We start from the raw sequence: 52,244 nt of genomic DNA on the forward strand, positions 1-52,244 counted from the left end.
GGTTATGTCACCGGGTTACGTAGCAGAAAACGCGCCGCCGACGGTTCCACGGCAGACGACCGTGGCCGTCCGTGTCGGCCGCCGCCGGTGTCGTTCCCCCTGACGCTTCGCTCCCCCTCCAACAGACCCGACGGCCCTCCGAACGGCCCCCTCCATCCTCCCCCCCTCGTCGGGTTTTCGCGCCATCCCCCACTCGTTCGTCCCGCTTCCCCGAGCGTCGCTCGTACGCGCCGGAGCGAACGAACTCCGGAGTCTCTCGCAGTGGCGTCTCAGAACAGGTCGGCGATTCGTCGCCTCGTCGCTTCGAGGTCCGCGGAGTTGTCGACCACCGCGTGGTCGCGTTCGACCGACTCGAACCGGTCGCGAAATCGGAGGTAGATATCGAAGTCGGCGTCGCTCTCGTCGTCTTCGCGGGCGCGGATACGCTCTCGAACGACGCTCTCGTCGCACCGGACGCGAACGATGCGGAACGACGAGGCGGCCGCCTCGGCGACGTCTTCCGCGCGCGCTCTGTCCTCTCGCTTCCGGAACGTCGCGTCGAGGACGGCGTCGGTGCCGTCCCGAACGGCGGCGCGTCCGCGTGCGAACAGTTCGTCGTAGACGGCGCGCCGTTCGGCCGACGTGTACTCCGGGTCGGCGAACAGTTCCTTCCGGACGACGTCCGTCCGGACCAAGCGCGCGTCGAGTCGGTCGGCCACTCGCTCGGACACCGCTGTCTTACCGACGCCGGGGAGGCCGCAGACGGCGACCAGTTCGCCCGCATCCGTCGCGGCCTCTCTCCCGTTCGCCGCCCCGTCGTCCGCGTACTCCGTGGTTCCTCCGCCGTCCATGTACCAGGCGTGTCGTCGTCGCACCGGTATTTCAACGTGTGGAAAACGCGGCCGAATCGGCCCGCCGGTCGCTCTCGAAATTAATTTCACGTAACCAAATCGTCGAAAAGATACTTCCCCCTGGAGCAATACCCAACTAGACGAGTGATTCAAAGTGGAACTTCGTCCGACTGATTTCATGATTCTCGACCGGTTGCGCGAGGGCCGGAACGTCGGTGCGAACCTCGCGATCGAACTCGACCGCAATCGCGGCTACATCAACAACCAGCTGTCGAAACTCGCGACGCTGGAACTGGTCCGCCGCGTCGGCCCGAGCGAGAACGGCGGGCTGTACGAACTCACCGACCGAGGTGACGCCGCGGTCACCTACCGAGAGATGTACAAAGACGAGTCAGTCGATTTCGCGGCGCTGCTCAACAGCGAGTTGAACACGTCCGAGAGTCCTGAGACGAACGCGGAAGCTGCAGAAGAGTAGGAAGTGAACTCTCTCCTCTCGCGACCGGCGCTCTTCAGTTAATCTCGAACTCGCCCGTGTGGTTGAGAGTTACCTCGTAGCCCGCGTAGTGGAATCGAACCGACCCCTCGTGAAAGGGTGCGTTAGGGTGCCCGAACAGTTTGTCTAGTGACTCTGTATCGACGCAGTCCTCCAACGGCGGAAGCTCGAACGGTTCGACACCTTCCAGTCGTGAGATTTCGGTCACGAGTTGGATACTGAGGGGTGCCTGGGGTGCCATCGCTCGTTCACAGTTGGCACCGCCAGGGTAAAAGAAATGCCCGATTGTGTAACTGGTCGTGCGCTGTCAGTTTTTCTCGGAAGGCAGGCCTCGGACGAACCGCCCGTCTCGAACAGGAGAGCCAGGGGCGGAATGTCGAACCACGGTCGCTCACTTCGTTCGCTCCCTGATTCGAATCCCTCGTACGTACTTCGTCCTCACTGACGTTCGGACAGAAGAGCCAGGGGCGGAATGTCGAACCGTGCCGAGACTCGCTACGCTCGCCTCGTCGGGTTTCGAATCCCTCGTACGTACTTCGTCCTCACTGACGTTCGGACAGAAGAGCCAGGGGCGGGATTCGAACCCGCGAAGTCTCGATTACAAGTCGAGTGCATGAACCGCCCATGCTCCCCTGGCGCGACTTCGAGTAGTCAGTCCTCCTTTGAGTGTGTATCGCTTTCGACCGCTTTCTCGAACTCCACTCGGTGGACGGCGTAGCCGTGGCGGGCGTAGAACCGTCGCGCGTGTTCGTTCTGTGCCATCGCTTCGAGTGTGATTCGCGTCGCGCCCGCGCGCGAGAGCGCCGCCTCTGCAGTTTCGAGCAGCCTCGACCCGACACCGACCCCCCGGAACGCCGGTTCGACGTACAGATTTCTGACGACGCCGCGCGTCTCGTCCTGAGCGAAGTCGCCGTGTTCCAGTCCGTACATGACGAAGCCGACGACGCCCTCGTCCGTCCGCGCGACCCGAACGCCGTCGGTGATGACGTGCCGAGCCATCGCCTCGCGGATTCGGTCGCGGTTCTCCTCGGCCCGGAGGTGAGACCGATACGACCGCTGGTCGGCCGCGAGTGCAACCCAGAGGTCGGCGAGGACGTCGACCTCGTCCGTATCGACGCGGCAGATACGAACCGAACGCTCGTCGGCGTCGTCCATTGTCGTCTCTTCGGCGTCGGACGCGAAAGAACTACTCCCCCGACTCGTGGCGGGGCCGACACCTCTCACAGGTCCGTCTCGATGTCTGTCGGTGGGCAACAGTGCCCACATGTGTCTATTCCGTTCAATATCCACGTTGAGACTTTCCGACTGATGAAGAAAGACTTATCATCGTTTCACGTCCGCAAATACCGTGAGGATAGTTATCAATGGGTATCGCTGAGACTTATTCACGCGGTCGCCGATTCGCAGTCGACAGACCGGGAGCGATTCTACTCGTCCTCGTGGCGGTTCTCCTGTTCGGAGACCTCCTCGTTGGACTCGCTACCGGGCGGACTGCGTTCAGTGAGGTCGGGTCGCTACTGTGGGACGGCCTGATGCGTGGATTGGTAATCGGTTTGGCAGGTATCGGACTCTCGATGACGTACAGTATCCTGAACTTCGCGAACTTCGCGCACGGCGACTACATCACCGCCGGAGCGTTCTCCGGGTGGGCGACGACGTACCTCTTCGCCGGACTCGGACGCGCCGACATCGGGTCGCTGTTGCTCGTCGGCGCCGGTGGGTCGGTGTTCGGCGGGGCACTCGGCATCGGCATCACGGGGACGCCGTTCGCGGTCATCGCCGGTCTCGTCGTCGCCGGCGTGTTCGCCATCGCGCTCTCGTTGGCGGTCGACCGCGTCATCTTCCGCCCGATTCGCGACCAGGACGGAATCACCCTTCTCATCACCAGTATCGGTGTCGCGTTCGCACTCCGGTACATGATGCAGTTCGTGTTCGGGTCCGACGTCCGCGGGACGACGGCCCAACCGCCGTCGCTCTCGCTGTACTTCGTCGACGGCGCGATTCGCATCAACATGCACGACCTGACGCTCGTGGTCGTCGCTGGCGGACTGATGCTCGGCGTTCACCTTCTGCTTCAACGGACGAAACTCGGGAAGGCGATGCGCGCGATGGCCGACAACGAGGACCTCGCACGCGTGACCGGCATCCCGACGGAGCGAGTCGTTCGTTCGGTGTGGATCATCGGCGGTGGCCTCACCGGCGTCGCCGGCTACATGTTCGTCCTCTGGAAGGGGACGCTCGGGTTCAACGACGGATGGCTCCTGCTGCTTCTCATCTTCGCGGCGGTCATCCTCGGCGGTATCGGCTCCATCTACGGCGCAATCGCCGGCGGCCTCGTCATCGGATTGACGGCGTCGCTGTCGGTGCTCTGGATCCCCTCGGCGTTCGCCCGCGCGGCGGCGTTCGTCGTGATGATCCTCATCCTGCTCGTGAAACCGTCCGGCCTGTTCAGTGGGAGGGCGACCGCATGAGCGTCAGAGAAGACCTCGCCGACCGGATGCCGGGCGGCGACGCGGGACTCATCGTCGCCGTCCTGTTGGTGACGTACGCCGCGTACGTCCTCGTCGGCGTCGGACTCGGCTACTCGCTCCGCGGGCAACTCAACACCATCGCGGTGTTGACGTTCTACATCGGTGTCTTCGCCATGCTGGCGCTCGCGTTGAACCTCCACTGGGGCTACACGGGGCTGTTCAACATCGGTATCGTCGGCTTCATGGCCGTCGGCGTGTACGTGATGGCGCTGTTCACGAAGCCCATCTACACGCCCGGCGGCGCGGCGCAGGTGGGAGGTCTCGGCCTCCCGCTCATCGTCGGTATCGTCGCCGGGATGGCCGCGGCGGCGCTTCTCGGACTCGTCGTCGCCCTCCCGGCGCTCAGACTCCGGGCGGACTACCTCGCCATCGTCACCATCGCGATGTCCGAAATCGTCCGTTTCAGCTTCCTGTCGAGCGACCTCCAGCAGTTCCAGATGTTCGGGAACCGCGTCGGGTTCGGCGGCGGGTCGGGGCTCATCCTCGACTTCACCGACCCCCTGCAGGCACTGTTCCAGTCGGTCGGCCTCTGGGGCGCCTACCTCGGGTTCGTAGACGCCTTCAAAGCAATCGTCCCGACCAACCCGAAACCGGTCGTCGACGGCCTCGTCTACGGCCTGTTCTTGCTCCTGTTCGTTGCGGCGTACTACTGGCTGCTGAAGCGGACCGGCGAGTCGCCGTTCGGTCGCGTCCTCAAAGCGATTCGCGAGGACGAGGACGTCGCGAACTCGCTCGGCAAGGACACGAACCAGTTCAAGATCAAGTCGTTCATGCTCGGGTGCGCGCTGATGGGGCTGGCGGGCATCTTCTGGCTCATGACGCAGGGCGCGGTGACGCCGAACTTCTTCCGTCCGCGGGTGACGTTCTTCGTCTGGATCGCGCTCATCATCGGCGGCGCGGGGTCGAACACCGGGAGCGTCCTCGGCGGGGCCGTCTTCGCGGCGGTGCTCTACCAGGGACCGCGGTACTTCAAGAACCTCGTCGACACGGTGCTTCCCGCGGCGGACGCACCCAGTAGCTTCGGTCCGGCCATCGCACCGCTCATCTCGAATCTCAACCCGGCACCGATGTTCTTCTACACCGTCGACAGCATCCGACAACTGCAACTCGTCGTCATGGGTCTCGTGCTCATCTGGTTGATGCACAACCGACCCGAAGGGATGCTCGGACACAGAAAGGAGACGGCTGCGGGAATCCCGCTGACGGCGGCGCACGCGCGCGCCGCCGCGACGGACGGCGGGACGGCGAAGAACGCGGCGAACGACGCGGCGGACGACGCCGCGACGGCGGGAGGTGACTCCGATGAGTGAGACAGATTCGAATCCAGAGACGGAGACGGAGGCGTTCGGATCGGCACCGATAGACACCTCGTCCGGTCCCGACACCACGGCGGAGTTCCCGCTTCAAGTCGACGGGCTACGCAAGTCGTTCGGCGGTATCACCGCCGTCGACGGCGCGACGTTCCAAGTCGAGAGCGGGACGCTCACCGGACTCATCGGCCCGAACGGGGCCGGGAAGTCGACGACGTTCAACCTCATCACCGGGATGCTCAAACCCGACACGGGGACGGTGACGTTCAACGACGAGGACATCACCGGGATGGAACCGCACGAGATAGCCAACAAAGGCCTCGTGCGGACGTTCCAAATCGCCCGCGAACTCGAAGACATGACCGTCCTGGAGAACATGATGCTCGCTCCGAAACACCAGCGAGGGGAGAAACTCTGGCGGTCGGTGCTCCCCGGCGTCCGGGGCGAGGTCATCGAACAGGAAGAGGAGTTGCTCGAACGCGTCTGGGAGGTGTTGGAGTTCTTCGAGATAGACCACATCGCCGAAGAGTACGCGGGCAACCTCTCGGGCGGTCAAAGAAAACTGTTGGAGATGGCTCGGGCGCTTCTCACCGACCCGGACATGCTCCTCTTGGACGAACCGTTCGCGGGGGTCAACCCCTCGCTGGAGAAGCGCTTGCTCACGCACATCCACGAACTGCGAGAACAGGGCTACACCTTCCTCCTCGTCGAACACGACATGGACCTCATCATGGAGAACTGCGAACACGTCATCGTCCTCCACCAGGGGCGCGTCCTCACCGAGGGCACCCCAGCGGACATCAAGTCGAACGAAGAGGTCATCGAAGCCTACCTCGGAGGCAACGTATGAGCTCAGACGCCACGGACGCGAACGACGTGACCGCCGCGACGGACTCCACGCCCGACGTGGCCGGCGACGAACTCCTCCGCGTCCGCAACCTCGACGCGGGGTACGGCGACTTACAGATTCTCACCGACGTGGACATGGACGTCCACGACGGCGAGTACGTCACCATCGTCGGCCCGAACGGCGCGGGCAAGTCCACGCTGATGAAGTCCGTCTTCGGCCTCACCGCGCACATGGGCGGGACGGTCACGTTCGAAGGCGAAGACATCACGGGACTCCGCCCCGAAGAGATAATCCACGAGGGTATCGGCTACGTCCCGCAGAACGACAACGTGTTCGCGACGCTCACCGTCCAGGAGAACCTGGAGATGGGCGCGTACATCTTAGACGACGTTCCGCAGGACGCCCTCGACATGGTGTTCGACCGATTCCCCATCCTGCGAGAGCGGAGAGACCAGAAGGCGGGAACGATGTCCGGCGGGCAACAGCAGATGCTCGCGATGGGTCGCGCGTTGATGCTCGACCCCTCGTTGCTCCTCTTGGACGAACCGTCGGCGGGACTGGCCCCCGACTTAGTCGAGGAGATGTTCGACAAGATAGACGAGATAAACGACGCGGGGACGGCCATCCTCATGGTCGAACAGAACGCCAAGGAGGCGCTTCGGCGCTGTGACCGCGGCTACGTCCTCGCGAACGGCGAGAACCGCTACGTCGACTCCGGCGACAAACTCCTGAACGACGAACAGGTCCGACGGGACTTCCTCGGCGGATAGTCGCCGCTCGTCACGCTTTTTTTGGTTTCGTCGCAGACGTACTGCGTCGTAGCGACGAGCGGTAGCGTCCGCATTTCGTGGTCGGTCTCCGACCCGGTTCATGACCGAGCGTCGTCGTCGCCATCGACCAGACGGCCACAGACGGCGACGAACGACGACTCGACGTCGCGAGGAGGACGCGGTGCTTCGTGGAGTACTCTCATCGGTGAGACAGTGAGCGCTTTCTGCTCGTCGGTATCGCCGCCGCTCCTCGGGTAGTCGAAAAGAAAATCGGAGTCGTAGTCGGCTCAGTTCTCGGGGCCCGAGAGCGCCGTCTCGATGACCGAGGAGTACGAGGACTCGCCGATGTTGAACGCGACCTGGTTGTACACTTCGCCCTCGAACTCGTTCTGGAACACGTCCGAGAAGCGGTTCGACAGTTGCTGGCCGTAGTCGTTGTTGACGTACAGCGTCGCGACGCTTTCCGCTTCGAGACGCTCCGACATGACCTGCGCCATGACGCGGCCCTGCAGGAAGTCCGAGGGCGCCGTCCGGAAGATGAAGTCGTTGTCGTCGAGGTTCGACACCGAAAGCGCCGTCGAAGACGGCGAACAGCCGACGACTTCGTTCGGGATGAACGCCTGCTGGGAGACGGGGACGTTCACACCGGAGGATGCGGAGCCACAGACGCCGGGGACGCCCGCGCTGACGAGCGACTGCGCCGCGGAGACACCGGCGTCCGGAGACGTCTGCGTGTCCTCGATTTGGGCGTTGACCGTGAGTCCCGCGGGGTTCGCGTCGTTGACCTGTGCGGCCGGGAGCTGTGCGGCTTGAATCATCGGCTGTCCGACGGAGGCGAGGTCACCCGTCTCCGGCAGGAGGATTCCGACCGAAATCTCGCGGTCGGAGCCGCCCGGTCCGCTGTCCGCGCTCGGACCGCTCCCGTCGGGGTTGTCTCCCTCGAAGTTCTGCGTCTCGACGGTGCTCGTCGAACTGGAGTCGGTCCCCTCGAACTCCCAGATGGCGTACGCGGCGGACGCCGGGTCGCCCGCCTCGTTGAAGTTGGTCGCCGAAGACGCGCCCTGGTAGTTGATGTCGTCGCCGTTGGCGGCCGCCTCGACGGCCTCGACGAAGTTCTCGGGGCCGTACTCGTCGCCGCCGGGGTTGGCGATGCGGCGCATCTGGTCCCGCAGGGCGGGACCGCTGTTCTCGCCCGCCGCGGCGTTCGCGAGGATGAGAATCGCGACGGAGTCGTACGACTGCGAGGTGAACACGCCCGGCGCGGCGTTGTACTCCGACTGGAACAGGTCGCTGAACGCCTGCTGGTTCGGACCGCCCGCCGCCGGTGCGGTACCGGTGACGTTCCCCATGTCGTTCCCCACCTGACCGGGCATCGCTCCGTCGCGTAGCCCGTCGGGGACCAGAATCTGCTCTTCGCCGTCGGAGGCGCTGTAGTAGTCGCGGAACAGCTGAATCCCACTCTCCGGGTAGCCGATGACGACGAGCCCGTCTGGGCCGCTCCCGCCACCGCCACCCGGACTTCCGATACAGCCAGACAGTCCCGCTGCACCCACAGCACCGGCGGCACCCGCGCGTTTCAGAAAGTCACGGCGTGCGATATCACGTGCCATGTGACACGCAAAGGCATCACCCCATTATAAATCTACCTTTCGACGGAGCGTGGACGGGCGATTTCGGTACGTTCACACCCTCGAAACTGTCGTGTCAGAGAAACACATTCGGAGCCAACTCTGACCCTCGATACCCACCTACGCACGCGGACGCCCGGCAATCGCCACCCTCAAACCGGCGCGGACGAGTTGTCTACTGATGACTATCCCGTCGTTCGTCATCGGTATCGCGGGCGGGACCGGTGCGGGCAAGACCACCGTCGCACGACTCATCACCGAGAACGTCGGCGAGGCCGTCACGCGCATCCCCATCGACAACTACTACGAAGACCTGAGCCACCTCGAACTCGAAGAGCGGGCGTCGATAAACTACGACCACCCCTCGGCGTTCGAGTGGGACCTCCTGCGAGACCAACTCTCGACGCTCTTGGAGGGGCAGTCTATCGAGATGCCGGTGTACGACTTCGAGATACACAACCGAAAAGAGGACCCGAAGACGGTCGAACCGACCGACGTCGTCATCGTCGAGGGAATCCTCGCGCTCTACGACGAGGACATCAACGAGATGCTCGACCTTCGCCTGTACGTCGAGACGGACGCCGACGTACGCATCCTCCGGCGCATCCAACGCGACGTTATCGAACGGGGCCGCGACCTCGAAGGCGTCATCGACCAGTATCTCTCGACGGTGAAACCGATGCACGAACAGTTCATCGAACCCTCGAAGAAACACGCCGACCTCATCATCCCGGAGGGGGCCAACAGCGTCGCGGTGAACCTCCTCGAAGAGAAAGTACAGGCGGAAGTCGGCAGCGACGCGATGCGTGACTGGGAACGGCCGTCCGGTCCGTCCGCGGAGTAGCCGTCCGAGAGAATCAGAAGACTCAGGCGCTGTTCTTCCCGCCGACGAACTTCTCCGCGCCCTCGTAGAACCAGTAGCCCGACTCGCGCATCGCCCGTCCGACGGCCTTGTGGAACGCGACGAAGTCGTCGAACGACTCCTGTTCGACGTTCTCGAAGACGTCGCGAAGCGAGACGACCGTCTGGTAGTCGATGCGGATGGGTTCGTCGCCGTGAGCCTCCACGAACTCGTCTCGCGAGAGAGGGAAGTCCTCGTCTTCGTTCACCTTCTTCGCGATTATCGCCTGTCCGTACTTGCGCATGCCCTCGCTCCCCTGTTCGCCGTCGGGGTCGTGTGGCCAGTCCATACCCCTGTGTTGGAAGGCCGACGCATAGCCGTTACGCATCTTCGGGGCTCGGCGGGGCCACCGCAGACGAAACTACGGCGCGTGGTTCGTTCGCAAAATGCGGTGGGGCTGGGATTCGAACTCACTCGCTCACTTCGCTCGCGTCGCTCCCTGATTCGAATCGCCAGTGTGTCCGACGTACTCGCTCACGCGGGACGCCGTAGATGAAACTGCGGCGCGTGGTTCGCTCGCAAAATGCGGTGGGACTGGGATTCGAACCCAGGAAGCCAAAGGCTACCTGCTTTCAAGGCAGGCGCAATAGTCCACTCTGCCATCCCACCAGCGCACGGGAGTTCTCGGTCGTCGGTCTAAGACCTGTCGGTCACTCGGCGTCCCGAACCAACGTCGGTTCGCCGTCCACCGCTCGCACGAACAGTCCCGTCTCCACGACGAACTCGGCGGTGTGACCGGGGACGAGACGCTCCGCCTGCCAGCGCGAGCGAATCGCCGGAACGAGCGTCAGGAGGTCCGCACCCGTCCGGACCGTGCCGTACAGTTCGGTGAAACCCACGTCGTGTCCGGCGTCCGTCGCTCGTTCGGCGAGCGTCTCCAGTTCCGGCGTCACGAACGCGTCCGTGAAGTCGATGGGTTCGGTGAAGCCCGCGACGGCGGTTCGACCCGACGTCGAGGGACCGAGGACGACTTCGTTCGTCCGGAGTTTCATTGCCAGCGAGTCTATCTTCGCGCGGGTGAGGAACGGGGCATCCCCGCGGACGACGGCCGCGGAGTTCACTTCCTCGTCGCGGAGCAGGTGCATCATCGTGTTCCCCGCGCGTGCGGAGAAGTTCGAGCCGACTTGGACCTCGAACCGCGCCTCGTCGGGGTCTTCGAGGGCCGAGACGGCCAGCGCTCGAATCTCCGCCTCGGCGGTTCCCTCCTCGTCGCGGTGGGCCTCGGGGAGGAGGTCCTCGGAGCGGTAGTTCACGAGCAAGTCGCCGCCGGACCGCGCGACGGCCACCATCGTGTCTTTCAGCATCGCGGCGTAGAGGTCCGCGGCCTCCGCCTCCGACAGCGGACTCGTCGCGGCGAGTTCCGAGAGCACGAGTCCGGGGCGCGGCGGGTCGGCCATGAGACAGACGACGGTCATGCTCGCACCTCGGGCGGGGTGGTCCTTCAACTCGCCGCTTCCGTTCAAGTACCGCGGGTCCGAACGGTGGGGTATGACGCAGGACACTGACACGGTCACGGACACTGACGCACGGTCGGCCGACGGTGCCCCGGCGGGCGGTCTCGCCGGGTCGAGACTCACGCGCACGCTATCGCGTCTCGGTGCCCTCTCCGTCGTCGTCCTCGGCGTCGCCGCTCTCGGCGTGTTCCTCCTCGGCGCGACGGGGTGGACGCTGGTCGTCGGTGGACTGCTGGTCGTCGCCGTCGTCGGGACGGTGCTCTACGGCGCGCGAAACGCGAGAAAGACGAAGACGCCGTACTGGCGGACCTGAGCGACGAGTCGAGCGGTTAGCGGCCGCGCCGACCCTTCGTCTGGCGGTAGTCCCGACCGAAGACGGACTCCCTGAGGTGTTCGACGAACGCCTCGGTGTCGTCGTCGGTCTGTTCGTCCAGTTCCAGCATCGGGACGAGTTCGAACCCGCGGCCGCGAATCGTCGTCGCGTGCTCTTCGGTCACGTCGAAACTGTCCGGCGCGCGCGTCGTGTAGTCGATGGCGAGGGCTTCGAGCGTCCGTTGGCCGATGGGGACGATTATCTCGGGGTTTATCATCCGTATCTCGGCGTTCAGGTAGGGTTCGCAGGTGAGTATCTCTTCGTCCGTCGGCCGACGCTCGGGGTGGCGACACCGCGTGAGGTACGTGAGAAAGACGTTCTGCAGGTCCGGTTCGTCGCTGTCGGGGTCGGAACGCGAGAACCCGAGGTCACCGAGGATTCGCTGGAGGCGTTCGCCCTCCTCGTCGCCGGTGAAGGGGATGCCGTTCTCGTCCGCACCCGACGAGGGGCGTTCGGCGACGAACACGAACTCTCCGCCCACGTCGCCGTAGCCGTGGACGACGTTCTCGCGGACGTCACACAGACCCGGACAGTTCTCGCAGTCGGGGTCCATACTGAAGGGGTTCTCGAGCGTGTGTTGTTCGGCGTCCACACCCAGTGGTGGGCGGCGACGGTGAAAAGTGGTCGCTCTCGCGGCGTTCGACGGTACGGCCGTCGGGTCGCGCCCGGGGCCGGGCGTCGTCGGACGCGGTCGACGCGGTTTCGGATGCGGTCGGACGCAGCCGGGCGCGACGGAAACCGCGTCCGACTCGTCGCGGAGAGCGTGGTGGAAGTGTAATCCACCGAACTGGTCTTCTGCGGGGGGTTGGACGGTCAGAGAACGCGGATGTCTCCGTGTAGAGAGGTGAAAGTGAACCCGTTACGGAGATTCAAGGAGAAAGCCCCGTGCTTTAGTGCGGGGATGAATCCGACACTACTCGGTTCGGAGGCCGCCCTTCGCCTTGATATCCATGATGTGACGGACGTTGAGATATATCTCTTCGGGGGAGGTGTCCTCGTCGGGGTCGTACAGGTCGCTGACGCGGTAGAGGATGGCCGAGAGCTGTCGACTCTCAGAAGAGTCGCCGTAGACGTCTTCGGCGACGTCGCGCAGCAGTTCCCTGCGGTCGGCGTCGGGGTCGAACGCCGCGTCGGAGTCGGGGCTCATCTCCCAGTCGGGTTCCTCGTCCCGCAACTCCTCGGGGAGTTCGGCGTCCTCCTCGCTCATCGCTCTGCGACCTCACGCCGTCGGACGACGCCCGCCATGTCCGCGACGCTCTCGGTCAGTCGGCGGAACGCGTCGGCCGTCTCGTTGTCTTCGTCGAGGACGACGGGCCTGCCGCCGTCGCCGCCGCTTCTGACGTTCGGGTCGAGTGGGATGGACCCGAGGAACGGCAGGCCGTTCTCGGCGGCGAACGCCTCGCCGCCGCCCGCGCCGAAGATATCGTGCGACGACCCGCAGTCCGGGCACCGGAACGAGGACATGTTCTCGACGATGCCGAGGACGTTCGTGTCGTGCTTGCCGAACATCCGCAGTCCCTTTCGGGCGTCGTCGACGGCGACGTCCTGCGGCGTCGTCACGATGACCGCCCCCGTGAGCGGGAGCGTCTGGAGGACGGTGAGTTGCGTGTCGCCCGTCCCCGGCGGCAGGTCCAGAATCATGTAGTCGAGTTCGCCCCACTGCACGTCCTCCACCAACTGCGTCAGGAGTTGGTGAACCATCGGACCGCGCCAGATGACCGGGTCGTCCTCGCCGACGAGGAAGGCCATCGACATGAGCTTCATCCCGTACTTCTCGGGCGGAACGATGACCTGGTCGCCCGTCGCCTGCGGCGCTTCGTCGGCCGCCACCATCCGGGGGACGTTCGGGCCGTACACGTCGGCGTCGAACAGACCGACGCGAGCGCCGAGTTTCGACAGGCCCGCCGCGAGGTTCACCGCGACGGTGGACTTGCCGACGCCGCCCTTGCCTGAGGCGACGGCGATGACGTTCTTCACGCCCGGCAGGACGTCTTCGTCCGCCGAGAGACCGCCCGGAATCGACGCCGAGAGGTCCACCTCGTAGTCGGTGTCTTCGAACTGCGCTCTGACCTGAGCGGCGATATCGGTCTCGTGGGGCGAGTACGGTGCGCCGAGTGCGAGCGAGATGCGGACGACCCCCGCCTCGTCGTCCACCTCGACGGCGTTGACGAGGCCGAGCGAGACGATGTCGTCGCCGAGGTCCGGGTCTTCGACCGCCCGGAGTCGGTCGCGTACCGCGTCGTCGTTCATGTCCGAGAAGTGGGTCCGTCCGCCGAATAAGGGTTGTGTAAGCGGTGGCCGGCGCTACCGCACCGCGGTCGTCTGCCCCGACGGGTGCGCCGCCGTCGCCGCGTCCAGATAGCCGTGCTCGCGGAACCACTCGACTTCGTCGCGCAGCGTCTCTTCGAGAGGGCGGAACGTCACGCCCAGTTCTCGTTTCGCCTTCGCCGAGGAGAGTTCGACGCCCTCGTGCACCGAGTGGACCGCGGCGCGACTGACGAGTGGGTCGCCGCCTCGGACTCGCGCGGCGAGTTCGCTCGCCAGACCGACCGCGAGGCCGACGCGGTAGGGCAAGACGCGTCTCGGCGCGCGGACGCCGGTCAACCGCCCGACCGTCGCCGCGAACTCGGCCATGGTGCGGTAGCGTCCGCCGACGACGTAGCGCTCGCCGCGAGCGCCGCGTTCGGCCGCCGCCACCGTCGCCTCGGCCACGTCGCGCACGTCGACGAAGCTCAGTCCCCCCTCGGGAATGGCGAAGACGCGCCCCGCCACCAAGTCGAGGACGACGCGACCCATCACCGTCGGTGCGGCGTCGCCGGGGCCGACCATCACCCCCGGGAGGACCATCACCACGTCCATCTCGTGTTCGTCGAGGAACTGCTCGACGGCCCGTTCCGCGAGCACCTTGCTCCGGAAGTAGTAGTTCTCCGTCTCGGTCGGGTCGATGCAGTCGGACTCGTCGCTCGGCGACCCGTCTCTCCTCGGGCCGACGGTTCCGCTCGAACTCACGTGAACCGCGCGTCCGACGCCCGCCTCTTCGGCGGCGACGAGTAGGTCGACCGTCGCGTCGACGTTCACCGCGCGGAGTCTCGCCGTGTGGTCGCCGACGCCGTAGTACTCGCGGAAGTACGCCGCGGCGTGGAACAGGACGTCGTGACCGCGGAGTTCGTCGGCGAACTCCCCAACGTCGGTCACGTCTCCCACGACGATTCGCGCGTCGGTGTCACCCAGAATCCGCTCGGCCTTCTCCGGCGAACGGACGAGTGCCGTGACCTCGTGTCCCTCGGCTTCGAGGCGTCTGACGAGTGCGTTGCCCAGTAGTCCGGTCGAACCGGTAACGAATGCTTTCATGTCGAATACTGCACCGCCGGATAGACGCGCGCTCAGCGCATAGACTCTCGCTCGGAGACGCCGCCGCCCGAACCCGTTCGACGCGACGTCGACGGCCGCCCGAAACCTGATTCGGTTACGCAGCGCCCACGGCGACCCACTTCTTTATCAGCGCTCACACGTAGAACCGTTACATATGCTCGTGGACGACTTCGGACGTGAGGTGAGCGGCGTCCGCATCTCTCTGACCGACCGCTGTAACTTCGACTGCGTCTACTGTCACAACGAGGGACTCGGCGACACGCGCGGGCCGATGGACCCCGCAGAAGAGGAGATGACAGCCGACGACGTGGTTCGCTTCCTCGAAGTGGTCGAGGAGTTCGGCGTCGAGAAAGTGAAGTTCACCGGCGGGGAACCGATGCTGCGACAGGACTTAGAGGAGATTATCGAACGCACGCCGGACTCGATGGAGACGTCGCTGACGACGAACGGGACGTTCCTCCCCGGGCGCGCCGAGGCGCTGAAAGCGGCGGGTCTCTCGCGGGTGAACGTCTCGCAGGACGCCCTCGACCCGGAGGCGTTCGCGGAGATAACGAAATCCGGTGCGTACGACAAAGTGATGGAGGGCGTCCAGGCCGCCCTCGACGCCGGACTCGACCCCGTGAAGCTGAACATGGTCGTCTTCGAACACACCGCGGGCTACGTCGAGGAGATGGTCGACCACGTCGCCGAGAACCCCGGCCTCCAACTCCAACTCATCGAGTACATGCCCGAACTGACCGGTCGGCCCGAGTGGAACATCGACATCCAGCGCGTCCACGACTGGCTCGAAGAGAAGGCCGACCGAGTGGAGACGCGCGATATGCACCACCGCCGTCGCTACTTCGTGGGGGAAGGCATGGTCGAAATCGTCGACCCCGTGGAGAACGAGGACTTCTGTGCGAACTGCCACCGCGTCCGCGTCACGCACAAGGGCTTCCTGAAGGGCTGTCTGAACCGCAACGACGACCTGCGCCCGATGGGCGAGATGAGTCGCGCGGAGATTCGCGAGGCCTACCGCGAGGTGGTGGAGAACCGCGTCCCCTACTACGGCGAGTACCTCGTCCGCGACGACGACGACGAGTGGGTCATCAACGAGGAGTATATCGGCGCCTGAGTCGCCGTCGCTGCTTATCTTCCGGCGGACCGTACGGCTCTCAATGACGGCCACCCGCGACACCGACGCCGCGAGCGCCTCGCTCTCGTTCGCGCCGACCAGTCTCCTCGTCGCGACCGACGGGAGCCCGAGCGCCGAGGCGGCGGCGACGCACGCCATCGAACTCACCGCGCGGACGGACGCGACGCTCCACGTTCTGGCCGTCGTCGACGACGACCGGGTGGCGTCGTTCACCACGGAACAGATGCGTCGGCGCGCGCGGACCACCGCGGCCGTGGACGCCGAGACGGCGGTCACGAGCGTCGGGCGACGAGCGACGGCCGCGGGCGTCCACGTCCGCACCGCCGTCGAAGAGGGCGAACCCGCGGCCGTCGTCGCCGACTACGCGACGGACGTGGGAGTGGACGTCGTCGTCGTCGGGACGCGAGGCGAGACGGACGCCCGGCGGTTCTCGCTCGGCGGCGTCACCGAGACGCTCCTCGACCGAGTCGACTCGGCAGTCCTCGTCGTTCCGAACGAGAGAGCGGGCCGCACGGCCGCGTACCGACGGGTCCTCCTCGGCGTCGACGGGGACCGGTCGAGGGCCCGAGCGACGTCGGCGGCGCTCTCGCTCGCGGCCGCCTACGGGGCGGACGTGCGCGCGCTCTCCGTCGTCGACGACCGACTCGCGGGAACGGCGGCCGCGCGAGCGTCGCTCGACGCGGCGGCGCAGACGACGGCGCAGGCGGTCGCACTGGACGGCGTGAAAGCCGGCGTTTCCGTCGCCCCGTCCGTAGAGACGGGCGTTCCGGCCGCGCGCATCATCGACGCCGCGTCGGCGGGAGCGGACCTGGTCGTCGTCGGCGCGCGAAGCGGGTCAGCCGACGCGCCGGCACCGCTGGGAAACGTCGCGCGGCGGGTCGTCCGCGGGAGTTCGGTGCCCGTCCTCGTCGTTCGCGACGGCGAGACTACGCCTGGGGGTTCGACCGCGACTCGGCGATGAACTCGTCGATGGCCGCGCCGCCCTGAAAGCCGTCCGCCAGCGTCCCGACACGTTCGCCGTCCTCGAACAGGACGAGCGTCGGGACGCTCCGGATGCCGAACCGGTCGACGAGAGCGAGGTCGTCGCGGGGGTTGCAGAGGGCTACGGCCAAGTCTTCGTGCGCGCGTGCGACGTTGCCGACGACCGGTTCGATGCTCTGACAGAGGGTACAGCCCTTCGTGAAGAAGTCGACGAGGACCAACTCGTGCGTCTTCAAGAGTTCGTCCAGTTCCTCCTCGGACTCGACGGTGACGGGCTTGTTCGGCGCGTTCGACGGAGACGTATCTGCGCTCACGGTCGCCGTTGCGTCGCGACGAGTATAGCCGTTCTGCGCGCGGACAGAGCTGACGCATCCCCGTCACGTCGTCGCGTGGCACGGCGTCGGCGGCAGTCCGCTCAGAACTCCGCTCGCGGCGATATTCGGTCGTATGTGGCGCTTTCTCACCCGAACGCCCTATCGTGATGTTTAAGTAGAGTCCACGTTTCCTTTCGACTGCAATACGATGTAGGGGCGTCGGCCCCGAGTCCGAGAGGGCGACAGTAACCAGAGCATGTGTTGCGGTAGCCAAGCCTGGCCCAAGGCGCTGGGTTGCTAACTCAGTGGCACACCGCCTCCGGGGTTCGAATCCCCGCCGCAACGCTCACCCGACTTTCCAGTCATGAGTGCAGAAGAACCACAAGACGACGCTCCCGAGGAGGAAGAGAACCTCCGATACTTCGTCCGAATCGGTCAGACCGACCTGGACGGCACGAAGACGGTAGAGCGGAGTCTCTCCGACATGAAGGGTATCGGCAAGCGCACGGCGCGCATCGTTGCCGACGCCGCGGGTGTGGACCGAACGGCTACGTTCGGACTTCTCGACGAAGACGACATCGAATCCGTCGTCGACGTCGTCGAGAACTTCACCGACCACGCCCCAGAGTGGATGATCAACCGCCGAGACGACTTCTACACCGGCGAGACCACCCACGAGACCGGCTCGGACTTCGAACAGAAACGTCGCCACGACATCAACCGCATGAAGATGATAAACTCCTACAAGGGCGTCCGACACAAGCGCGGACAGAAAGTGCGCGGACAGCGCACGAAGTCCACGGGACGTACCGAGGGGACCATCGGCGTCAACGTCGAGGCGATTAAAGAAGAACAAGCCGCCGAAGCAGAGGGTGGTGACGAATAATGGCGACCGGAAAGAACACGAAGTTCTACGAGACGCCGAACCACCCGTTCCAGGGCGAGCGTATCGCGCAGGAGGCCGACCTCCTCGGACGCTACGGCCTGAAGAACAAAGAAGAACTCTGGCGCGCCCAGTCCGAACTGCGTAACTACCGCCGCGAGGCCCGACGCCTCATCGGCGAAGCGCAGGGCGACATGGAACTCGCCGAAGAGTTAGGCGTGGAGTTCCTCGACCGACTCCGCCGCTACGGCATCCTCTCGGAGGACGACGACATCAGCGAGGTCCTCGGTCTCGACGTGACCGACATCCTCGAACGCCGTCTGCAGAGTGTGGCCTACCGCAAAGGTCTCGGCCACACGCCGAAGCAGTCGCGTCAGTTCATCCTCCACGGCCACGTCGTGGTCGACGGCGCACGCGTCACGCGCCCGTCGAAGAAGGTCGAAGTCTCCGAAGAGGGTCTCGTCGAGTTCGACGAGCGCAGCCCTCTCTCGGACGAGCTGCACCCCGAAAGAGCAGAGGGACAGGAGTAACCAATGAGCGAATCAGAGAACTCCGGCAGTAAGTGGGGAATCGCCCACGTGCACGCATCGTTCAACAACACGCTCATCACCGTCACCGACCAGACCGGCGCAGAGACGATAGCGAAGTCGTCCGGTGGTGCCGTGGTGAAGCAGAACCGAGACGAGGCGTCCCCGTACGCGGCCATGCAGATGGCCCAGACGGTGGCTGAAGAAGTCAAAGCCGCCGGCATCGAGGGCCTGGACGTTCGCGTCCGCGGCCCCGGCGGGAACCTCAACAAGAGTCCCGGACCCGGCGCACAGGCGACCATCCGTGCACTGGCCCGTGCTGGACTCGAAATCGGGCGCATCGAGGACGTCACGCCGATTCCGCACGACGGAACTCGCGCACCGAAAAACAGCCGACTCTAACACAGATCCATGGCAGAAGATTTCGAGGTCGAGTTCATCGAACGCGAAGACCGAAAAGCACGCTTCCTCGTCCGGGGCATGACCCCGGCCGTCGCCAACGGCATCCGCCGTGCGATGGTCGCGGACGTCCCGACGTTCAGCGTCGACACCGTCCGGTTCGTCGAGAACTCGTCGGTGATGTTCGACGAGATGATCGGTCTTCGACTCGGCCTCGTTCCGCTCACGACGCCGCTCGACGACTTCGAGGAAGGCGACGTCGTGACCCTCGCACTCGACGTGGAGGGTCCGGCGACGGCGTACTCCGGAGACATCGAGTCGTCCGACGAACTCGTCCAACCCGCAGAGCTGAACGTGCCCATCATCGAACTCAAGGAGGGCCAGCGGCTTCAACTGGAAGCCGACGCCGTCCTCGGGAGCGGGAAGGCGCACGCCAAGCACCAAGGCGGCGTCGCGGTCGGTTACCGACACCTCCACCGCGTTGAGGTCGTCGGCGACGCCAACGAGTTCGAAGAGCAGGAACCCAACATTCTCCGTGGTGTCATCGAAGAGGCGGCCGCCGAACACGCCGCCGACGAGAGCGCCGAAGACGGTGCGCTCGTCCCCACGTCCGAGTTCGACAACGACCTCACGAAGCGGTACCCCGGCAAGGACGTCGAGGTACACGACGTGCCCGGCGCGTTCGTCTTCCACGTGGAGACGGACGGGTCGTTCACCGTCGAGGAACTGGTCCGACGCGCGGTGGAGAGCATCTCCGACCGCGCGGCCGAACTCGAAGAGAAAGTAGCGATATAGAACCATGACTGCCCCACAGATCACCAGTCGACGGACGCCCGCCGCGACAGCGGCGGGAACGGCCGCCCTGACGGCCACAGCGGACGTCTCGCAGTCGCGTGAACGTCTGTCAGAGGACCGTCGGACCGAAACTGGTTTGAAGGGGCACGCAGTAGACCGGAGTGCGAGCAGGGATAGCCAAGTCTGGCCAACGGCGCAGCGTTCAGGGCGCTGTCCCATAGGGGTCCGCAGGTTCAAATCCTGCTCCCTGCACTCCGTTTTCTCAGAAGGAGGTAGACAATGAGTAAGACTAACCCGAGACTCAACAGTCTCATCGCCGAGCTGAAGGCGGTCTCTCGTGAGTCTGGCGCCAACGTGTGGCAGGACATCGCGGACCGTCTGGAGAAGCCCCGGCGCACCCACGCAGAGGTCAACCTCGGTCGTATCGAACGATATGCCAAGGAAGACGAGACCGTTATCATCCCCGGCAAAGTGCTGGGCAGCGGTGTGCTGGAGAAGAACGTCACCGTCGCGGCTGTCGACTTTTCGTCGTCGGCCCGCAAGAAGATCGAGCAGGTCGGTTCGACGGTGACCCTCGAACAGATTGCAGAAGACAACCCCGAAGGCTCTAACGTACGGGTGATCCGATGAGTCTCGCAGAGTTCGACGCAGACGTCGTCGTCGACGCGCGAAACTGCATCCTCGGCCGTGTCGCCAGCGAAGTCGCACAGCGCACGCTCGCCGGCGAGAAGGTCGCCATCGTGAACGCCGAAGACGCGGTCATCACGGGCTCCGACGAAGACGTGATGAGCGTCTACAGAAAGCGCGTGGAAGTCGGGTCGGACCAGGGGCCGTACTACCCCAAGCGTCCGGACCGCATCTTCAAGCGCGCCGTTCGCGGGATGATCCCGTACAAGACCGACCGCGGCCGCGAGGCGCTCTCGAACGTCCGCGTCTACGTCGGCAACCCGTTCGACGAGGACGGCGACGTTCTCGACGACACCTCGCTGGACCGCCTGTCGAACATCAAGTTCATCTCGCTCGGAGAGGTCTCCGAGAAACTCGGTGCTAACGTCACATGGTAACGAACACATCTGGGAAGAAGAAGACCGCAATCGCCCGCGCGACGGTGCGCGAGGGGAAAGGTCGCGTCCGTATCAACTCCCGACCGGTCGAACTGACCGAACCGGAGATGGCCCGTCTGAAGATGCTGGAACCGTTCCGCATCGCCGGCGAGGACCTCCGTTCGCAGGTCGACATCGACGTCAGCGTCTCCGGCGGCGGCTTCGCCGGGCAGGCAGACGCCACGCGAACCGCCATCGCGCGCGGTCTGGTGCAGCACCTCAACGACGCCGAACTCCGCGACGCCTACATGGACTTCGACCGCTCGTTGCTCGTCAACGACGTTCGACAGTCCGAGTCCAAGAAGTGGGGCGGACCGGGCGCACGAGCACGCTACCAGAAGTCCTACCGCTGAGGTGATTCAGCTATGATGATACCCGTCCGGTGTTTCACGTGCGGCAACGTCGTCGGCGAACACTGGGACGAGTTCAAGTCGCGCGCCCGCGAAGGTGACGAAGATCCAGCCGCAGTTCTCGACGAACTCGGCGTCGAACGTCACTGCTGCCGTCGCATGATGGTCGCGCACAAAGACCTTGTGGACGTGGTGGCACCGTACCAATAATGCACCAGCGCTACAACCGATACGAGAAGGCACGCATCCTCGGCGCACGAGCGCTGCAGGTGTCGTACGGGGCACCCGTCCTCCTCGACACGGACCAGAGCGAACCCATCCTCATCGCGGCCGAGGAGTACGACGCCGGTGTACTGCCGTTCACGGTCAAACGAGAGGGTAAGTGATATGACACTCATCACGGAAGTCAGACTCCGACGCGTCCTCGACTCGCGCGGGAACCCGACTGTCGAAGCGGACGTACTCACCGAATCGGGCGGCTTCGGTCGCGCGGCCGCACCCAGCGGTGCGAGTACCGGCGAGTACGAAGCCATCGAACTCCCACCGTCGGAGGCAATCGCCTCCGCGCGGCGCCACGCGGTGCCGCGTCTCGTCGGTGAGGTGTACGCCGGAGACCAACGCGGCGTCGACGGTGCGCTCCGCGCCGCCGACGGCACGGACAACTTCTCCGAAATCGGCGCGAACAGCGCCGTCGCAATCTCGATGGCGGCCGCGAAGGCCGGCGCGGACATGCTCGGTGCGCCCCTGTACCAGCATCTCGGCGGCGCTTTCCGCGGCGAGAACTTCCCGATTCCGCTCGGCAACGTCGTCGGGGGCGGCGAACACGCGAAGGAGGCCACCCACATCCAGGAGTTCCTCGCCGCACCCGTCGGTGCGCCGAGCGTCTCCGAGGCCGTCTTCGCCAACGCCGCGGTCCACGCGCGCGTCTCGGAGATTCTCGACGAGCGCGACACCCCCGCCGCGAAGGGCGACGAGGGTGCGTGGGCACCGCCGATTTCGGACGCCGAAGCGTTCGAAGTCGTCGACGAGGCCGTCTCCGACGTGGAAGACGACCTCGGCTTCGAGATCGGATTCGGCCTCGACATGGCCGCGGCCGAACTCTACGACGACGAGCAGGACGGGTACGTCTACGGTGACGAGGTGAAGTCCACCGACGAACAGGTGGACTACGTCGCCGAGATGGTCGACGAGTACGACCTCGTCTACGTCGAGGACCCCCTCGACGAGGACGACTACGAAGGCTTCGCCGACCTGACCGCCCGCGTGGGCGAGAAGACGCTCATCTGTGGGGACGACCTGTTCGTGACGAACGTCGACCGTCTGCAGGACGGTATCGACGCCGACGCCGCGAACTCCATCCTCATCAAGCCGAACCAGATCGGCACGCTCTCGGACGCGTTCGACGCCGTCGAACTCGCCGTCCGCAACGGCTACGACGCCGTCATCTCTCACCGCTCCGGTGAGACCGAAGACACCACCATCGCACACCTCGCCGTCGCGACCGACGCCGCCTTCATCAAGACGGGAACGGTCCAGGGCGAGCGAACCGCCAAACTCAACGAACTCATCCGCATCGCGGACGACGCAGTATGACAGACAACGACAACGAAGCGGTCGAAGTCGTCGACGACGACGTCGCGGAGGCCGAAGCGGCCGACACCGACGCCGAGACGACCGAGGCCGAGACGACGGAAGAAGAAGTCGCCGAGGCCGAAGAGGCCGGCGCCGAGGCCGAAGAGGCCCCGGCGGCGGACGAGGCCGACGCCGAAGAAGCCGAAGAACCGACGTTCGACGAGGACGTCATGCCGGACGACGAGGCCGACCTCCTCATCCCCGTGGAGGACTACCTCGGTGCTGGTGTCCACATCGGGACCCAGCAGAAGACCAAAGACATGGAGCGGTTCATCCACCGCGTCCGTGACGACGGTCTGTACGTCCTCGACGTGAGTCAGACCGACTCGCGCATCCGCACCGCCGCGGACTTCCTCGCGAACTACAACCCAGAGCAGATTCTGGTCACGAGTTCCCGGCAGTACGGTCGGTTCCCGGCCAAGAAGTTCGCCGACGCCGTGGGCGCTCGCGCCCGCACCGGTCGCTTCATCCCCGGTACCCTGACGAACCCCGACTACGCGGGCTACATCGAACCCGACGTGGTCGTCGTCACCGACCCCATCGGCGACGCGCAGGCCGTCAAGGAGGCCATCACGGTGGGCATCCCGGTCATCGCGATGTGTGACTCGAACAACCAGACCTCGAACGTCGACCTCGTCGTCCCGACGAACAACAAGGGTCGACGTGCGCTGTCGGTCGTCTACTGGCTTCTCGCCAACGAGACGCTCGACCGCCGCGGCACCGACCAGGTCTACGCGCTCGAAGACTTCGAAGCCGAAGTCTAGATTTCCGCGACGACGCGACTCGATTTTCCTTTCTCTCGCCGTCGAGCGACTGCTGTCTCCTCCCGCCGAGCGACGGCGCCCGTTTTCCGTTCGCCGTCGTCTCCGACCCGTCTCACAGTTCGACGACGCCCAGTCGTTCGCGGAACGCCCCGTGGTCGAACCACGCGAGTCGACGGTCGCTCTCCGGGCCGAAGGGTTCCTCCGTCGTCAGCGAGAACCGGTCGGCGGCGGCCTCGAAGTCGTCGACGCCGAGGAGGTACGCGCACGGCCCCTGACCGACCGCCTCGATTCGCTCGGCCAGCGCACCTCCGGTCGTCGCCTCCGCGAACGCCACGGGCGACCCCGGACAGAGACTGAACGCCTCGAACGGCCCCGCGGCCTCGACGGGCGTCGGGAGGCGATGCCGGCGGGTGAAAAGCGCCGCCGTCTCCTCGGCGTCGGTGACCGCGAGGACGACGAGAGCGGTTCCGACCAGCGGCGACTCCACGAAGTCGAGGTTCGGCGTCGTTCGGTACGACCGGGGCGTTCGGTCGGCGATGGTGAACGGGAGACGTTCGTCCCCGTCTGGACCCTCGAAACACATGTCCCACTGGACGGGCGTCCCGTCGGGGCGGGTCCGCGCGCCGTCGTGGGGGCCGTCCACGCGAACGTCGGCGTCGATGGCGGTTTTGGCGGCGGCGGCGACGTTCGGCACCTCGACGCACCACCCCGCCGGCCCGGCGTCCGCGGCGAGGTGCGCCGGCCAGAATCCCGCGTCCGCGGGGTCGCTCTCGTCCGTCGGGGCGACGAGTTCGAGGTAGGAACCGTCGGGGAGGCCGACGACGGCCATGTGGGTCGTTCCGGTGCCGTGCGGTCCGCCGTACTCCGACGGCAGTCCGACGTTTGCCGCGGCGGCGCGCAGGTGGTCTAAGTCGCGTCCCCCGAAGGCGACGTGGTCGACGGTGAGCATGAACGACTGTCGACGGCGACGCGGATAAAGACGAGTCTCGGGCCGTGAGACTGGAACAAGGGTTTTGTCTCCCCACCCCGACCACTCCGTATGGATATCTTCCGCAGCGTCCACGCGGTCGCGACCGCTTCGGGCGACGGCGACGGCACCGGTGCCATCGACTGGTCAGCAGTCGCCGACGCCGCGAAGAACGTGACCGACCCCGGTGACCTCACGCTCTCCGAGGCCGACCGACAGGGGTACGCGACGGACGTGCGAGACGCCCGCGCCCGCCTCCGCGAAGTCGGCGAGGTGGAGTTCGACGTCCCCGACGCTATCGAGGTACAGAACCGACACCACTGGATAGACGCGAACATCCGAACCTTCGAACGCGTCATGCGCCCCATCGAGGAACGCGGCCGCGTCGCCCTCCCGGGCGTCACCCGCGTCGTCAACACCGGGACGATGGCGTTCATGCTCTCGTTCCTCGGGAAGAACGTGCTCGGCCAGTACGACCCCCTCCTCCTCGCCGAGGGAGACGAGGCGCACGGCCTCTACTTCGTCCACCCGAACATCGTCAAGGCCGCCGAGTCCCTGGACGTCGACCTCCCTCGCTTCCGCCGGTGGATCGCCTTCCACGAGGTGTCGCACGCCGCCGAGTTCGGAGCCGCGCCGTGGCTCTCGGACCACCTGGAGACGCGGATGCAGGACGGACTGGACGCCCTCGCAGACGGCGAGTTCGACCGCGACGCGTTCTCCGACCTCGACACGGCGATGACCGCCGTGGAGGGCTACGCGGAACTGCTCATGGACCGCGCGTTCGACGAGGAGTACGAAGACCTGCGCGCGAAACTCGACGCCCGCCGTCGCGGCGGCGGTCCGGTCGCCCGCATCGCCCGTCGACTCCTCGGCCTCGGAATGAAACGCCGTCAGTACGAACGCGGCGCGAAGTTCTTCGAGACGGTCGCGGACGAACGCGGCGTCGGTGCGGCCTCGGTCGTGTGGGAGAAACCGGAGAACCTGCCGACCGAAGCCGAGATAGAGAACCCGTGGAAGTGGATTTCGCGGGTCAACCCCGAATCGCGTCTCTGAACCACCGTCACCGCTCGCGACTCACCGACGGTTCGTCGTCGCGACGAACTCGGCCCACCACCGAACCAGGAAGTAGACGAGGACGAGGCCGAGGAGGAGTCCGCCGACGAAGCCGCCGCCGACGTAGAAGAGGTCGCCGCCCGCCTGAAGCGCGACGAGTGCACCCGAGACGGCCACGAGGAGGACGAATCCGACTCTCAGACGAGTCCCCGCGGCCGTCCGTTCGTCGTCGGTCATGCTCGGCCCGACCATCACTCGTCCTCCCGTTCGTAGGCGACGCTGACGTGCATCCCGAGGAACACCCACTCCTCGGCGTCGTCGCCTGCGGTGACTCGCCGTTCGAGCGTTCCGCTCCACCGCGTGTCGAAGTCGTAGTCGGTCTCCGCGTCCGTGTCCGTCCACGCCATCCGGACGCTGTCGGAGAAAGTGGCGTGGCCGTCGCGTTCGACGACGCGCAGAGCGTCGCTCTCGACGACCCAATCGGTCGTCGTCCGCGTCTGTTCGCGGAGTCCCTCCGCGATGGCGTCGTACCCCGCCAGCGTCTCGCCGACGCCGAACTTCACGGCGTCGGGTTCCTCGGCGAAGTACGGGTAGAGGGGTTCACCGCGGCGGAGGGCCTCGTAGTAGTCCTCGACGGTCGCCCGTGCGCTCATGGTCGATAGTCGGGTCGGAGGGATTTGAAAACACGGTTACGGGTCGGGTCGCGGACTCCCGAGTTCGGTGCTACTGGAAGCCACGGCCGACGTCGTCTTCCTCGATGAGTTCGTCTAAGTCTCGGTCGAGGAGTTCGTCGGCGTCGGCGAACTCGTCGGTCAAATCGTCTAAGCGGTCGGGTCGGCCGTCGAACTCGTACTCCATCGGGCCGAACGCGGGACTGTCGACGGCGTCCATCAGGTCGGTGAAGAAGTCTTCCGGCGTCGTCGGTGCCTCGGCGTGCACTTTCACCGTCTCCTCGACGCGCGTCGCCATCGACTTCGCGTGGTCCTCGTCCTCCGGCGCGGATTGGACGGCGAACCGGCCGCCGTCGTCGCCGCGTCGCGGGAGCAGGGGGTCGATTTCGTCGTCGATGCGGCGGGCGACGCGCGACCCGACGCCCCGCACTTCGAGGGGGTTCTTCGCGTACGTCTTCAGTTCGTAGACGCCGACGTTCGGGTGGCCCAAGAAGAGTTCCTCGCCGAGGCCGTCTTCGCGGTGGCCCGCGACGGCCCGCCAGCCCTCGGGGTCTGCGCCCGAGTCGGTGACGTCCGACAGGATGTCTGTCCAGTCCCTGACGCGCATACCCCACGGTACCACGGCGCGTCGGATGAGCGTGCCGGTTCCGGCGGTTCGGCGGGCAAGTCGCGCCCTCGCCGTCCCACCGCCGCGACCGACAGCGTTTTTCGCCCCGGCACGGACCAGTCTGTGTGAACCTCCGCGGCCGCATCGTCGAGGTGGGCGACGAACGCGAAGTGGAGACGCAGTACGGAACGCGGTCGCTCGCCGAGGTGTCGATTCGTCCCGACGGCGTCGACGACGACGCCGATGCGGCCGACGGAGACGCGTACGTCCGGGTGACGCTCTGGGGTAAGTGGACCCACACCGCCGACCTCGCGGAACCCGGGATGGACCTCCTCGTGACCGACGCCGAGGAGTCGGAGTACCGCGGCGAGAAGACGTACTCCACCTCGAAGGAGTCCTACGTCGTCCTCGAACCCGACTTCCTCGTAGACGTGACCGACGTTCGGTCGTGGGTGCAGTGCCCGCGGATGTACTATCTGAACAAGCTGTCGGGCATCCCGCTGAACTACCCGGTGGTGAAAGGGACCGTCGTCCACGAAGTGTTCGGTGACCTCCTCCGGGGCAGAGACTTGGACGACTCCATCGACGAACGCGTCGCCGAGGCGGGCTTGCAACTGGGACTCCTCGGTTACGACGCCGCCGAAGTCAGAGACGAGGTGCGTCGGAACGCCGCCGCCATCGAGGGCTGGTTGGCGCAGGGGACGCTCACCGAAGAGGACGCGTGGCGCTCCGAGTACACCCTCATCTCGCCGACGTTCGGAATCAAGGGGCGCGCGGACGCCCTCCGGCGCGGGATGCCCGTCGAGTTGAAGACGGGCAAGAACCTCAGGCGCGACCCGCGGTTTCAGGACAAGATTCAGGCCGCCGCGTACGCCCTCGTCCTCGCGGAACGCGGCGTCCCCGCGGACACCGGGACCCTCCTGTACACGAAGAACACGACGCTCGAACGGAACGAGGAGTCCGGCGACCTCTCGCCCGCAAAGGAGTTCTCCATCGGGAAGGGCCTCCTGGAGTTCGTCGTCCGCAAGCGAAACGAAATCGCCGCGATGGAGTTCGACTTCTCGGTGCCCACGGGGTTCGAGGCGGACGCGAAGTGCGAGTACTGCTTCGAGAAGGACACCTGCATGGTCGTCTCCGGCCGCCTGAACCAGGAGTCGAAGGCCGGGCAGATTGGGTCGCCACTCCCCGAGGACGAACGCGACTACTTCGACCGACTCTACCGCGCCATCGAGGAAGAGCGTCGAGAGACGCACGAGGAGTACCGAAAGCTCTGGGAGCAGTCCGCAGAAGAACGCGCCGCGGACGACCGGGCGATACTCGGCCTCGAACCCGCCGGTCGACGCGAAATCGAGGGCGGTCGGTGGGAACTCCGCGCGACGAAGACGGACGACGCGGTGTCGAAACTCCGCGAGGGGGACATCTGTCTCGCCAGCGACGGCGACCCGGTCGGCGGGCACGCCGAACTCTGTCGCATCCGCGAACTCGGAGACGAGGTGGTCGTCACGGCGGACGAACCCGTCTCGGTGCGCCGACTCGACGTCTACCCCTCCGAGATATCCGTCTCGCGGATGCTCACCGCCGTCCACGACGCCCTGTTGAAGGGCGACGAGCGGAGAAAGGACGTGCTGTTCGGCCGCCGCGAACCGGCGTTCACCGACCGAAGTTCGCGGACGTACATCGACAACAACGACTCGCAGGACGACGCCGTGAGACTGGCCGTCGACGCCGACGACGCCGCCCTCGTCCACGGGCCGCCGGGGACGGGCAAGACGTACACCATCGCCCGCATCGTCCGCGCCCTCGTCGCCGACGGCAACCGCGTCCTCCTGTCTGCGTTCACGAACCGCGCCGTCGACAACGCCCTGGAAGCCCTCCGCGACCAGGGCTTCGACTCCATCGTCCGCGTCGGCACCGAGAACGGCGTCCGCGAGGACATGCAGGAACTCCGTCTGGAGACGGCGGGCGAACCGAACGACTGCGCGGCGGAACTGAACGGCGCGCCCGTCGTCGCCGCCACCACCGCCTCCTGTGGGTCGCGCGTCGTCCGCGAGCAGTCGTTCGACGTGGCCCTCGTGGACGAGGCGTCGCAGTTGACAGAACCCGGCACACTGGCCGCCATCAACCGCGCCGACCGGTTCGTCCTCGTCGGCGACCACGAACAGTTGCCGCCGGTCGTGCGCGCGGAGAACGACCTCCAGCGGTCGCTGTTCGAACGTCTCGTCGAGGAGTACCCCGACGCGTCGGTGATGCTCGACCGCCAGTACCGGATGAGCCAGCGGATACAGGCCTTTTCGTCGGCGGAGTTCTACGACGGCGCACTCCGCCCGGCGACCGGCGAGGTGGCCGCCCAACGCCTCTCGGACCTCGGCATCGACGAATCCGTCCTCCCCGACGACCTGCACGACCCGGTGGCGTTCGTCGACAGCGACAGTCCCCGCGTCGGCAACACCAACCCCGGCGAGGCCGACCGAATCGCCGAACTGGTGGAGACGTACGTCGCCGCCGGCGTCGACCCGGACGACATCGGCGTCATCGCGCCGTTCCGCGCGCAGGTCGCCGAGATAAGCCGCCGGACGGACGTGACCGTCGACACCGTCGACCGATTCCAAGGCTCTTCGAAGGAGGTCATCCTCGTCTCGTTCGTCGTCAGCGGACGTATCGACGGCCCCATCTTCGAGGACCACCGGCGCATCAACGTCGCGTTGACCCGGGCGAAGAAGTCGCTCGTCCTCGTCGGCGACGCCGACGCCCTCGCCTCTGACCCGTTCTACGCGCGGATGCTGGAGTGGGCGCGTCGCTGACGCGGCGTCGTCTCTGGAGCGCTCCGTCCGGCGGGAACGCTTTTGCTCGCAGACGCCGTGTGTGTATCTATGTCGAACGAGCGTTCGGAGATGTCTCGGCCGAAGGCCGAACAGAGCGACGTGAAACTGCTCGGTATCCGACAGGCGTTGCTCGGTGCCGCCGCGGGGTTGGCCGGGATGGCGTCGATGGCTCCGTTCCTCGGTCTCGCGTGGATTCTCGGCGCGTTCGACCTCGCGGCCGTCTCCGGCCTCTCGACTATCGTCGGACTGGGCGGGTTCTCGCTCGGTCTGTTCATCTTCGTCGCCGGCGGGATGACGACGCTCCCGCTACTGTTCGTCTCGCTCGCGGTGTTCATGCCCGGCGAGACGGTAGCGCGGAAGGGCGCCGCGTTCTCCGCCGTCGTCTGGACGGGGTTCGCCGTCGCCTTCTGGACGGGTCAGACGGGCGTGACGCTCGCGCTCTTTCTCGTCCTCTCGCTTCTCGCGCACGTCGCCTACGGCTACGTCCTCGGGACCGTCTACGGTCGTTACGCGCACATTCCCGTCTACGACGTGTGAGCTGAACGAGGCGACTGCCGGACACAGGTGTTCTCCGAGACGCTCGACACACGCCGGAGCGTTCTTCACGTCCGACGACCTATCGCCACCGATTCATGACTACGTTGCGAGAACGGTTCGAGCAGTCGGACGCCTTCAGACGCGGCGTCATCGGCGCTATCGCCGGTGCACTCGCCGGAGTGGTACTCACGCTCCTCGGTGGGACTGGTATCAGCGACTTCCTCGTCGCAATCTTCATCGGCGGCGTCACCTACGTCGCGCTCTGGTTGCTGGTGAACTGAGCTTCAGTCGTCCACCGGCACGGCTTCGTCCTCGCCTATCTCGTCTATCACGCGGGCGTGGAACTCTCTGAGCACCTCGTTTTCGTCCTCCGCGAGGACCACGTCGCTCGCCGTCAGCGTCGCGAGACCGAACGCTCGGGGCGTCGGCGAGTCGACGGTGCGGGAGACGAGTTCAACGTCGCCCGCCTCGACGTCGTAAAGCACGTCTTTCACCGCGGCGACGTTCAGCTTGTCCTCCAGAATCTCTCTGTACGTCTCCTCCATCACGGCGAAGGAGTCGAGGTCGTCGGCGAACGAGAGGAGCATCTCCGAGGACACCTGCTGTTGGGCCGCGGACTTCTCGTATCCCTTGTAGCGCTTCAGAATCATCAGCGACCGCGTCGCGTTGATGCGGAAGTAGCGCTTGAGCAGGTCGGTGCCGTCGAGTGCGGCGCGGAGGTCCTCGTCCACCGACTCGGGGTCGAGGTCGGAGAAGACGTTGCGGAGGTCCACCTTCCGGTTCAGCGGCATCGAGATGGTGAAGCCGTTGTCGGCGACGGCGACCTGGACGTTCGTGTTCGACCGCCGCGCGCAGTGGTACGCGAGGAGTCGCGAGAGGCCGTCGTTGAACTGCCGGCCGTAGTTCGAGTGGACGTAGAAGTGTCTGCGGTACTCCGTCCGGTCGAGTTGCTCTTCGACGACGAGGCGGGAGTCGGTGGCGACGCTGTCGGGGCCGGCGTACCGTACCTGTTCGTCGAACATCCGAGTGATGGCCCGGACGCTGTTCTCGTCCAGCGGAAACTCCCTGAGCCACGTCCGGACGCCGGGCGCGCCGCCGTCTTCGAGTCGGCGGACGAGTTCGCCCTGAAACCGCGTTATCTCGCGCCCGAGGTCGTACGAGAGCGGAAGGCGTTCGGAGAACCACGAGGGGACGGTCGGACGTTGACTCGTCCGGTCGACGTACACCTTCGACCCGCGGCGATAGCGGTAGGCGAAGCGGTCGCCGCCGAGGACGAACACGTCGCCCTCCTCTAAGGTGTCGAGGTAGTTCTCGTCCAACTGGCCGACCCACTGGTCGCCGGACCGCGTCACCACGTCGCAGGTGAACGAGTCGGGGATGGTCCCGATGTTCGTCATGTAGATGACGCGGGCCATCCGGCCGCGCTTGCCGACGAGGTGTTCGCCGACGTCGTACTCGGGGTAGTGGTGTTCGCCGTCCGGCGCGTCGTTCGTGTCGCGCCACACCTTCGCGTAGACGTTCTTGTCCTCCAGTCCGTCGTAGTCCGACGTGAGATACGCCATCAACCGCTCCCACTCGGCGTCCGAGAAGTTCCGGTACGGGTACGCCCGCCGGAGGGTCTGACGAATCTCCGACTCGCGCCACACCCGGTTGATGGCCATGCCGTAGACGTGCTGTGCGGCCACGTCCTGGGCGTTCTCTGGGACGAACACGCGGTCGACGAACCCCTCTTCTGCTTTCTTCAGCATCACCGCGCACTCGACCAACTCGTCTCTGTCGAGGGCGACGACGCGGCCCTCGACCGTCTGGCCGAGTCGGTGGCCCGCCCGCCCGACGCGTTGGAGGAGGGAGGCGACGGACTTCGGCGACCCCACCTGTACGACGAGGTCGATGTGCGGCATGTCGATGCCGAGTTCGAGACTCGTGGAGGTGGTGACGACGTCCAACTCGCCCGCCTTCAACTGGCCTTCTATCTCCTGTCTGCGCTCTTTCGACAGACTGCCGTGGTGACAGCCAGAGTTGGTCTCGTCGTAGTCGTCGTACTCCTCTCTGAGGGTGTGGAGCACGCGTTCGGCCCCCGACCGGGTGTTCGTGAAGACGAGCGTGTTCGTGTGCGAGCGTATCAACTCGTCCAGTCGGTCGTAGAAGCGGTCCTGGACGACGCCGCGGGGCGTGTCGATGAGGTCGTCGGTCGGACACTCCAACCGGACGTCGAAGTCGCGGACGAACCGCGTGTCGACTATCTCGTAGTCGCGCGCCTCGCCGTTCGCGTCGCGGCCGACGAGATACTCCGCCATCGTCGTGAGGGGTTCGACCGTCGCCGAACAGCCGATTCTGGTCGGCGAGGACTCACAGAGGTTCTCCAGGCGTTCGAGCGAGACCGACAGATGCGTGCCGCGTTTGTTCTCCGCAAGGCTGTGAATCTCGTCGACGACGACGTACTCGACGGTCCGGAGTTTCTCTTTGAACTTCGGCGAGTTCAGCAAGATTGCGAGCGTCTCGGGCGTCGTGTTGAGGATGTGCGGCGTCGTCTCCAGCATCTTCTGGCGGTCGGCACTGGACGTGTCGCCGTGGCGGATAGCGTGCCGAATCGCCACCTCTTCGCCGCGTTCTTCCATCTTCGCCGCGATTCCGTCCAGCGGTTGCGCGAGGTTCCGGTGGATGTCGTTCGCGAGCGACTTCAGCGGTGAGACGTACAGACAGTAAACGGAGTTCTCCAGGCCGTCTTCGAGTTCTCTGTCTCGCCGAAAGAGGTCGTTGATGATGGCCGTAAAGGAGGCGAGCGTCTTCCCGGACCCGGTGGGCGCGCAGATGAGCGCGTTCTCACCCTCGTCGATGAGCGGGACCGCTTCGCGTTGCGGCGGCGTGAAGAACCCGCCGTTGCCCTCGACGTAGCGGCCGAACTGGTCGACCCACCACTCCCTCACGGAGGGTTCGAGCCGAGAGAGCACGTCCTCGTCCGCGAGCGAAACCGTCTCCGGGTCGAAGCCGAACGGGTCGTCCGCTCGACTCGCCGCCTCGCAGAGCAGTTTCCGTCCACGGCTACTCATTGTCCGCAGTCGGGGCCGCGCCTGTAAGTCCGTTGCGCCCGCGCGACGCGAGAGCGCGCTCGCGGCGGCGAGACGGTGGGCCGACGGGCCGAGCGGAGGGCGGTCAGTCGCGAGCGAGTTCTATCTGGTCGTTCCCGGTGAGGGTCACGACGTAGTCGGCGTAGCGGAACTGCAGCGTTCCGTTCGCTCCGCGCCCCGCGAACAGCGCGTCGACCGCGTCGGGGTCTATCGCATCGTACAACGGCGGGAGTTCGAGCGGGGAGATTCCCGACGCGGCGCTCACCGCGTCGACGATGGCGGTACTCGTGGCGGTGTCCGCGTCGACGGTGAACAGTGATTTACTCGCGGTCGTTGCCATACCGAGACCTAAACGACGGGCAGGTTATTAATCTTCGTCAGACATTCAGATTTTGAAGACAGTCTCGGGGTAGTGTGTATGGAGAGTCACCATCACTAACACCGGCCTCGACGTAGGACAGGTATGCGCGTCACGTTCCTCGGAACGGGCAGTGCGATGCCTCTCCCCGACCGCGTCCAGACCGGTCTGCTCCTCGAATCGGACGACAGAGCGCTCCTCGTCGACTGCGGGAGCGGGGTCCTCCACCGCCTCGCGAACACCGAGGTGGGCTACGAGGGCGTCGCGACGGTTCTTCTCACGCACCACCACTTGGACCACGTCTCGGACCTCTTGGCCCTCCTGAAGGCGCGGTGGCTAGCGGGAGAGACGCATCTCGAAGTCGTCGGCCCGACGGGAACGAAACGACTGCTCGACGGGTTGCTGGACGTCCACGACTACCTCCAAGAGCGAGTCGAACTCCGGGTCAGAGAGGTCACCACGGGGGAGTTCGAAGTCGCCGGGTTCGACGTGACGGCGAGAGAGACCAGACACTCGATGACCTGTCTCGCCTACCGCTTCGCGGGTGCGGACGGCGACTTCGTCTTCTCCGGGGACTCCGAGGCGTTCGAGGGGTTGGCGACGTTCGCCGACGGCGCGACCGTTCTCGCGCACGACTGCTCGTTCCCCGACGAGGTTGACGTGTCGAACCACCCGACGCCGACGCAGTTGGGCGAGACACTCGCGGGTCACGACGTCGGCCGCGTCTACCTCACGCATCTGTACCCGCACACCGACGGAAAACACGAGGAGATGCTCGACTCTATCGCCGCCCACTACGGCGGAGACGTTCGATTCGCCCGCGACGGCCTGCGCGTCGACGTGTGAAGCGCTTCGACCCTCGCTCCGCTCTCCGCGAGTCGAGACGCCGCGTGCTCGGTCGGAGACGGCGTCGGTTCGCCGCCGTCGAGCGACTACCCGCGAATCACGGTGCCCGCGTCGTCGCCCGCGAGGAAGTCCGCGAGGGCGCCGGGACCGAACACGTGGGCGGGCGCGCCGAGTTCGAGCAGTTCGCGGACTTTCGCGGCCATCCCGCCGGTCACGTCGGTGGTGTCGCTGCCGCCGAGGACGCTCGCCACGTCCTCGAACGACGTAATCTCCGGAATCACCTCGTCGTTCTCGTCGAGGACGCCCGGAACCGTCGAACAGAGTCCGACCCGGTCGGCGTCCAGTCCGCGGGCGAGACTCGTCACGAGTTCGTCGCCGCTGACGATGGTCGCGCCCGACCCGGCGTGCGCCACCACGTCGCCGTGGAGGACGGGGACGAACCCCTCGTCCAGCATCGTCGCCGTCGAATCGAGTGGGAGCGAAAAGTCCGCCTCGGCGTCTCTGACGGCGACGGAGAGCGGGTGGACCGGAAGCGCGGGGACGCCCGCCGCCAGCAGTCGCGCGACGATGGCGTCGTTCAGACGGCGCATCGCGTCGTGAATCTCGAAGACGGCTTCGGCGTCGTCGGTTCCGTCGGTGCTGCTGACGGCGTGTTTCTCGGCGTTGTGGTGGCCGAAACTGCCGCCGCCGTGAACGACGACGAGTCGGGCGGGGTCCGCGTCGGCGACGGCTTCGACGGCCGCCCCGAGCGTCTCCTCGTCCACCGTCTCCGGCGTCGCCTTGTCGGTGACGACGCTCCCGCCGAGTTTGAGCACCGTCGTCATTCTTCCACCCGGACGCCGTCGTGGGCGAGTTCGGCCCGAAAGACGTCCTCGCACTCGGCGGTGTAGCGAAGCGCCGTCTCCGTCTCTCTGGTCGCGTCGAGTGCGACGATACAGCCGCCACCGCCCGCGCCGGTGAGTTTCGCGCCGTGCGCGCCCGCCTCGCGGGCGGCCCACACCATGTTGTCGAGGGTGCGCGAGGAGACGCCGAGCGCTTCGAGCAGGCCGTGGTCGAAGTCCATCAGCAGGCCCAACTCCGAGAGGAGGTCCGCCGTGGGGTCGTCGCCGGGGTCGGCGTCGGCCAGAATCTCCTCCCCGCGGCGGACGAGGTCACCGATGTTCTCGACGGTCTCGGCGGCGAATCCGTACTCTTCGCGGAGTTCGCGTACCCCGGCGACGAGTTTGCCGGTGTCGCCCGCGCCGCCGTCGAACCCGACGACGAACGGGAGGTTCGGCGTCTCGATGCGCCGGCAGTCGTCTCCCTCGACGCGGACGGCCCCGCCCATCGCACAGCAGAACGTGTCCGCGCGGGAGGCCTGCCCGTCCTGCACCTCGTGTTCGGCGCGGTACGCCCTGTCGGCGAGTTCGGCGGCGTCCAACGGGTGGCCGAGTTCGCGTGTCGCGGCGTCGATGCCGGCGACGACGACGGCCGCCGAAGAGCCGAGTCCCGCGCCGAGAGGGATGTCGCTCTCGACGGTCACGTCGAACCCGGCGTTCGGCCGGTCGAGGGCGTCTCTGGCCTGTTCGACGGCGGCGTCGACGTAGCCGATTCCGGCCTCGACGAGGCCCTTCGCGACGTTCACGTCCGGGCGGCCGCCGCCGTCGCCGCCGTACTCGACGGTGAAGCCGTCGAGGCTGAGGTCCGGTGCGGTGACGCGAACTCGGTCGTCGTCGCGCGCCTCGGCCGAGACGGTCGCTCGACGCTCGATGGCGCACGGAATCGCGGGTTCGCCGTAGACGACTGCGTGCTCCCCGAACAGGTACACCTTGCCGGGAGCGCTGGAGACGGTCATATCCGAGGATTCCACGGACGCCGCTTAAGACTATCCGAGTGTCTCCGCGGGAGGGCGACCCGAACGGCCGCAGGGGTGACGAAGCGTTACTCGTCGTCGCCGCTGTTCGAACCGCTCGACTCGATGGAGACGTCCGAGAGGTCGTCGAGTTCGTCGACGTCGTCGTCGCCGCTCAACACCTTCATGGCGACGACCAGCGCCACGAGGAGGATGAGTGCGATGACCGCCGCTTTGCCGACGCCGCCGCCCGTCTCGTCGTCGCTGGCGTCGCTGGCATCGTTGGCATCGGTGTCGCTGGCGTCGTCGGCGTCGACTCGCGCCTCGCTCTCGTCCGCGTCGTCCGAGTCGGCGACGTCCGCCGAGCGCCCGGAGTCCAACTTGTCGACGCCGGCGAACTCGCCCTCGCCGTCGGAGTCGGCGTCTGCGCCCGCCTCGTCCGCCGCGGGTTCGTCGTCTCCGACCTCGATGGAGTGGTACTCGCCGTCGTCGCTTCCGTCGTCGGCCTGCTTCGACCACCGGAGTCGCGGCGTGGTGTTCGACGCGCTGAACGTCGCGTCGGGAAGGTGAATCTCGAAGAGCGTGAACGATTTGTCTCCCATTGCGTTTCGATACGCCGACAGGACGCATAATCGTTGTGCCACTCCCCGTTCGGCGTCTCGGACCGATGCCTTGAGGTGGTGATTCTTCCTCCCGATAGCTATGGACGACGAACGACGAACGTTTCTGAGGGACCTCCTGGAGACGCCGAGTCCCTCCGGCTACGAAGCGGACGGACAGCGCATCTGGGTCGCCTACGTCGAACAGTTCGCCGACGAGGTGACCGTCGACGCCTACGGCAACGCCGTCGCGGTCCACGAGGGAGACGACTCGGCCCCCGAAATCGCCTTCACGGGCCACGCCGACGAAATCGGGTACATCGTTCGCGACGTGACCGACGACGGGTTCCTCCGCATCGAGGCCATCGGCGGCGCGGACCGAACCGTCTCGAAGGGCCAACACGTCACGGTCCACGCCGCCGACGGCGGCGTTCCGGGCGTCGTCGGACAGACGGCCATCCACCTCCGGGACACCGGCAACGAGGAGTACGACGACCTGAAAGAGCAGTTCGTGGACATCGGCGTCGAGAGCGACGACGAGGCTCGCGAGTTGGTCGAAGTGGGCGACCCCCTGTGACCGTCGACACGCGCGTCCGCGACCTGCAGGGGACGCGACTGGCCGCGCGAGGAATGGACAACCGCGTCGGGACGTGGGCCGCCGCGGAGGCACTCAGACACGCCGTCGAGGCGGACGTCGACGCGACGGTGTACGCCGTGAGCACGGTGCAGGAGGAACTGGGCGTTCAGGGAGCGAAGATGGTCGGCCACGACCTGAACCCCGACGTCGCCGTCGCCATCGACGTGACGCACGCGACGGACAACCCCGACGTGGCGGGCAAGCGCCGCAGTCCGGTGACGCTGGGCGGGGGACCGGTCGTCTCGCGAGGGAGCGCGAACCACCCCGCGGTGGTCGCACTCGCGCGCGACGCCGCCGCCGATGCCGACATCGAGGTGCAGTTGCAGGCCGCCGGAATCCGAACGGGGACGGACGCAGACGCGTTCTACACCTCGAAGAGCGGAATCCCGTCGCTGAACGTCGGCGTCCCGAACCGCTACATGCACACGCCGGTGGAAGTCGTCGACACCGACGACGTCGACGCGGTGGCGTCGCTCCTCGGAGCGATGGCCGAACGCGCCGCCGACGCGGGGCCGTTCACCGTCGATATCTGAGTCACCCACCCGGCCCGTCGGAACGCCGTATCCGTTGCGTGGCTCTCACACGCAGGGACGCTCGCGCGAAAGAAAACCGTTAAAAGTCGCCGAAGGGTGACTTGAGGTATGGCTGGAACTATCGAAGTGCTCGTTCCCGGCGGAGAGGCCAACCCCGGCCCGCCGCTCGGTCCAGAGCTCGGCCCGACCCCGGTGAACGTTCAGGACGTCGTCCAAGAGATCAACGAACAGACCGCCGCGTTCGACGGGATGGAAGTCCCCGTGACGGTCGAGTACGACGACGACGGCTCGTTCAGCATCGAAGTCGGTGTCCCCCCGACGGCCGAACTCATCAAGGACGAGGCCGGATTCGAGACCGGTTCCGGCGAACCCCAGGAGAACTTCGTCGCGGACCTGAGCATCGACCAGGTGAAGAAGATTGCAGAGCAGAAGTCCTCTGACCTCCTCTCGTACGACACGAAGAACGCCGCGAAGGAAGTCGTCGGGACCTGCACCTCGCTCGGTGTCACCATCGAGGGCAACAACCCCCGCGAGTTCAAGAAGCGCATCGACGACGGCGACTACGACGACCAGCTCGCCGCGTAAGCGTCTCACTACTCCAGCGGGACGACACTCACTTTTCGGACACGCGACCGACCCCCGAGAGCGTCGCGGCCGTCCACGACTTCGCCGCCGCGACGACTCGTGAGGAGGGGCGGTCGCGTGTGGCCCAGTCGCACGGAGACGGCGCGTAGGAGCCCGATAGCGCGCTCTCGCGGCACGTGCTTCGACGGACTTAAGGCCGGCATTCCCGTCAACCCGCACGAGGCAGGCAGACGCCTGTTTCACTGACCCGTAGGAGCAATCCTGCGTACTACGGAGGTGAATAATGGCAGATACGATAGTTGACGCAGTCTCTCGCGCACTTGACGAGGCACCTGAGCGGAACTTCCGCGAAACGGTCGACCTTGCGATCAACCTGCGCGACCTAGACCTAAACGACCCGTCGAAGCGTGTCGACGAGAGCATCGTGCTCCCAGCCGGCACCGGACAGGAGACGCAAATTGTTGTCTTCGCGACTGGCGAGACCGCGCTCCAAGCAGAGGACGTCGCCGACCGAGTGATGGACGGTAACGACCTCGAAGACCTTGGAGACGATTCGGACGCCGCCAAAGACCTCGCCGACGAAACGGACTTCTTCGTCGCGGAGGCAGACATGATGCAAGACATCGGCCGTTACCTCGGGACCGTCCTCGGTCCTCGTGGTAAGATGCCGACGCCGCTCCAACCGGACGACGACGTGGTCGAAGTTGTGAATCGAATGAAGAACACGGTCCAACTCCGCAGTCGTGACCGCCGGACGTTCCACACCCGCGTGGGTGCCGAGGACATGTCGGCCGACGAAATCGCGGAGAACATCGACGTCATCGTTCGTCGTCTCGAGGCGACCCTCGAGAAAGGCCCCCTCAACATCGACGGGGTCTACGTCAAGACGACGATGGGTCCGTCGGTGGAGGTACGCGCATGAGCGAGAGCGAGTCCGTCCGCAAGACAGAGACCATCCCCGAGTGGAAGCGCATCGAAGTCGGTGAGCTCACCGACTTCCTCGAAAGCTACCAGTCCATCGGTGTCGTGAGCGTCACGGGCATCCCGAGCCGCCAGCTGCAGAGCATGCGGCGGGAACTCCACGGCAGCGCCGCGCTCCGGATGAGCCGTAACACGCTCACCACGCGCGCGCTCGAAGAGGTCGACGACGGCCTCGAACAGCTCACCGAATTCGTGTACGGGCAGGTAGCCCTCGTGGGGACGAACGACAACCCGTTCGGCCTGTACAAAGAACTCGAAGCGTCGAAGACGCCTGCACCCATCAACGCGGGCGAAGTCGCCCCGAACGACATCGTCATCCCCGAGGGTGACACCGGTGTCGACCCGGGTCCCTTCGTCGGCGAACTCCAGCAGGTCGGTGCGTCTGCGCGCATCATGGAGGGCTCCATCAAAGTCACCGAGGACTCGCACGTCCTCGACGAGGGTGAAGTCGTCTCCGAAGGACTCGCAAACGTCCTGAGCGAACTCGGTATCGAACCCAAGGAGGTCGGTCTCGACCTCCGCGGCGTCTACTCCGAAGGCGTCCTGTTCGAGCCCGAAGAGCTCGCAATCGACGTGGACGAGTACCGCGCGGACATCCAGTCCGCCGCGGCCGGTGCCCGCAACCTCTCGATCAACGCCGGGTACCCCACCACGCAGACCGCACCCACGATGCTCGCGAAAGCCGCCGGCGAGGCGAAGGCGCTCGGAATCTTCGCCGCCATCGAGGACCCGGAACTCGTTCCGGACCTCGTCGCCAAGGCAGACGCGCAGCTCCGCGCGCTCGCGGCCCAAATCGACGACGAAGAGGCGCTCCCTGAGGAGCTCCGCGGCGTCGAAGCGCCCGCAGCGCCGGCCGCCGACGAGGCGGACGAAGACGAATCGACTGACGAAGAAGCAGAAGCAGACGCCGAAGCCGACGACACCGACGACGACGACGACGAAGACGACGGTGCCGACGGACTCGGCGCGATGTTCGGATAACATTCGAGGTACACAACAATGGAATACGTTTACGCAGCTCTCATCCTGAACGAATCGGGCGAAGAGATCAACGAAGACAACGTCACGGCGGTTCTCGAGGCCGCTGGCGTCGACGTCGAGGAATCCCGCGTCAAGGCGCTCGTCGCCGCGCTGGAAGACGTCGACATCGAGGAGGCCGTCGAGACGGCCGCCGCCGCCCCCGCGCCCGCCGCAGGCGGCAGCGCCGGTGGCGAAGTCGAGGCCGCTGACGACGACGACGAGGCCGACGAAGAGGAAGCAGCCGACGACGACGACGACGAAGAAGAAGAAGACGAGTCCTCCGGCGAGGGCCTCGGCGAACTCTTCGGTTAAACCGAGAGTTCCGCGTCCATCCGGACGTCGCTTCTCGAATCGTCAGTACAACCCGCACTTTTTCGAGTCCACCCGACAGTACCTACTCCGACTCGACGCGAAGGCGGGCGTCTCCCGACCGCGTGTCGACGGTCGATAGCTCCCGCTCTTCGAACGGTCGGGCCTCCCGCCGATACCGTTCGTAGACGCCCTCTGCCCACTCGCGGGCCTCCGGCGAGGCGGTGTCGATGACCGCTTCGAGTTGCGCGGTGTCGGGGTCGTGGCCGCAGAGGCCGATACAGTCGTCCATGATGTTGAGTCCGCAGCGATTCTCGTCCGGGAGGTCGTCGTGGAGGAAGATGGTGCAGTTGTCACGCTCGAACGCGCTGGCGGTCAGTTCGGGATTCCAGTCGACGATGGCGCGGAGAATCTCGGGCGAGTAGACGTACTCCATCTCCATGCCCTCCAGTACGCGTCGGCAGAACACGTCGAGATTACCCGACTTGTAGATGGTCGTCCCGAGTCCGCGGATGGACTCTGTCGACTCCAGGAGGTGGCTCACCCGTTCGACGGGCGTGTACGGATAGCTCGGTCCGGGGTACGAGACGACGAGGTCCTCGAAGCTCTCCACCGCGAACCCGTCCATCTCCCTCGGGAGCCACTGCCAGACCTCACGGAGCGTCTCGCACGTCCGCATCCCGGCTCGAAGCTCCAGAAACCGCTCGCTCACGAACGCCCCCAGTAGCGTGAGTTCGTAGCACGGACCGTCGCGCCTGACCCACGAACGACGCTCGAAGTCCCGGAGGATGCGCCCGATGGTCGGGTCGGACGCACCGGTCGCCTCGCGCAGGTCGCGCCGGTCGTACTCGCTGTCGGAGAGGGCCTCCAGCGCCGCGACACGATGCTCCGACCGCGCGATGAACCCGATAGTCTGTGTCGCGTTACCCATGCTAGCAATCGACGATGCAGGCATAAAACGGTTCAGTCGAGTCGGGCGGCTGACTAATCGCCGCGTCCTCCCGACTCGACGCGGACGCGCGTCCACCGTACCGCTCTCATCCCAGTTTCGCCTGGATGTGTTCGATGACCGCGCTGTGCTCCTCCTGCGGGCTGAACATGACGATTTCGGAGTCTTCGCGCGCGCGGACCGTGTGCCCCGGCGGCCAGTAGAACAGGTCGCCCGCGCGGGCCGTCTCCCGACTGCCGTCGGTGTAACTGACGCCGAGGTCGCCCGTCAGGACGTACCCCCAGTGCGGACACTGGCAGTGGTCGTCTTCGAGGCCCGCCAACAGCGGGGTGATGTCCGTCCCGGCGGCGAAGGTGAAGTACTCGCCGCTGAGTTCTCCGTATCCGCTCGCGTCACCGAACCCCGTCCGCTGGCGAGCGGTGGCGTCCGGCGTGTCGACTCTGACTGGCACGTCTCGTTTGGCTTGCTTCATCTCGTTGGCCTCCCGGCGTTCTGACCGACGAACCCGACCGACCTGTAGTTATTTCGTGAATAGTTTCACCGCGTGAAAAACGGTCTCCGCCGCAGACACGTCTCCGTCGCTCGGCGGTCTCCGTTCGTCGCGAACGTTCAAATACCATCGAGCGGCCAGCACGCGCAGATGACCGTCTCCGCTCTCTCGCTTCCGACGAACGCCGCCGCCCTCACGCTCGCGTTCGCCTTCGGCGGCGTCCTCCTCGGCGCGGTGAGCGGTCTCGTCCCCGGACTACACGTGAACGCGCTCGCACTCTTGCTGGCCGCCGCCGCGCCGACGCTCCCCGCCCCGCCCGCCGCCGTCGGTGCCGCCGTCCTCGCCGCGGGCGTCGTCCACACCTTCTTGGACGCGATTCCGGCGCTGGTCCTCGGCGTCCCCGACGCGGCGACGGCCGCCGGGTCGCTACCGGGACACCGCCTCGTCCTCGCCGGGCGCGGGAAGGAGGCGCTCAGACTCTCCGCCGTCGGGAGTTTCGCGGCCGTCGTCGTCGCCGTCCCGCTCTCTCTCCCCCTCTCGCACCTCGTCGCCGCCGGCCGTGCGGGACTGTACGCCGCGCTCCCGTACGTCCTCGCCGCCGTCGTCCTCGCACTCGTCGCCGCCGAACCGACGTGGCGGACGCGGGGCTGGGGAGCCGCCTGTTTCGCGCTGGCGACGGCGCTCGGACTCGCGACGCTCGGCCGGCCGACGGCGGGTTCGCTCGTCCCCTCCGAGGCGGCGTCGATGCTCGCACCCCTGTTCGCGGGGCTGTTCGGCGCGCCGGTGCTCCTCGACGCGCTCGATAGCCGGGGCGCGTTCCCCCCGCAGGAGGGAACGGCGGTGGCGCTGTCGGCGCGCGAGACGTTCCGGGCGGCCGCGTCCGGCGTCGGCGGCGGCGCACTCGTCGGGTACCTCCCCGGCGTCTCGGCGGGCGTCGCGACGGTTCTCGCACTCGGCGGCGTCGGCGGGGAGACGGCGGGCGGACGGACCGGTAGCGAGCGGACCGACCGCCTGTACGTCGTCGCGACCAGCGGTGCCGACACGGCGACGGCGGTGTTCGCGGCGGCGGCGCTCGTCGTCCTCGGCGACGAGCGAAGCGGCGTCACCGTCGCGCTCTCGGCCGTCGGCGGCGGGGCGTCGCCGTTCGGGTCCTCCGGCGCACTGGCCGTCGTCGTCCTCGCCGCCGGCGTCGGCGCGGTGGCGGTTCCGTTCCTCGGAGACCGGTATCTCGCCGTCGTTCGCCGACTCCCGCACCGACCCCTGTCGCTCGTCGTCTTGGTCGCGCTCTGGGTGTTGGCCGGCGCGTTCGCCGGCGTGTCCGGCGTCGCCGCGTTCGCCGTCGCCACGTTGGTCGGCCTCGTCCCGCCGCGGGTCGGCGTCCGACGCGTCCACCTGATGGGTGTGCTGCTCGGTCCCATCGCACTCGGATAGCCGAGAAAAGACAATCGTTAAAAGTCGCGGACGGTTCCTTGTCTCTATGAGCCAGTCTGAGCAGCGTCACGCCCGACAGTGCGTGTCCTGCGGAATCAACATCTCCGGCATGAGCGCAGCGACGTTCGACTGCCCGGATTGCGGTACCGAAGTCTCGCGCTGTGCGAAGTGCCGCAAGCAGAGTAACCTCTACGAGTGTCCCGACTGCGGATTCATGGGTCCATAATCATGGGGAAAGTCGCTGCCAAGATGAAAGTCATGCCGAACAGCCCCGAAATCGACCTCGACGAACTCCAAGAGCGTCTCGAAGACTCGCTCCCGGAGGGCGCGAAGATAAACGGCTTCGAGCGTGACGACGTGGCGTTCGGCCTCGTCGCACTCCTTCCGACGGTCATCGTCCCCGACGACGCCGGTGGGACGGAAGCCGTCGAAGAGGCGTTCACGGACGTCGAAGGCGTCGAGAGCGTCGCAGTCGAGAACGTCGGCCGCATCTAACGTCGCCGGCTCGTCGGGGTGACCCGACGCGACGTTCACTTTTCAGTCGCCGCGTTCCAACACGAGGAGTCCGACGAGCGGCGCGAGGATGAACCCCGTGCCGAGTGCGAGAAAGAACACGACGGTCGGGTCGCCGCCGAGTGCCCATCCGGCGGCGACGCCGACGAGGGCACCGACGAGGATACCCGCCGTCGCCCCCACTCCGAACTGTTCGGCCGCGTGACTGGAGGAACCAATCACGGACTCTTCGGCTCCGACGTCGTACTCGACTACCGACTGCTCCCCCGAACGGGCGTCGCCCCCCGAGGTGAGTTCTTGTGCCATGCGAGTCCGTACTCCGGCCAGTGTGTTATGTTTTATCGCAGTTCTCTCGGTGTGAGAGAGATGCGACGACTCAGAACGCGGCGTCGAACGCCGCGTCCAGGTCCGCCTTCAGGTCGTCGACGTGTTCGATGCCCACCGAGACGCGGACGAGGCCATCCGTCAGCCCCGCCGCGAGACGCTCTTCGCGAGGGATGGCCGCGTGGGTCATCGCCGCCGGTTGCTCGATGAGGCTCTCGACGCCGCCGAGGCTCTCGGCCAGCGTGAACACCTCCGTCTCCGAGACGACGGTCGAGGCCTGTTCGAGCGTCCCGTCCACCTCGAACGAGAGCATCCCGCCGAAGTCGTCCATCTGCTCGGCGGCGAGTTCGTGCTGTGGGTGCGCGTCGAGGCCGGGGTAGTAGACGTGGTCGACTCGGTCGTGGTCGTCCAACCACCGCGCGAGTTCCTGTGCGTTCTCGCAGTGGCGGTCCATCCGGACGCCGAGCGTCTTCGTCCCGCGGAGGACGAGAAAGCAGTCGAACGGCGACGGCGTCGCGCCGACGGAGTTCTGGTAGAATCCGATCCGTTCGTCCAGTTCTTCGTCGTCGGTGACGAGTGCGCCCCCGACGACGTCGGAGTGTCCGCCGAGGTACTTCGTGAGCGAGTGCGAGACGACGTCCGCGCCGTGTTCGAGCGGTCGCTGAAGGTACGGCGTCGCGAACGTGTTGTCGACGGCGCAGAGCGCGTCGTACTCGTGCGCGAGGTCCGCGAGCGCGCCGATGTCGTTGACGCGCATCAGCGGGTTGGTCGGCGTCTCCACCCAGAGGAGCGCCGTCTCCTCGCGCATCGCGTCTTCGACGGCGGCGTGGTCCGTCGTGTCCACGAAGTCGAACGAGAGGTCGTACTTCTCGTACACCTGCGTGAAGATGCGGTGCGTGCCGCCGTAGACGTCGTCGCCGGTCACGACGTGGTCGCCCGCTTCGAGGAGGTTCAGCACGGTGTTGATTCCCCCCATACCGGAGGCGAACGCGCGCCCGTAGTCGCCGCCCTCCAGGGCGGCGAGGTTGGATTCGAGGTCGGTTCGCGTGGGGTTGCCCGTGCGCGAGTACTCGTAGCCGCGGTGGTCGCCGGGGCCGTCCTGCACGTACGTCGAGTTGGCGTAGATGGGCGTCATCAGCGCGCCCGTCTCCTCGTCGGGTTCCTGTCCGGCGTGAATCGCGCGCGTCTCGATTCGCTGGTCGTCGTGTTCGTCCATGCCACCTCACTCGGGGGCCGCGTAGTAAACGGTGGCTACATCCGCGCCGAGGGTCGGGGCGACTGCCGGCGGAAACGACGACGCCTCCGTCCCGTCGCGGCAGTCTCCCGCACGCGCGAGACAGGAACGTACGTTTTATAACTGCGTCACCAGTACACTGTCTCACGACTATGCCGAGTTCCAACGGTCCGCTTCACGGTACGCGAGGAAAGCTCTCGAACAAACCGCGCGAGCGAGGTACCTCGCCGCCGCAGCGAGCGATTCAGGAGTACGACGAGGGGCAGAAGGTCCACCTGAAGATAGACCCCAGCGTCCGCAAAGGTCGCTTCCACCCGCGCTTCAACGGTCACACGGGCGAAGTGATGGGCAAGCAGGGACGCGCGTTCAAAGTCGAAATCAACGACGGCGGCAAACTGAAGACGCTCGTCGTCCGACCCGCACACCTGCGCGCACAGCAGTAACTCCACACGCCGATGACCATCTTCAAACAGAAGGTAGACGAGGAGTACCTCACCACGAGCGAGGTCAAGTCCCTCCTCGAAGACGTCGAGGCCGAACGCGCCGCGGACGAAGAGCGTGAACTTCGCTACGAACTCGCTCGCGCCATCGAACACGTGAACCGATTCGCCGTCCTCGACCCCGAGGAGTCGCGCGAACTCGTCGAGGAACTCCTCGAACTGGAGAAGGTGGACGAGACGACTGCGTTCAAGATTGCGGACCTCCTTCCGCAGAGCCGGGACGAACTCCGCGCCGTCTACGCCCAGGAACGGTACGCGCTGAGCGGGGACGAACTGGACGAGATTCTGAACGTCGTCGCGAAGTACGCGTAATTCGGCGGCTCCGTCGCCGTCATCCGCCTCTTCGATATCACTCGTTCGAGCCGCCGGCTCGCCGATTTCCACGCCGAAGCGTCACTTCCGATACGCACCGCCGCGTCCGTCCGAACACGGAGTGCGCGCCACAGAGCGGTCGGCCGGAGAGAGAGTCCGAGAGGGTGACGAACGGGAACGACGGATGCCTACGGCGACGGCGACGGCGACGAGGAGAAACGGAGCACCCGCGACTGCGTGAACCGGCGGTCGTCGGGCCAACTTTTTAAATACGCCCTCGGCGTATCGATTGACATGACAAGCGCTGAGACCGGAGACGCCGACCCCGAGCAGTCGGTCGACGAGACCGAGAGCGGCGCCGACGAGACGGCCGAGGACGTACAGTACGCCGTCGTTCTCGACCACCTGCCCCACGGCCGGCCGGACGACGACCGTCCGCGGTACAAGAAGTCCCCGCTCGCGTACGCCCTCGGAGAGCGCAACTTCCGACTCTTCGAACTCCGACTCGGCGACGACTCGGACGTCTCCATCGGCGACCGAGTCGTGCTCTACCCCGCGGAGCGACGCGAGGCGGTCGAAGAGTTCCGCGAAGTGAGCTACGACGACGTCTCGAACACGGCCCACTCGGAGCTAGAGTACGTCGTCGAAGACGTCGTCACGGAGAACGAACGCCGGTTCGTCGACTTCTACAACGACGCACAGCCCATCACCCTCCGTCTGCACCAGTTGAACCTCCTGCCGGGCATCGGGAAGAAACTCCGCAACAACATCCTCGACGAGCGAAAGCGCGGTCCGTTCGAGAGCTTCGAGGAGCTAGAAGAGCGCGTCTCGGGGCTTCACCACCCGCGCGAGGTGCTCGTCGAGCGTATCATGGAGGAACTGCGCGACGACGACCTGAAGTACAAGACGTTCGTCGGTCGGAGCGACTGACCGCGGACCCGAGACGTTTACACCCGCTCGGACAGTATCGTCCTCCGATGACCGAGCCGCAGCCAGACGCGACGGAGGCCGCGGCGCACGCCCCACGCGACCCGGACCGACTCGTTCGACGCGCGGGCCTGCGCGGCGACCCCGACCAGGACCAACACTTTCTCGTCGACGACCGTGTGTTAGACCGCATCCCCGGCTACCTCCCCGAAGACGCGGACACCACGCACGTCCTCGAAGTCGGCGGCGGAACCGGCGCCCTCACGGACCGTCTGCTCCGCGTCGCCGACCGCGTGACCGTCGTCGAACGCGACACGCGACTCGCCGCGTTCCTCCGCGAGGAGTTCGCCGACGACGTCGAGTCGGGACGACTCACGATTCTGGAGGGCGACGCGCTCGAAGTCGACCTCCCCGAGTTCACCGCCTGCGTCTCGAACCTCCCGTACGGCATCTCCTCGGAGATAACCTTCCGTCTGCTCCCGCGAGGCGTCCCCCTCGTGTTGATGTTCCAAAAAGAGTTCGGCGAACGGATGGCGGCCGAGGCCGGAACCGACGAGTACGGCCGACTCTCGGTGAGCGCACAGCACTACGGTGACGTGGAAGTCGTCGAGACGGTGCCCAGAAAGGCGTTCTCGCCTGCTCCGGCCGTCGAGAGCGTCCTCGTTCGCGTGACGCCGCGAGACCCCGACTACGAGGTGAGAGACGAGGCGTTCTTCTTGGACTTCGTGAAGGCGCTCTTCACTCAGCGGCGAAAGACCATCCGCAACGGTATCCGCAACACCGCGCACATCTCCGGGCTGTCGGACCCGGAGGCCGTCGTCGACGCCGCGGACGAAGAGGTACTCCGGAAACGCGCGGGGAACATGGACCCGCGAGCGTTCGCCGAACTGACGGCGCTCGCCGACGAACACGGACGGTGAACTGATGGAGGTGGTGTCGGCCGTATCGGCGACGTTGCAGACGGGGCAGCTACAGGCGGCGCTGTTGCAGTCGAGTGAGGTGGGACTGGACGTTCTCGGCGACCTCGTCCCGTCGTTCGCCGGTCGCGTCGCCGTCACCGCGGGCGTCGTCTTCGTCGTGACGCTCCTTCTCGCGAAGGGCGACGAACTCCACGAACGCGACCCGCGGGGCGTCCCTGCGGCGCTGTGGAGTCTGAGCGTCACCCTCGCGACCATGTCGCTGACCGTCGGCGCTGCCGTCGTCATCGTCGGTCTCTGGAACCAGACCCAGCAGGTGGCGTCGGTGTTCGAGGGCTACCGGTTCGGCTACGACTCGTTCGTCAAGTTGGGGCTCTCGATGCTGCTTCTCGTCGGCGCGTACACGATGACGAGTCTGGTCCGACGGCTGGTCGACGAGGTGACGGCGGCGCGTCCGACGGTCAGCCAGCACCAACGGGAGATAGCGTACCGACTGGCGCAGGTGTTCCTGTACGTCGTCGGCATCGCCATCGTCCTCGCCATCTGGGAAGTGGACCTCGGCGGCATCCTCGTCGGGGCGGGATTCCTCGGCATCGTCGTCGGGATGGCCGCGAGACAGACGCTCGGTGCCCTCTTGGCCGGGTTCGTCCTCATGTTCTCGCGCCCGTTCGAGATCGGCGACTGGATTCAGGTCGGCGACCACGAGGGAATCGTCACCGACATCACCATCGTCAACACGCGAATCCAGACGTTCGACGGCGAGTACGTGATGGTGCCGAACGACGTCGTCTCCTCCGAGAGCCTCGTCAACCGGAGTCGGAAGGGACGACTCCGCATCGAGGTGGAGGTCGGCGTCGACTACGACGTCGACCCGAAACACGCCTCGGACCTCGCACTGGAGGCGGTGGAGTCGCTGGACGAACCGCTGAGCGTGCCGACGCCGCAGGTGGTGCTCAAGCGATTCGCCGACTCCGCCGTCGTCCTCGGCGTGCGGGTCTGGATAGACCGCCCGAGTGCGCGTCGCAAGTGGCGGACGCAGACGGCGGTCATCTCGGCGGTCAAGGAGGCGTTCGAGTCCGAGGGAGTCAAGATACCGTTCCCCCAACGCGAACTCATGTCCAGAGCGGAGGAGGACGGGTTCGTCCTCGCCGGCGAGGTTCGGGACGGGACCGAGCGTCGGCGACGGGCGGGCGCGACGACCGACGGCGGGAACGAGTCGGAGGAGCGCTCGGAAACTGAGGCCGAATCGGAGGCAGAGGCCGAATCCGGGACCGACGACGGCGCGACGGACGGTGACGAGGAGTGACGGGTCGTGACCTCGCCGAACGGCGCGGGATGGAGACGAACGTCTACCAACCCGCGGAGGACTCCGCGCTCCTCGCGGAGGCCGTCGTCGACCACGCCGAAGGCCGATTTCTCGAAGTCGGTACCGGGTCGGGGTGGGTCGCAGAACGGGCCGCCCGGGAGGCGAACGTCGAACGCGTCGTCGCCAGCGACGTGAATCCGCACGCCTGCGAGAGCGCGCGCGAACGCGGCGCGACGCTCCGCGAGGAGGGTCACCTCGGCATCGACGCGGTGCGCGGCAACCTCCTCGACCCCTTCCGCGAGGACTCGTTCGATACGGTGGCGTTCAACCCGCCGTACCTCCCGACGGACCCCGATAACGAGTGGGACGACTGGATGGAGCAGGCGCTCTCGGGCGGCGAGACGGGACGGAAGTTCCTCGACCCGTTCGTCGACGACGTGGGGCGCGTCCTCCGTCCGGGCGGCCGCGTCCTCCTTCTCGTGAGTTCGCTCGCCGGGTTCGACGATGTCGTCGCGCGCGTCGAATCCGCCGGATTCGACCACGAAACGGTCGTGCAGGAGTCGTATCCGTTCGAGGTGCTCTCGATTCTCCGACTGACAAAATAACTGCTACGAATATACGGCATCAGCAAATATTAAGCGTCGGCATTTCGTAGCCGAGTGTGATGACCGAATTGGTAGCGACGTCGCCCGGGTTGTTCCCCCTCCCGGACTGGGCGAAGTCGGACCTCTCTGACCTCAAAGGGCACCAGAAAGACGACCTCATCTCCGGCGACGAGTCGGAGGCCATCGTGGGCGTCTACGACGAAGCGCGCGAAGAAGTCGTCTCGGACCAACTCGACACCGGTCTCGACCGAGTCGTCGAGGGACAACTCCGCTGGGACGACATGCTCGCGCACCCCCTCGCCGTCCACGACAACGTCGAGACGGGCGGTATCGTGCGGTACTACGACAACAACAACTTCTATCGCGACCCCCGCGTCACCGGCGAACTGACGTTCTCCGGCGACGTGGCCGCCGAACTGGAGTCGGCCGCGACTCTCGCCGGAGAGACGCCGCTTCAGGCCGTCCTCCCCGGTCCGTACTCGCTCGCGGAACTCGCCTCGAACGAGCACTACGACGGCGAGACGGACTTCCTCGCGGCCGTCGGTGACTTCCTCGCCGCCGAAGTCGAGGCGTTCCCCGAACACGAGACGCTGTTCCTCTTGGACCCCTCGCTGGTGACGGACGCGCCCTCGGACGACGTCGCGGAGCTCGTCCCCGAGGCCATCGACGCCGTCGCGGGGTCGACGGACGCCGACGTGGTCGTCCACACCTACTGGGGCGCACTCGACGAGAAGACGTACGCGCACCTGATGGACGCCGACGTCGAGGCCATCGGCTTCGACTTCGTCGCCGGCGACAGAGAACAGACGCTGTACAACCTCAACGAGTACGGCGCGAAAGACGACGTGGCTCTCGGCCTCGCCGACGGCCAGAACACCCTCGTCGAGGACCCCGAGACCATCCGCGAACGCGTCGACTGGGTGAACGACCAGATTCAAGCGAACGAGTTCGACACGGCGTATCTGACGACGAACACCGAACCGTTCTACCTGCCCGTGAACAAACATCAAGAGAAACTGAGCGCGTTGGCAGCGGCCGCAGACCTCGAATCGGAGGTGGAGGCGTAATGTCCCGAAACGCCGAAAACCGCGAACAGTTCCGTCCGCACGACCACGAGTCGGAGCACTTCCTTCTCACCACCGTCGTCGGCAGTTACCCGAAGCCGAAGTGGCTGAACCGCTCGAAAGAACTCGCCGACGACGAGGCGTCGAAGTTCGACGCCGAGGACTTAGAAGAGGCGTACGACGACGCCTCCCGCGTCATCACGCACGAACACGAGAACGCCGGCCTCGACACCGTCGTCGACGGCGAGATGCGCCGCGAAGAGATGGTCGAGTACTTCGCACACCGCATCCCGGGCTACGAGTTCAACGGCCCCGTGAAGGTGTGGGGGCACAACTACTTCGACAAACCCTCGGTGGCCAGCGAAGTCGAGTACGACGAACCGTGGCTGGTCGACGAGTTCGAGTTCACCACGAACGTCGCCGAGAAGCCCGTCAAGGTCCCCATCACGGGGCCGTACACGCTCGCACGCTGGTCGTTCAACGAAGCGTACGACACCGAGGCGGACCTCGCGTACGACCTGGCTGACCTCGTCAACCAGGAAGTCGAGAAACTGGTCGAGGCGGGCGCGCGCTACATCCAGATAGACGAACCCGCACTGGCGACGACGCCGGACGACCACGCCATCGTCGGCGAGTGTCTCGAACGCATCGTCGACGGTATCCCGGAAGAGGTGCGCATCGGTCTACACGTCTGCTACGGCGACTACTCGCGCATCTACCCCGAGATAAACGACTACCCCATCGACGAGTTCGACGTCGAGTTGTGCAACGGCGGCTACGAACAGATAGACGTGTTCACCGACCCCGAGTTCGAACCGGACCTCGCACTCGGCGTCGTGGACGTCCACACCGC

At 66.1% G+C, this 52,244-nt stretch carries 64 protein-coding genes, 4 tRNA genes and 1 pseudogene (1 of these 69 only partly in view); 43 read left to right on the forward strand and 26 right to left on the reverse strand.

The window, feature by feature from the left end; all coding sequences use genetic code 11:
- Window positions 1-269: 269 nt before the first annotated feature.
- Complete coding sequence (locus BM282_RS12665) at window positions 270-830, reverse strand: AAA family ATPase (RefSeq protein WP_089882153.1); 561 nt, start codon at window positions 828-830, stop codon at window positions 270-272.
- Between the two features lie 178 nt (window positions 831-1,008).
- Between BM282_RS12665 and BM282_RS12670 the strand changes: the two genes are divergently transcribed.
- Entirely contained in the window at window positions 1,009-1,305 is a 297-nt protein-coding gene (locus tag BM282_RS12670; RefSeq protein ID WP_089881601.1) for a phage repressor protein, read from the forward strand.
- Window positions 1,306-1,339: 34 nt separating this feature from the next.
- Here the strand turns inward: BM282_RS12670 and BM282_RS12675 are convergent, their stop codons facing one another.
- From BM282_RS12675 to BM282_RS12685, 3 genes are all read right to left on the reverse strand, one after another.
- The gene (locus BM282_RS12675) at window positions 1,340-1,564 is read right to left on the reverse strand and encodes a HalOD1 output domain-containing protein (protein ID WP_089881603.1); all 225 of its coding nucleotides are present in this window, start codon (window positions 1,562-1,564) and stop codon (window positions 1,340-1,342) included.
- A 322-nt stretch (window positions 1,565-1,886) separates the two neighbouring features.
- Window positions 1,887-1,960, reverse strand: a tRNA-Thr gene (locus BM282_RS12680).
- Window positions 1,961-1,974: 14 nt separating this feature from the next.
- Window positions 1,975-2,478, reverse strand: coding sequence for a GNAT family N-acetyltransferase (locus tag BM282_RS12685; RefSeq protein WP_089881606.1), 504 nt, complete (start codon window positions 2,476-2,478; stop codon window positions 1,975-1,977).
- Window positions 2,479-2,855: 377 nt separating this feature from the next.
- On the opposite strand from BM282_RS12685, the gene BM282_RS12690 reads away from it, so the two are divergent.
- Genes BM282_RS12690 through BM282_RS12705 form a run of 4 tightly spaced genes read left to right on the forward strand, consistent with a single transcriptional unit; the run spans window position 2,856 to window position 6,784 of the window.
- Window positions 2,856-3,794, forward strand: a complete 939-nt coding sequence (locus BM282_RS12690) for a branched-chain amino acid ABC transporter permease (RefSeq protein WP_175501529.1) — start codon at window positions 2,856-2,858, stop codon at window positions 3,792-3,794.
- Window positions 3,791-5,164, forward strand: coding sequence for a branched-chain amino acid ABC transporter permease (locus tag BM282_RS12695; RefSeq protein WP_089881610.1), 1,374 nt, complete (start codon window positions 3,791-3,793; stop codon window positions 5,162-5,164). Before BM282_RS12690 ends, BM282_RS12695 begins: the two co-directional genes overlap by 4 nt.
- The gene (locus tag BM282_RS12700) at window positions 5,157-6,014 is read left to right on the forward strand and encodes an ABC transporter ATP-binding protein (protein WP_089881613.1); all 858 of its coding nucleotides are present in this window, start codon (window positions 5,157-5,159) and stop codon (window positions 6,012-6,014) included. Before BM282_RS12695 ends, BM282_RS12700 begins: the two co-directional genes overlap by 8 nt.
- Window positions 6,011-6,784, forward strand: a complete 774-nt coding sequence (locus tag BM282_RS12705) for an ABC transporter ATP-binding protein (protein WP_089881615.1) — start codon at window positions 6,011-6,013, stop codon at window positions 6,782-6,784. The genes BM282_RS12700 and BM282_RS12705 overlap by 4 nt, the downstream gene beginning before the upstream one ends.
- A gap of 287 nt (window positions 6,785-7,071) precedes the next feature.
- Here the strand turns inward: BM282_RS12705 and BM282_RS12710 are convergent, their stop codons facing one another.
- Window positions 7,072-8,394 carry an ABC transporter substrate-binding protein gene (locus tag BM282_RS12710; protein ID WP_089881618.1) on the reverse strand — a complete coding sequence of 441 codons (1,323 nt, stop codon included), beginning with the start codon at window positions 8,392-8,394 and terminating at the stop codon, window positions 7,072-7,074.
- A gap of 199 nt (window positions 8,395-8,593) precedes the next feature.
- Between BM282_RS12710 and udk the strand changes: the two genes are divergently transcribed.
- Complete coding sequence (gene udk, locus BM282_RS12715) at window positions 8,594-9,256, forward strand: uridine kinase (RefSeq protein ID WP_089881621.1); 663 nt, start codon at window positions 8,594-8,596, stop codon at window positions 9,254-9,256.
- A gap of 22 nt (window positions 9,257-9,278) precedes the next feature.
- On the opposite strand, the gene BM282_RS12720 is transcribed toward udk, so the two are convergent.
- The 3 genes from BM282_RS12720 to BM282_RS12730 form a co-directional block, all read right to left on the reverse strand.
- On the reverse strand, window positions 9,279-9,602 hold the full coding sequence (locus tag BM282_RS12720) for a DUF5785 family protein (RefSeq protein WP_089881623.1): 324 nt from the start codon (window positions 9,600-9,602) through the stop codon (window positions 9,279-9,281).
- Window positions 9,603-9,839: 237 nt separating this feature from the next.
- Window positions 9,840-9,922: transfer RNA gene (locus BM282_RS12725), tRNA-Ser, on the reverse strand.
- A gap of 41 nt (window positions 9,923-9,963) precedes the next feature.
- Window positions 9,964-10,728 carry a DUF2064 domain-containing protein gene (locus BM282_RS12730; protein WP_089881626.1) on the reverse strand — a complete coding sequence of 255 codons (765 nt, stop codon included), beginning with the start codon at window positions 10,726-10,728 and terminating at the stop codon, window positions 9,964-9,966.
- 73 nt (window positions 10,729-10,801) lie between these two features.
- Between BM282_RS12730 and BM282_RS12735 the strand changes: the two genes are divergently transcribed.
- Window positions 10,802-11,080: a hypothetical protein gene (locus BM282_RS12735; RefSeq protein WP_089882155.1), complete on the forward strand. Its 279-nt coding sequence runs from the start codon at window positions 10,802-10,804 to the stop codon at window positions 11,078-11,080.
- A 16-nt stretch (window positions 11,081-11,096) separates the two neighbouring features.
- Here the strand turns inward: BM282_RS12735 and BM282_RS12740 are convergent, their stop codons facing one another.
- The 4 genes from BM282_RS12740 to BM282_RS12760 form a co-directional block, all read right to left on the reverse strand.
- On the reverse strand, window positions 11,097-11,693 hold the full coding sequence (locus BM282_RS12740) for a uracil-DNA glycosylase (protein ID WP_089882157.1): 597 nt from the start codon (window positions 11,691-11,693) through the stop codon (window positions 11,097-11,099).
- Window positions 11,694-12,053: 360 nt separating this feature from the next.
- Window positions 12,054-12,347 (reverse strand): hypothetical protein, encoded by a 294-nt coding sequence (locus BM282_RS12750; protein WP_089881631.1) that lies wholly within the window; start codon window positions 12,345-12,347, stop codon window positions 12,054-12,056.
- Complete coding sequence (locus BM282_RS12755) at window positions 12,344-13,390, reverse strand: Mrp/NBP35 family ATP-binding protein (RefSeq protein WP_089881634.1); 1,047 nt, start codon at window positions 13,388-13,390, stop codon at window positions 12,344-12,346. The genes BM282_RS12750 and BM282_RS12755 overlap by 4 nt, the downstream gene beginning before the upstream one ends.
- Window positions 13,391-13,444: 54 nt before the next feature.
- A complete protein-coding gene (locus tag BM282_RS12760) occupies window positions 13,445-14,491 on the reverse strand; it encodes an NAD-dependent epimerase/dehydratase family protein (RefSeq protein WP_089881637.1) in 1,047 nt (348 codons plus the stop codon).
- A gap of 175 nt (window positions 14,492-14,666) precedes the next feature.
- Here BM282_RS12760 and moaA point away from each other — a divergent pair, with 175 nt between their 5' ends.
- Complete coding sequence (gene moaA, locus BM282_RS12765; RefSeq protein WP_089881640.1) at window positions 14,667-15,626, forward strand: GTP 3',8-cyclase MoaA; 960 nt, start codon at window positions 14,667-14,669, stop codon at window positions 15,624-15,626.
- A gap of 43 nt (window positions 15,627-15,669) precedes the next feature.
- A complete protein-coding gene (locus BM282_RS12770) occupies window positions 15,670-16,608 on the forward strand; it encodes a universal stress protein (protein WP_089881642.1) in 939 nt (312 codons plus the stop codon).
- Here BM282_RS12770 and BM282_RS12775 read toward each other — a convergent pair.
- Window positions 16,574-16,942 (reverse strand): thioredoxin family protein, encoded by a 369-nt coding sequence (locus BM282_RS12775; RefSeq protein WP_089881645.1) that lies wholly within the window; start codon window positions 16,940-16,942, stop codon window positions 16,574-16,576. The two genes, BM282_RS12770 and BM282_RS12775, sit on opposite strands and share 35 nt — an antisense overlap.
- 260 nt (window positions 16,943-17,202) lie before the next feature.
- On the opposite strand from BM282_RS12775, the gene BM282_RS12780 reads away from it, so the two are divergent.
- The 13 genes from BM282_RS12780 to rpsB all read left to right on the forward strand — a co-directional run bounded on the left by BM282_RS12780 (window position 17,203) and on the right by rpsB (window position 23,395).
- Window positions 17,203-17,287: transfer RNA gene (locus BM282_RS12780), tRNA-Ser, on the forward strand.
- Between the two features lie 19 nt (window positions 17,288-17,306).
- A complete protein-coding gene (locus tag BM282_RS12785; RefSeq protein ID WP_089881648.1) occupies window positions 17,307-17,828 on the forward strand; it encodes a 30S ribosomal protein S13 in 522 nt (173 codons plus the stop codon).
- Window positions 17,828-18,355 (forward strand): 30S ribosomal protein S4, encoded by a 528-nt coding sequence (locus BM282_RS12790; RefSeq protein WP_089881651.1) that lies wholly within the window; start codon window positions 17,828-17,830, stop codon window positions 18,353-18,355. Before BM282_RS12785 ends, BM282_RS12790 begins: the two co-directional genes overlap by 1 nt.
- Before the next feature lie 3 nt (window positions 18,356-18,358).
- Complete coding sequence (locus tag BM282_RS12795; RefSeq protein WP_089881654.1) at window positions 18,359-18,754, forward strand: 30S ribosomal protein S11; 396 nt, start codon at window positions 18,359-18,361, stop codon at window positions 18,752-18,754.
- Between the two features lie 9 nt (window positions 18,755-18,763).
- A complete protein-coding gene (locus BM282_RS12800) occupies window positions 18,764-19,546 on the forward strand; it encodes a DNA-directed RNA polymerase subunit D (RefSeq protein ID WP_089881655.1) in 783 nt (260 codons plus the stop codon).
- A 167-nt stretch (window positions 19,547-19,713) separates the two neighbouring features.
- Window positions 19,714-19,798, forward strand: a tRNA-Leu gene (locus BM282_RS12805).
- A gap of 27 nt (window positions 19,799-19,825) precedes the next feature.
- Window positions 19,826-20,176 (forward strand): 50S ribosomal protein L18e, encoded by a 351-nt coding sequence (locus BM282_RS12810; RefSeq protein WP_089881658.1) that lies wholly within the window; start codon window positions 19,826-19,828, stop codon window positions 20,174-20,176.
- Window positions 20,173-20,610: a 50S ribosomal protein L13 gene (locus tag BM282_RS12815; protein ID WP_089881661.1), complete on the forward strand. Its 438-nt coding sequence runs from the start codon at window positions 20,173-20,175 to the stop codon at window positions 20,608-20,610. The genes BM282_RS12810 and BM282_RS12815 overlap by 4 nt, the downstream gene beginning before the upstream one ends.
- Window positions 20,604-21,002 (forward strand): 30S ribosomal protein S9, encoded by a 399-nt coding sequence (locus tag BM282_RS12820; protein ID WP_089881664.1) that lies wholly within the window; start codon window positions 20,604-20,606, stop codon window positions 21,000-21,002. The genes BM282_RS12815 and BM282_RS12820 overlap by 7 nt, the downstream gene beginning before the upstream one ends.
- 12 nt (window positions 21,003-21,014) lie before the next feature.
- Window positions 21,015-21,209: a DNA-directed RNA polymerase subunit N gene (locus BM282_RS12825; protein WP_089881665.1), complete on the forward strand. Its 195-nt coding sequence runs from the start codon at window positions 21,015-21,017 to the stop codon at window positions 21,207-21,209.
- Entirely contained in the window at window positions 21,206-21,385 is a 180-nt protein-coding gene (locus tag BM282_RS12830) for a DNA-directed RNA polymerase subunit K (protein WP_175501553.1), read from the forward strand. The genes BM282_RS12825 and BM282_RS12830 overlap by 4 nt, the downstream gene beginning before the upstream one ends.
- Before the next feature lies 1 nt (window position 21,386).
- Window positions 21,387-22,592 (forward strand): phosphopyruvate hydratase, encoded by a 1,206-nt coding sequence (gene eno / locus BM282_RS12835; RefSeq protein ID WP_089881671.1) that lies wholly within the window; start codon window positions 21,387-21,389, stop codon window positions 22,590-22,592.
- Window positions 22,589-23,395, forward strand: a complete 807-nt coding sequence (rpsB, locus tag BM282_RS12840) for a 30S ribosomal protein S2 (protein WP_089881675.1) — start codon at window positions 22,589-22,591, stop codon at window positions 23,393-23,395. Before eno ends, rpsB begins: the two co-directional genes overlap by 4 nt.
- A 112-nt stretch (window positions 23,396-23,507) precedes the next feature.
- On the opposite strand, the gene BM282_RS12845 is transcribed toward rpsB, so the two are convergent.
- Window positions 23,508-24,344 (reverse strand): VOC family protein, encoded by an 837-nt coding sequence (locus BM282_RS12845; protein WP_089881677.1) that lies wholly within the window; start codon window positions 24,342-24,344, stop codon window positions 23,508-23,510.
- 90 nt (window positions 24,345-24,434) lie between these two features.
- Between BM282_RS12845 and BM282_RS12850 the strand changes: the two genes are divergently transcribed.
- Window positions 24,435-25,415 carry a zinc-dependent metalloprotease gene (locus BM282_RS12850; RefSeq protein ID WP_089881680.1) on the forward strand — a complete coding sequence of 327 codons (981 nt, stop codon included), beginning with the start codon at window positions 24,435-24,437 and terminating at the stop codon, window positions 25,413-25,415.
- A gap of 21 nt (window positions 25,416-25,436) precedes the next feature.
- On the opposite strand, the gene BM282_RS12855 is transcribed toward BM282_RS12850, so the two are convergent.
- From BM282_RS12855 to BM282_RS12865, 3 genes are all read right to left on the reverse strand, one after another.
- Window positions 25,437-25,667 carry a hypothetical protein gene (locus BM282_RS12855; protein WP_089881683.1) on the reverse strand — a complete coding sequence of 77 codons (231 nt, stop codon included), beginning with the start codon at window positions 25,665-25,667 and terminating at the stop codon, window positions 25,437-25,439.
- Window positions 25,667-26,068 carry a nuclear transport factor 2 family protein gene (locus BM282_RS12860; protein WP_089881685.1) on the reverse strand — a complete coding sequence of 134 codons (402 nt, stop codon included), beginning with the start codon at window positions 26,066-26,068 and terminating at the stop codon, window positions 25,667-25,669. Before BM282_RS12860 ends, BM282_RS12855 begins: the two co-directional genes overlap by 1 nt.
- Before the next feature lie 70 nt (window positions 26,069-26,138).
- Window positions 26,139-26,693 (reverse strand): hypothetical protein, encoded by a 555-nt coding sequence (locus tag BM282_RS12865; RefSeq protein WP_089881688.1) that lies wholly within the window; start codon window positions 26,691-26,693, stop codon window positions 26,139-26,141.
- A gap of 125 nt (window positions 26,694-26,818) precedes the next feature.
- Here BM282_RS12865 and BM282_RS12870 point away from each other — a divergent pair, with 125 nt between their 5' ends.
- The 3 genes from BM282_RS12870 to BM282_RS12880 all read left to right on the forward strand — a co-directional run bounded on the left by BM282_RS12870 (window position 26,819) and on the right by BM282_RS12880 (window position 30,333).
- Window positions 26,819-29,494 carry an AAA domain-containing protein gene (locus tag BM282_RS12870; protein ID WP_089881692.1) on the forward strand — a complete coding sequence of 892 codons (2,676 nt, stop codon included), beginning with the start codon at window positions 26,819-26,821 and terminating at the stop codon, window positions 29,492-29,494.
- 69 nt (window positions 29,495-29,563) lie between these two features.
- A complete protein-coding gene (locus tag BM282_RS12875) occupies window positions 29,564-30,052 on the forward strand; it encodes a DUF6789 family protein (protein WP_089881695.1) in 489 nt (162 codons plus the stop codon).
- 95 nt (window positions 30,053-30,147) lie between these two features.
- Complete coding sequence (locus tag BM282_RS12880) at window positions 30,148-30,333, forward strand: hypothetical protein (RefSeq protein WP_089881698.1); 186 nt, start codon at window positions 30,148-30,150, stop codon at window positions 30,331-30,333.
- 3 nt (window positions 30,334-30,336) lie between these two features.
- Here the strand turns inward: BM282_RS12880 and BM282_RS12885 are convergent, their stop codons facing one another.
- Entirely contained in the window at window positions 30,337-33,102 is a 2,766-nt protein-coding gene (locus tag BM282_RS12885; RefSeq protein ID WP_089881701.1) for an ATP-dependent helicase, read from the reverse strand.
- Between the two features lie 103 nt (window positions 33,103-33,205).
- Complete coding sequence (locus tag BM282_RS12890; RefSeq protein WP_089881704.1) at window positions 33,206-33,460, reverse strand: HalOD1 output domain-containing protein; 255 nt, start codon at window positions 33,458-33,460, stop codon at window positions 33,206-33,208.
- A 123-nt stretch (window positions 33,461-33,583) separates the two neighbouring features.
- Here BM282_RS12890 and BM282_RS12895 point away from each other — a divergent pair, with 123 nt between their 5' ends.
- Window positions 33,584-34,324 (forward strand): MBL fold metallo-hydrolase, encoded by a 741-nt coding sequence (locus BM282_RS12895; protein WP_089881707.1) that lies wholly within the window; start codon window positions 33,584-33,586, stop codon window positions 34,322-34,324.
- Between the two features lie 86 nt (window positions 34,325-34,410).
- Here BM282_RS12895 and BM282_RS12900 read toward each other — a convergent pair whose 3' ends face one another.
- The 3 genes from BM282_RS12900 to BM282_RS12910 all read right to left on the reverse strand — a co-directional run bounded on the left by BM282_RS12900 (window position 34,411) and on the right by BM282_RS12910 (window position 36,757).
- Complete coding sequence (locus BM282_RS12900; RefSeq protein WP_089881710.1) at window positions 34,411-35,148, reverse strand: isopentenyl phosphate kinase; 738 nt, start codon at window positions 35,146-35,148, stop codon at window positions 34,411-34,413.
- Complete coding sequence (gene mvk / locus BM282_RS12905; protein ID WP_089881713.1) at window positions 35,145-36,158, reverse strand: mevalonate kinase; 1,014 nt, start codon at window positions 36,156-36,158, stop codon at window positions 35,145-35,147. The genes BM282_RS12900 and mvk overlap by 4 nt, the downstream gene beginning before the upstream one ends.
- 86 nt (window positions 36,159-36,244) lie before the next feature.
- Window positions 36,245-36,757: a hypothetical protein gene (locus BM282_RS12910; RefSeq protein ID WP_089881716.1), complete on the reverse strand. Its 513-nt coding sequence runs from the start codon at window positions 36,755-36,757 to the stop codon at window positions 36,245-36,247.
- A 100-nt stretch (window positions 36,758-36,857) separates the two neighbouring features.
- Between BM282_RS12910 and BM282_RS12915 the strand changes: the two are divergent.
- From BM282_RS12915 to rpl12p, 5 genes and pseudogenes are all read left to right on the forward strand, one after another.
- A pseudogene (locus tag BM282_RS12915) lies at window positions 36,858-37,924 on the forward strand (M28 family peptidase).
- Window positions 37,925-38,032: 108 nt separating this feature from the next.
- Window positions 38,033-38,509, forward strand: coding sequence for a 50S ribosomal protein L11 (locus BM282_RS12920; protein WP_089881719.1), 477 nt, complete (start codon window positions 38,033-38,035; stop codon window positions 38,507-38,509).
- A gap of 283 nt (window positions 38,510-38,792) precedes the next feature.
- Window positions 38,793-39,431, forward strand: a complete 639-nt coding sequence (locus BM282_RS12930) for a 50S ribosomal protein L1 (RefSeq protein ID WP_089881725.1) — start codon at window positions 38,793-38,795, stop codon at window positions 39,429-39,431.
- Window positions 39,428-40,471 (forward strand): 50S ribosomal protein L10, encoded by a 1,044-nt coding sequence (locus BM282_RS12935; protein WP_089881728.1) that lies wholly within the window; start codon window positions 39,428-39,430, stop codon window positions 40,469-40,471. Before BM282_RS12930 ends, BM282_RS12935 begins: the two co-directional genes overlap by 4 nt.
- 18 nt (window positions 40,472-40,489) lie before the next feature.
- A complete protein-coding gene (gene rpl12p, locus BM282_RS12940) occupies window positions 40,490-40,822 on the forward strand; it encodes a 50S ribosomal protein P1 (RefSeq protein ID WP_089881729.1) in 333 nt (110 codons plus the stop codon).
- An 82-nt stretch (window positions 40,823-40,904) separates the two neighbouring features.
- Here rpl12p and BM282_RS12945 read toward each other — a convergent pair whose 3' ends face one another.
- Window positions 40,905-41,750 carry a helix-turn-helix transcriptional regulator gene (locus BM282_RS12945; RefSeq protein WP_089881732.1) on the reverse strand — a complete coding sequence of 282 codons (846 nt, stop codon included), beginning with the start codon at window positions 41,748-41,750 and terminating at the stop codon, window positions 40,905-40,907.
- A 106-nt stretch (window positions 41,751-41,856) separates the two neighbouring features.
- Window positions 41,857-42,240, reverse strand: coding sequence for a cupin domain-containing protein (locus BM282_RS12950; protein WP_089881735.1), 384 nt, complete (start codon window positions 42,238-42,240; stop codon window positions 41,857-41,859).
- Between the two features lie 168 nt (window positions 42,241-42,408).
- On the opposite strand from BM282_RS12950, the gene BM282_RS12955 reads away from it, so the two are divergent.
- The 3 genes from BM282_RS12955 to BM282_RS12965 are packed head-to-tail and all read left to right on the forward strand — an operon-like array spanning window position 42,409 to window position 44,184.
- On the forward strand, window positions 42,409-43,689 hold the full coding sequence (locus BM282_RS12955) for a tripartite tricarboxylate transporter permease (RefSeq protein WP_089881736.1): 1,281 nt from the start codon (window positions 42,409-42,411) through the stop codon (window positions 43,687-43,689).
- 46 nt (window positions 43,690-43,735) lie between these two features.
- Window positions 43,736-43,915 (forward strand): HVO_2753 family zinc finger protein, encoded by a 180-nt coding sequence (locus tag BM282_RS12960; protein ID WP_089881739.1) that lies wholly within the window; start codon window positions 43,736-43,738, stop codon window positions 43,913-43,915.
- A 2-nt stretch (window positions 43,916-43,917) separates the two neighbouring features.
- Entirely contained in the window at window positions 43,918-44,184 is a 267-nt protein-coding gene (locus tag BM282_RS12965) for an elongation factor 1-beta (RefSeq protein ID WP_089881742.1), read from the forward strand.
- Between the two features lie 42 nt (window positions 44,185-44,226).
- On the opposite strand, the gene BM282_RS12970 is transcribed toward BM282_RS12965, so the two are convergent.
- A complete protein-coding gene (locus BM282_RS12970; protein ID WP_089881746.1) occupies window positions 44,227-44,508 on the reverse strand; it encodes a hypothetical protein in 282 nt (93 codons plus the stop codon).
- A gap of 70 nt (window positions 44,509-44,578) precedes the next feature.
- A complete protein-coding gene (locus BM282_RS12975; protein ID WP_089881749.1) occupies window positions 44,579-45,742 on the reverse strand; it encodes a cystathionine gamma-synthase in 1,164 nt (387 codons plus the stop codon).
- A 170-nt stretch (window positions 45,743-45,912) separates the two neighbouring features.
- Between BM282_RS12975 and BM282_RS12980 the strand changes: the two genes are divergently transcribed.
- The 8 genes from BM282_RS12980 to BM282_RS13015 form a co-directional block, all read left to right on the forward strand.
- Window positions 45,913-46,203, forward strand: a complete 291-nt coding sequence (locus BM282_RS12980) for a 50S ribosomal protein L21e (RefSeq protein WP_089881752.1) — start codon at window positions 45,913-45,915, stop codon at window positions 46,201-46,203.
- A 12-nt stretch (window positions 46,204-46,215) separates the two neighbouring features.
- The gene (locus BM282_RS12985; RefSeq protein ID WP_089881755.1) at window positions 46,216-46,572 is read left to right on the forward strand and encodes an RNA polymerase Rpb4 family protein; all 357 of its coding nucleotides are present in this window, start codon (window positions 46,216-46,218) and stop codon (window positions 46,570-46,572) included.
- Between the two features lie 294 nt (window positions 46,573-46,866).
- Window positions 46,867-47,502: a DUF655 domain-containing protein gene (locus tag BM282_RS12990; protein WP_089881757.1), complete on the forward strand. Its 636-nt coding sequence runs from the start codon at window positions 46,867-46,869 to the stop codon at window positions 47,500-47,502.
- A gap of 47 nt (window positions 47,503-47,549) precedes the next feature.
- Window positions 47,550-48,419 carry a 16S ribosomal RNA methyltransferase A gene (locus tag BM282_RS12995; protein ID WP_089881760.1) on the forward strand — a complete coding sequence of 290 codons (870 nt, stop codon included), beginning with the start codon at window positions 47,550-47,552 and terminating at the stop codon, window positions 48,417-48,419.
- Between the two features lie 4 nt (window positions 48,420-48,423).
- Window positions 48,424-49,722: a mechanosensitive ion channel family protein gene (locus BM282_RS13000; RefSeq protein ID WP_089881763.1), complete on the forward strand. Its 1,299-nt coding sequence runs from the start codon at window positions 48,424-48,426 to the stop codon at window positions 49,720-49,722.
- Window positions 49,719-50,327, forward strand: a complete 609-nt coding sequence (locus BM282_RS13005; RefSeq protein ID WP_089881766.1) for a HemK2/MTQ2 family protein methyltransferase — start codon at window positions 49,719-49,721, stop codon at window positions 50,325-50,327. Before BM282_RS13000 ends, BM282_RS13005 begins: the two co-directional genes overlap by 4 nt.
- A 59-nt stretch (window positions 50,328-50,386) precedes the next feature.
- Window positions 50,387-51,394, forward strand: coding sequence for a 5-methyltetrahydropteroyltriglutamate--homocysteine methyltransferase (locus BM282_RS13010; protein ID WP_089881769.1), 1,008 nt, complete (start codon window positions 50,387-50,389; stop codon window positions 51,392-51,394).
- Window positions 51,394-52,244 carry the 5' portion of a methionine synthase gene (locus BM282_RS13015; protein ID WP_089881771.1) on the forward strand. It continues 223 nt past the right edge of the window, so 851 of the gene's 1,074 nt are visible here — the first part of the coding sequence; its start codon is at window positions 51,394-51,396; its stop codon lies off the right edge, out of view. The genes BM282_RS13010 and BM282_RS13015 overlap by 1 nt, the downstream gene beginning before the upstream one ends.

Origin of the sequence: Halogeometricum limi (assembly GCF_900115785.1) — an archaeon.
Taxonomy (GTDB): domain Archaea; phylum Halobacteriota; class Halobacteria; order Halobacteriales; family Haloferacaceae; genus Halogeometricum; species Halogeometricum limi.

Bases quoted from the DNA above. Each gene is read 5' to 3' on its own strand.
- BM282_RS12665 (WP_089882153.1), bottom strand. From the start codon at position 830: ATGGACGGCGGAGGAACCACGGAGTACGCGGACGACGGGGCGGCGAAC.
- BM282_RS12670 (WP_089881601.1), top strand. From the start codon at position 1,009: ATGATTCTCGACCGGTTGCGCGAGGGCCGGAACGTCGGTGCGAACCTC.
- BM282_RS12675 (WP_089881603.1), bottom strand. From the start codon at position 1,564: ATGGCACCCCAGGCACCCCTCAGTATCCAACTCGTGACCGAAATCTCA.
- BM282_RS12685 (WP_089881606.1), bottom strand. From the start codon at position 2,478: ATGGACGACGCCGACGAGCGTTCGGTTCGTATCTGCCGCGTCGATACG.
- BM282_RS12690 (WP_175501529.1), top strand. From the start codon at position 2,856: ATGCGTGGATTGGTAATCGGTTTGGCAGGTATCGGACTCTCGATGACG.
- BM282_RS12695 (WP_089881610.1), top strand. From the start codon at position 3,791: ATGAGCGTCAGAGAAGACCTCGCCGACCGGATGCCGGGCGGCGACGCG.
- BM282_RS12700 (WP_089881613.1), top strand. From the start codon at position 5,157: ATGAGTGAGACAGATTCGAATCCAGAGACGGAGACGGAGGCGTTCGGA.
- BM282_RS12705 (WP_089881615.1), top strand. From the start codon at position 6,011: ATGAGCTCAGACGCCACGGACGCGAACGACGTGACCGCCGCGACGGAC.
- BM282_RS12710 (WP_089881618.1), bottom strand. From the start codon at position 8,394: ATGGCACGTGATATCGCACGCCGTGACTTTCTGAAACGCGCGGGTGCC.
- udk (WP_089881621.1), top strand. From the start codon at position 8,594: ATGACTATCCCGTCGTTCGTCATCGGTATCGCGGGCGGGACCGGTGCG.
- BM282_RS12720 (WP_089881623.1), bottom strand. From the start codon at position 9,602: ATGGACTGGCCACACGACCCCGACGGCGAACAGGGGAGCGAGGGCATG.
- BM282_RS12730 (WP_089881626.1), bottom strand. From the start codon at position 10,728: ATGACCGTCGTCTGTCTCATGGCCGACCCGCCGCGCCCCGGACTCGTG.
- BM282_RS12735 (WP_089882155.1), top strand. From the start codon at position 10,802: ATGACGCAGGACACTGACACGGTCACGGACACTGACGCACGGTCGGCC.
- BM282_RS12740 (WP_089882157.1), bottom strand. From the start codon at position 11,693: ATGGACCCCGACTGCGAGAACTGTCCGGGTCTGTGTGACGTCCGCGAG.
- BM282_RS12750 (WP_089881631.1), bottom strand. From the start codon at position 12,347: ATGAGCGAGGAGGACGCCGAACTCCCCGAGGAGTTGCGGGACGAGGAA.
- BM282_RS12755 (WP_089881634.1), bottom strand. From the start codon at position 13,390: ATGAACGACGACGCGGTACGCGACCGACTCCGGGCGGTCGAAGACCCG.
- BM282_RS12760 (WP_089881637.1), bottom strand. From the start codon at position 14,491: ATGAAAGCATTCGTTACCGGTTCGACCGGACTACTGGGCAACGCACTC.
- moaA (WP_089881640.1), top strand. From the start codon at position 14,667: ATGCTCGTGGACGACTTCGGACGTGAGGTGAGCGGCGTCCGCATCTCT.
- BM282_RS12770 (WP_089881642.1), top strand. From the start codon at position 15,670: ATGACGGCCACCCGCGACACCGACGCCGCGAGCGCCTCGCTCTCGTTC.
- BM282_RS12785 (WP_089881648.1), top strand. From the start codon at position 17,307: ATGAGTGCAGAAGAACCACAAGACGACGCTCCCGAGGAGGAAGAGAAC.
- BM282_RS12790 (WP_089881651.1), top strand. From the start codon at position 17,828: ATGGCGACCGGAAAGAACACGAAGTTCTACGAGACGCCGAACCACCCG.
- BM282_RS12795 (WP_089881654.1), top strand. From the start codon at position 18,359: ATGAGCGAATCAGAGAACTCCGGCAGTAAGTGGGGAATCGCCCACGTG.
- BM282_RS12800 (WP_089881655.1), top strand. From the start codon at position 18,764: ATGGCAGAAGATTTCGAGGTCGAGTTCATCGAACGCGAAGACCGAAAA.
- BM282_RS12810 (WP_089881658.1), top strand. From the start codon at position 19,826: ATGAGTAAGACTAACCCGAGACTCAACAGTCTCATCGCCGAGCTGAAG.
- BM282_RS12815 (WP_089881661.1), top strand. From the start codon at position 20,173: ATGAGTCTCGCAGAGTTCGACGCAGACGTCGTCGTCGACGCGCGAAAC.
- BM282_RS12820 (WP_089881664.1), top strand. From the start codon at position 20,604: ATGGTAACGAACACATCTGGGAAGAAGAAGACCGCAATCGCCCGCGCG.
- BM282_RS12825 (WP_089881665.1), top strand. From the start codon at position 21,015: ATGATGATACCCGTCCGGTGTTTCACGTGCGGCAACGTCGTCGGCGAA.
- eno (WP_089881671.1), top strand. From the start codon at position 21,387: ATGACACTCATCACGGAAGTCAGACTCCGACGCGTCCTCGACTCGCGC.
- rpsB (WP_089881675.1), top strand. From the start codon at position 22,589: ATGACAGACAACGACAACGAAGCGGTCGAAGTCGTCGACGACGACGTC.
- BM282_RS12845 (WP_089881677.1), bottom strand. From the start codon at position 24,344: ATGCTCACCGTCGACCACGTCGCCTTCGGGGGACGCGACTTAGACCAC.
- BM282_RS12850 (WP_089881680.1), top strand. From the start codon at position 24,435: ATGGATATCTTCCGCAGCGTCCACGCGGTCGCGACCGCTTCGGGCGAC.
- BM282_RS12855 (WP_089881683.1), bottom strand. From the start codon at position 25,667: ATGGTCGGGCCGAGCATGACCGACGACGAACGGACGGCCGCGGGGACT.
- BM282_RS12860 (WP_089881685.1), bottom strand. From the start codon at position 26,068: ATGAGCGCACGGGCGACCGTCGAGGACTACTACGAGGCCCTCCGCCGC.
- BM282_RS12865 (WP_089881688.1), bottom strand. From the start codon at position 26,693: ATGCGCGTCAGGGACTGGACAGACATCCTGTCGGACGTCACCGACTCG.
- BM282_RS12875 (WP_089881695.1), top strand. From the start codon at position 29,564: ATGTCGAACGAGCGTTCGGAGATGTCTCGGCCGAAGGCCGAACAGAGC.
- BM282_RS12880 (WP_089881698.1), top strand. From the start codon at position 30,148: ATGACTACGTTGCGAGAACGGTTCGAGCAGTCGGACGCCTTCAGACGC.
- BM282_RS12885 (WP_089881701.1), bottom strand. From the start codon at position 33,102: ATGAGTAGCCGTGGACGGAAACTGCTCTGCGAGGCGGCGAGTCGAGCG.
- BM282_RS12890 (WP_089881704.1), bottom strand. From the start codon at position 33,460: ATGGCAACGACCGCGAGTAAATCACTGTTCACCGTCGACGCGGACACC.
- BM282_RS12895 (WP_089881707.1), top strand. From the start codon at position 33,584: ATGCGCGTCACGTTCCTCGGAACGGGCAGTGCGATGCCTCTCCCCGAC.
- BM282_RS12900 (WP_089881710.1), bottom strand. From the start codon at position 35,148: ATGACGACGGTGCTCAAACTCGGCGGGAGCGTCGTCACCGACAAGGCG.
- mvk (WP_089881713.1), bottom strand. From the start codon at position 36,158: ATGACCGTCTCCAGCGCTCCCGGCAAGGTGTACCTGTTCGGGGAGCAC.
- BM282_RS12910 (WP_089881716.1), bottom strand. From the start codon at position 36,757: ATGGGAGACAAATCGTTCACGCTCTTCGAGATTCACCTTCCCGACGCG.
- BM282_RS12920 (WP_089881719.1), top strand. From the start codon at position 38,033: ATGGCTGGAACTATCGAAGTGCTCGTTCCCGGCGGAGAGGCCAACCCC.
- BM282_RS12930 (WP_089881725.1), top strand. From the start codon at position 38,793: ATGGCAGATACGATAGTTGACGCAGTCTCTCGCGCACTTGACGAGGCA.
- BM282_RS12935 (WP_089881728.1), top strand. From the start codon at position 39,428: ATGAGCGAGAGCGAGTCCGTCCGCAAGACAGAGACCATCCCCGAGTGG.
- rpl12p (WP_089881729.1), top strand. From the start codon at position 40,490: ATGGAATACGTTTACGCAGCTCTCATCCTGAACGAATCGGGCGAAGAG.
- BM282_RS12945 (WP_089881732.1), bottom strand. From the start codon at position 41,750: ATGGGTAACGCGACACAGACTATCGGGTTCATCGCGCGGTCGGAGCAT.
- BM282_RS12950 (WP_089881735.1), bottom strand. From the start codon at position 42,240: ATGAAGCAAGCCAAACGAGACGTGCCAGTCAGAGTCGACACGCCGGAC.
- BM282_RS12955 (WP_089881736.1), top strand. From the start codon at position 42,409: ATGACCGTCTCCGCTCTCTCGCTTCCGACGAACGCCGCCGCCCTCACG.
- BM282_RS12960 (WP_089881739.1), top strand. From the start codon at position 43,736: ATGAGCCAGTCTGAGCAGCGTCACGCCCGACAGTGCGTGTCCTGCGGA.
- BM282_RS12965 (WP_089881742.1), top strand. From the start codon at position 43,918: ATGGGGAAAGTCGCTGCCAAGATGAAAGTCATGCCGAACAGCCCCGAA.
- BM282_RS12970 (WP_089881746.1), bottom strand. From the start codon at position 44,508: ATGGCACAAGAACTCACCTCGGGGGGCGACGCCCGTTCGGGGGAGCAG.
- BM282_RS12975 (WP_089881749.1), bottom strand. From the start codon at position 45,742: ATGGACGAACACGACGACCAGCGAATCGAGACGCGCGCGATTCACGCC.
- BM282_RS12980 (WP_089881752.1), top strand. From the start codon at position 45,913: ATGCCGAGTTCCAACGGTCCGCTTCACGGTACGCGAGGAAAGCTCTCG.
- BM282_RS12985 (WP_089881755.1), top strand. From the start codon at position 46,216: ATGACCATCTTCAAACAGAAGGTAGACGAGGAGTACCTCACCACGAGC.
- BM282_RS12990 (WP_089881757.1), top strand. From the start codon at position 46,867: ATGACAAGCGCTGAGACCGGAGACGCCGACCCCGAGCAGTCGGTCGAC.
- BM282_RS12995 (WP_089881760.1), top strand. From the start codon at position 47,550: ATGACCGAGCCGCAGCCAGACGCGACGGAGGCCGCGGCGCACGCCCCA.
- BM282_RS13000 (WP_089881763.1), top strand. From the start codon at position 48,424: ATGGAGGTGGTGTCGGCCGTATCGGCGACGTTGCAGACGGGGCAGCTA.
- BM282_RS13010 (WP_089881769.1), top strand. From the start codon at position 50,387: ATGACCGAATTGGTAGCGACGTCGCCCGGGTTGTTCCCCCTCCCGGAC.